Genomic DNA, 57,671 nt, shown 5'->3' on the forward strand with positions numbered 1-57,671 from the left:
TGACCGAGGGTTAGGCATGACGCGGTATGAGTCCCGCGCTGGCTGTGGGGCTGACCACTCGGGTTCTCGTGCTGCTGATGCCTGATAACTGATAACTGTATATAATTGCGATCGCGCTCTAATTTTTTTTCGTAGCCTGCTTGAATATTCTCTTAGTTGATGACGATTACACATTGGCTCGCAGCACTGCCAAGCTCTTGCAACGTCTGGGGGGTCATTACGTTTACATTACGGACGATCCAGCAGAAATCTTTCAGCGCTGTCAGACGCAAGCAGTTGATTTGGTAATTATGGATATTAATTTGCCAGACGCACAGTGGCAAGGTCAAGCTGTTAGTGGTGCTGATATTTCGCGCGTGTTAAAAAATCAAGCGCAAACAGCCCAAATTCCGATTATTCTCGTGACAGCTTACGCTTTGGCAGGCGAACGTCAATTTCTGCTGGCTGCTTCCCAAGCTGACGAGTTCGTGGCTAAGCCGATTACTGACTACAACTCTTTTCTAAACCTCATTCGTTACCTTGCGAGTAGTAAGTAGTTATCAGTTATCAGTTATCAGTTATCAATAGACCTCCTGCGTGAATACTTGAATTGTCATCCACGCGCGAAGCGAAACATCTGGGAGATTCTTCACTACACTGCGTTGCGTACCCTTCGGGAAGGCTTCGCCAACAGAATGACATCCATGATTTTTTGATTCATGCAGGAGGTCTATTGAACAGACTTTACATGTAACGTCTGTACAAAGTTATCAGTTAATTCCGACTTACGAATTACGACTTACGACTTACGACTTTACAGGTGGTAATTCATGCAAAATCGTGAAGCGAATATGATTAATTGCTAAGTCGCCAATTGAGATTTCTTCTTTATTCAGCGGTACGCCATTGCTTTTCACAGTTTCAAAAGAAATACCTTTGCCAATTTCAATGTGATACCAGGCTAAACCCATAAAAAATCTAGCAGGGTAGGGACCTTGTTCTACTACGTCGTCGGGGTTTGATTCCATCGGCAACCACAAGTCTAGTCCTGGTAAGTAAAATTCTACCCAAACGTGGTTAAAATCTGGTTGCAGGGGGACTTGCTGGTGTTCGGCATAGGGAGGACACTTGTAGCGTCCGATTGTACGACAAGCAATTCCATTTAAGCGCATCAAAGCCAGTAAAACACCAACATATTCGCCACAGGAACCAACGCCGCGATCGAGAACAATATCGGGCGTGTCGATGTGTGGTTTAATCCCGTAGGATAATTGGTCGTAGACGTAATTGCGGATACTGTACATCTGGCGCAGAATATTGGTTTCGCTACCGATCGCCTCGCGAGCAGCACGACGGACGATGTATGATTCCATTGCTAATTCATCATCATCTACCAAATAACGCTGGGCAAATTCTGGCGGGAGAGGAGGGATATTTTCTACTTCTCTAGGGGCAATGCGATACTTGATGCTGCGAACTTCAACGATCGCTTTCCAACCGAAAACATGGCGATCGCCTGTTGTTAAATGGTCGAATTTAAATACTGCGACTCGCTGTCCGTCTTGGATTTCTTCTGTAAAAGGCAGACCAATCGGTTCAACGTGAACGACTTTTTGACGGTCGGTGGATGCAGGTAAAGCAATTCGCCACTCTACCTGTTCTAAGTCTACTTCGTCTAGCGGCGATAATTCCTCAGCATAGACCATTTCGATCGCGTAGCCGTTGGAAAGAGCGTAGTGTCCTTGGGAGTTGTAGTGGTATTGCAGCGGATGGATAAAGGTGCGATCGCGATAGGTTAATTCGTGCGATGGATCTAAATTAGGATTATCCCTGATATACGCCTCTTCTGATGCATAAGCGACGTAGAGTAATGTCTCATTAGTTTGTGGCTGGGTATAAAAAGTCAACCCCGTGGGACATTCAAACGGAGTCAGGACGCTAAATTGAATGTCCCCCGTAGCGCGATCGAGACAATACACTGTCTGTTCCGTGCGATCGCATACCCACAAATTCTCTTCCTTAACTGTAATGTTTTCTATCCCTACCCCTGGAGCAAAAAATCTGGTAATTTGTCCCCCTGTATTACTGTCAAAAATTAAGATATAGCCTGCTTTTTGACAAGTGATGTAAATTGTCGATCGCCACACTGCGACCCCATCGGCAGTGTAAGGTAAGGTAACAAAAGGTTTGAGTTTAAATTCTCCCCACTGGCAATAGTAAACCGTATCGTCCCGCGTACACCACAGAGTGTCTTCCCACACCGCGATTCCCGTTATGTCAACAAACTCTTCTGCGGTTTGCCAATTCAAAATTGTGGTGTTGTCACTAACTGGATCGATTTGCAGCAAATACCCTTTGACCCGATCGATGGCTAACAGGCGATCGCCATAACTGGCAATACCATGCAAGGCTGCTGCACCAAAAGGTCTAATTGTCCGTTGCCAAAGGGGTTGACTCATATGCGTGCGTGAGGGACAGGGGGGACAGGGGAGACAAGGGGGACAAGGGGGAACTCGGGGACCCCACGACCGAAGGGAGTGGGGATTAGGGGGCGAAGGGGGACAGGGGAGACAAGGGAGACAGGGGAGACAAGGGAGAAAAAACCTACACCCTACACCCTACATCCCACACTCCACACCCTACACCCTTTCTTCACCCACCACTCAAAAAGGAGACAAGTAAAGTATATGAATTGCAATTTTATACTGTCTGTCGAATACAGGTAAGTACCAAAAGAGACAAGAAGCAAGTATAGAGATGCAGCGATTCAATCGACGCTTAATCGGCAACTGCTCCTATAATTACAATTTAAATACAATCGAGCGGATCGATATTTACTTTTTTCATCTAATTTGATAGGGTGAACTCTGCCCACTTTTTCTGCAAGATTAAGTAGGGTTGGGATTATCCGCCCTACTTTACTGTTCGCTCCTAAGATTGCTCATGTTAAGAATCCAGAAGCTTAATAAATCTTACGGAAAAAGACGAATATTGCAAGACCTAACTTTGCATATCTTACCAGGAGAAATTTACGGTTTATTAGGGGCAAATGGAGCAGGAAAAACAACTGTAATAAATATTATTTGTAATCTTCTACAAGCAGATAGCGGAGAAGTTAAGATCGGCGATCGAGCAGTTTCTGATGCTACCAAGAAAATTATTGGTATTGTCCCCCAAGAAAATTTACTCTACAAAACCTTAACTTGCACGGAAAATCTTAATTTTTTTGCCCAGCTTTACGGTATTTCAGTTAAGCAAAGAAAGCAGCAAATTCAGTCTTGTTTAGCTGCTGTCAACTTATTAGACTGGGCAAAAACTCCTGTAGACAAACTCAGTGGAGGCATGAAACGGCGATTGAATATGGCGATCGCTTTAGTTCATCAACCCAAATTAGTTATTTTAGACGAACCAACCACAGGTTTAGATGTAGAGGCGCGTTATGAGATTTGGGATTTAATTCTACAACTCCAACGTCAAGGGACTACTATTTTACTCACCACTCATTTATTAGAAGAAGCCGAACGTCTTTGTCACAGAATTGGAATTTTGAAAAATGGTCAAATTGTCGCTGAGGGTAGTTTAGCTCAACTACGTCAATACATATCTGCTGAAGAAATTATTATCGTGCAGACAGATGAAGCGGAAAAAGCGATCGCCCGGGCAATAGAATTAGGTTTCAACTATCGTTACTATGGCAGAGATCTTGCTTTTTGGCTCCCAGAATCTTTAGATTTAAAAGAAATTATTTCTCTCTTTGAAGGTATTCCTCTTAATGCTATCTCCCGTCAACCCGTGCGACTAGAATATATTTATTTAGAAGTGACTAAATCAGTGGCTAGTGGTTAGTGAGTAGTGAAAATACAAATGACAAATGACCCATTACCCATTACCCATTACCCATTACCCATTACCCATTACCAATCCTCCCATAATATAAGTAGCATGTATAGCGCGATCGTCTCCCATAATGACTAAGGTAAATATTCTTTCTGCTAATTCTTCTAAAGATGTTGGAGTTGCGTCAGAATTACGAAATGCCATTAATGGTGTAGCACGCGGATCTAAGACAACAAAATCTGCTTCTTTACCAGGATTAAAATTACCAATTTTAGCTTCTAAATTGAGTGCTTTTGCTCCTCCTAAAGTTGCTAAAAATAGTGTTTGAAAGGGTGAGAGCTTTTGTTGCCTTAGTTGAGCGATTTTGTATGCTTCGTTTGCGGTTTGTAGGAGAGATACACTCGTTCCGCCACCTACATCTGTACCCAAACCAACTTTCACAGGATAATCTTTTGATTTAGCTGTTTCAATTCTAAATAGTCCGCTACCTAAGAATAAATTTGATGTCGGACAAAATGCGATCGCAGCATTTGCTTGAGATAATCTATGAAACTCTGCATCAGTTAAGTGGACTCCGTGGGCAAACACAGAGCGATCGCCTACTAATCCAGCGCGATCGTACACGTCTAAATAACCCTGACTTTCTGGAAATAATTGCTTGACAAATGCAACTTCATCTACATTTTCTGATATGTGAGTATGCAAATAAACATCGGGAAATTCTTGTAAAAGTCTTCCAGCAATTTGTAATTGCTCGTTGGTTGAAGTTATGGCAAAGCGGGGAGTTACAGCATAAAGCAAGCGGTCTTTTTTATGCCATTTCTGAATGAGAGCTTTTGTTTCTTGATATGATGTTTCTGCGGTATCGGTGAGAAAATCTGGAGCGTTACGATCCATCATCACTTTACCAGCGATCGTTCGTAGATGGCGGCGGTTAGCTTCCTCAAAAAAAGCATCTACAGATTCAGGATGAACGGTAGCAAATACTAATGCTGTTGTCGTACCATTTTTCAATAATTCATCGAGAAAGATAGCGGCTACTTTTTGAGCATAGGTTTTATCTTTAAATTTCCCTTCTGTAGGAAATGTATATTTGTTCAACCACGTTAGTAATTGTTCCCCATAGGAAGCAATCATTTCTAGTTGGGGAAAGTGAACGTGAGTGTCAATAAATCCTGGCATTATCAGCATCCCAGGATAAGCAGTTATTGAAATTTCTTTGTATTTGTGCTGGAGGCTATCGTAAGTTCCTATTTCTTTAATTTTGCCATCTTCTAAAACTAATAATCCATCAGGAATATAGCGTACGCTTTCTAATTCAGATACGTAGAATGGATCGGCAATAAAATCTAGAAACGAACTACGAAAAGCCTTAAGAGATGACATAAAGAATCTCTGATGAATGTAGTCCGTGTAGAGACGTTACATGTAACGTCTCTACACGGGAAACTGTGCGCCCCTACGATTAACTTCTCAAATTCAAACTAAATTTCTCTACTAGAGATTCTCTGACTTTTTGATGCACGGGTTCTACTTCTGCATCGGTCAAAGTGCGATCGCTTGCCCGATAAACTAATCGAAAAGCCAAACTTCTTTGTCCTGCGGGAACACCTTGACCCCTATACTCATCAAATAATTCTACCGACTCTAGTAGCTGACCACCTGCATGAGCGATCGCCCGTTCTAATTCTGCTACCGAGACATCTACGGGGGCAAAAAAAGCAATATCTCTGTCGGCAGCTGGGTAAGTAGAATAAGGTTTGAAGCGAGGAACGAGCATTTCCTCTACATCCAAAGCATCAAATAGCAAATCTAAATCGAGTTGAAAAACATAAACCTCATCCGGTAAACCTCTTTCTTGCCGTAACTGGGGATGCAACTGTCCGAAGACACCTAAGCGGTTTCCTTGCAACCACAAAGAAGCCGTTCGTCCTGGGTGCAAGCGCGTATCTTGTCGGCTGGGTTGATATTCAATCGACAATCCCAAACGCTGAAATACGCTGTCTAATATACCCTTTGCCTCATACCAACTCATAGGGCGATCGCGTCCGGCGCTGACCCATTTACCTTGCGTTGGATCGCCACCTAAAATCCCTCCAATCGCCTCCATTTCATCGATCCCAGCTTCATCTTGAGTGAAGATTCGCCCAATTTCAAAACCATTGAGCGCCCCATTTCCCTGTTCCAAATTGTATTGGAAGGCATCGACTAAACCAGCAATCAAATCCGTCCGTAGGGCTGCATATTCGGCAAACAAAGGGTTAGCCAGCACCACCTGCCGATCTTCCCCTGGTTTCACTAAAGAATAGTGCATCAACTCTGTTAATCCTGCTGCCCGCATCGCTGCTCGGATTTGCCGCGTTAGCTGTTGTTCGACCGAAAGAAAGCCAAATTCTGTTGCTTCTGGCAGCGTGGTGCAGAATTTATCGTAACCGTAAACGCGGGCAATTTCTTCAATTAAATCGATTTCCCGCTCTAAATCGCGGTAGCGATAAGGTGGTACGGTAACGATCCAGACTCGCTCTTTTTCTGCATCTGGTGTGACTTGACAGCCTAACGCCGTCAAGATTTGTTGCATTTCGTCTGGCTGTAATTCTCCATCCGTATCGCCCAGATCGACTAAGCCTAAAATTTGATTCACGCGATCGAGGCGCAGTTGAATCGATCGCGATAGCGTACCCATATCCGGTCTGCGATCGGCAATTTGCTGACTTACCGCTGTACCCCCAGCTATTTGCTGGATTAAACTAATGGCGCGACGACAGGCTAATTCTAATTCAGCATAATTCACGCCGCGCTCGTACCTTGCCGAAGCTTCTGTACGCAACCCCAAACTGCGCGCTGAACGACGGATCGCCACAGAATCAAATAACGCTGCTTCTAATAATAGATTTTGAGTTGTGTCGCCAACTTCCGTTGCTTCTCCTCCCATCACTCCAGCTAAAGCTACAGGTTTGTCGTTGGCAGTAATCAGCAGAGTTTGGCTTGTCAGGTTGCGGCTTTGTCCGTCTAAAGTTTTTAAACTTTCTCCCGATTCAGCAAAGCGAACGCCAATGGTAATAGGTAGGGGCGCACTGCTGTGCGCCCTTACTGCTAATAAGCGATCGCGATCGAATGCGTGTAGCGGTTGTCCCCACTCCAACATAATGTAGTTGGTTGCATCCACCACATTATTAATCGGTCGCATTCCTGCTGCTTGCAAGCGCTGTTGCAACCATTCGGGAGAAGGTGCAATTTTTATTCCTTCAATAACAGTACCAATATAAGCCGGACAAGCTTGCGGTTGGAGAACGGCGATCTCTAATCCCTCTGTTGTCGGAATCGACAAAGCATCTGGTTGTGGTAATCTCAGCGTTGCTCCAGTTAAAGCTGCCACTTCCCGTGCAATCCCTACCATGCACAACGCATCGGCACGATTTGCCGTTGCTGTCAAGTCTAAAATTGTGTCGTCTAAACCTAGAAGGGGGCGAACGTCATCACCCAACTGTAGGGGCGCACGGCTGTGCGCCCCTACTTCATCAAAAATATGGATACCAGCAGATTCTTTAGATAAGCCTAGTTCTGCTAGGGAACAAATCATGCCTTCGGAACGCACTCCCCGCAGATTGGCAGCACGAATTTTTACGTCAATTTTAGGTAAGTAAGTGCCGATGGTAGCAACTGCTACATAGATATCTGCACGTACATTCGGTGCGCCACACACAATATTTAAAGGTTCACCTTTGCCAATATCGACCTTCGTAACGCTCAATTTATCGGCGTTAGGGTGGCGCTGACACTCCAGCACTTTGCCGATGACGACACCATCAGCCCAAGTACGACGGTCTTCGATCTCTTCCACCTCGAAGCCAGCCATAGTGAGCGTATGAGCCAACTCCTCTGGAGTCATCGTTATATCGACTATTTCCCGCAGCCAGTTCAAAGAGATACGCATGGAGTGTGTTTGCTTGTTTCAATCGCAGCTCATCTATCTTACAAAATTCTCGATCCAAAACCTACGTGCTTTTACCCCCTAGTCCAACAGTTGGCTAATTGATATTTAAACAAAACTCACAATTACCCGATATTGCTGCCAATAACTTTAGCAATTCTTCAACGATTCTCCGCAAGACTAACCTAGTAAAAGTCAATTTTTATTTGAATAATTGATTCAGAGTGTAACAATTCTGTTTGCTTCTATTGTTTGCGTCCATTGTGCAACGTCGAGTCTGTTATGAGCTACTGCTTAAATCCAACTTGCCAGTCTCCAGAAAACCCAAATTCTGTCGCACAGTGTCAGTCTTGTGGGTCGCCCCTGCAAAAACTGCGCGATCGCTACCGCGTGACGCAAGCACTAGCCCAAGGTGGCTTTGGTGCAACCTTCTTAGCTCAAGATGATAGTTTACCCGGACAGCCCTGGTGCGTCATCAAACAACTGCGCCCTTCAATCAATACTCCTGAAGTTTTGACAATGGCGCGGGAATTATTCGCCAGAGAAGCACAAACCCTTGGCAAAATTGGCAATCATCCCCAAGTGCCAAGATTATTAGACTATTTTGAAACCGATCGAGAATTTTATCTAGTTCAAGAATTCGTCAACGGTTTAACCATCCAGCAAGAGATCAAACGTAAAGGTCTAATGAGCGAAGCTGGAGTCAAGCAATTTTTAAGTGAAATTTTAGGAATTTTAAAATACATTCACTCGCAACAAGTTATCCATCGAGACATCAAGCCCAATAACTTGATCCGCCGCAGTGAAGACGGCAGACTTGTCTTAATTGATTTTGGTGCGGTCAAGAATCAAGTTAGCAAAACCTATAGCAGCCAAATCGAAAATACTACCCTGACTGCTTTTTCTGTGGGAACAAATGGCTTTGCACCACCAGAACAAATCGCCATGCGTCCAGTCTACGCCAGCGATATTTATGCTGTGGGCATCACCTGTATTTTCCTTTTAACTGGAAAATCTCCGAAAGATTTTGACTATCATCCTTCTACAGGTGAAATGCTCTGGGAACAAGAAGTCAGAATTAGTCAGCACCTAACTACCGTTCTGCGGAAGATGGTTGAGGCTTCCGTGCGCCACCGCTATCAATCAGCTGATGATGTCCTCAAAGCTTTGGAGATGGAACCATACTTCGACAGCATCTCGTCTGGGATGGCTACACAAATTCGCTCGCGCCCTACGAGTACCCCTGCTTCCCAACCATCTCAACCTTCGCAACCAGTTTATTCTGGCTTGAATTCCCATCAGCAGTACGTAGCAGCATTAGCTCAGAATATTCGGGCGCGGCGCGAGTTGGGTGCTACGACTGGTGTAAATACTCAAATGACTCGCCAACAGCCAGTTGCTGCTAGAGCAAATGCCTTAACAACCGTAAAAACCCCTAGCCCAACCAAATTAAAATCCAAAGAAGCGGAGCGTTTAGACTCTGGTAGTTTACTAAATGCATATATCAATGGCAGAAGAGATTTTACCTCTCAAGACTTGAGCGCGATCGATTTACGGAGAAAAAATCTTGCTGGTATTAAATGTTACGCTTCCAGGCTCGATCGCGCAAACTTGCAAGAAGCAGTTTTGTGTAACGGTGATTTTGGGCAAGCTTGTCTCAGTCAAGCCAATCTGAGAAATGCCGTATTGACCAAAGCATACATGAGTTATACCGATTTGTCGGGAGCCGATTTACGCGGTGCAGATTTAAGCGGTGCTTATTTGAGCAATGCTAACCTCAGAGGCGCAAATTTGTGCGGTGCTAACCTAACTGGTGCGACTCTTTCTGATGACCAGTTGGCACTAGCTAAGACAGATTGGTTTACTAAAAAGCCTAATAGAAGGGGATAGTCTAAATTGCTGCTGAGTAAGCTTCATCCACTTTAAGTGTTGTGCCAGAGACGAATTTGGCATCATCAGAAATTAGTTCCGAATTTTATCTGCTTTGTGCAACCCAAAATCTATCCCAAGAAGAATAGAACCAACTCTTCATCCATCATATGGTGGAAGATAGCAGCTAACTAAGGTATGCAATAGATACCTCTAAGCATTCCATGCCAAAAGTTACCCGCTTCCAGATTGCTTCCTACGGGGTTGCTGTCCTTGCTGTAATGCTAGCTCTGGCGCTCATGTTGGGGCTAGACTCTTGGCTGGGAATGACAAAAACTCCGTTTTTGCTGTTTTATGGGGCAGTAGCGATCGCGGCTTGGTATGGAGGGTTAAAACCTGGAATAGTAGCAACTGTCTTATCGATTCTATTCAGTAATTATTTCTTCCACGAGCCGAATTATGCATTCACAATTAACCTGCCCGACTTGCTGAGGATGGGCTTGTTTGCTTTACAAGGAGTCATGATTAGCTATCTATGCGAGGAGTTACGCATAGCAAAGCACAGAGCAGAGATCGATCGACAGCGCGAACAAAAAGCCAAAGATCGAGCAGAGGCAATGCAACAAAGATTGGCTTTTTTAGATCGTGCCAACACCGTACTCACATCTTCTCTGGACTATGAAACAACATTGCGATCGGTTGTAGAACTGACTATTCCCGAATTTGCCGATCTCTGCACCGTCGATATTCTCCCCGCAGACATGGCGATTAATCCTTTGGCTGCCGTTCAAGCCAAAGACCCCAATCGAGCAGACTTGGTGCGTCAACTTACAGCTACCTATCCCTTAGATTTAAACGACCAAACACACCCAATTACTAGAGTTTTTCACACAGGGCGATCGGAATTAATTCCTGAAGTCACAGATGCCAACTATGTAGCTATGGCGCGAGATGCCGAGCAGTTGAAATTTTTTCGGCAACTAGGGATTAAATCTGCGATTTGCGTACCGTTGATTGCAGGTAGAGAAGTGTTTGGCGTACTGTCGCTGATGCTGACAACTTCTCAGCGTCATTACTGTAATGAAGATTTAACCCTAGCTGAGGAACTGGGACGGCGCGTCGGGTTGGCAATGGAAAACTCTCGCTTGCATCGCCAATTAAAGCAAGCAATGCAGCGACAAGAAGCAACCCTGGCATTGATCGATACTTGGTTAGCTAGTTCTCCTGTCGGTTTAGCTTTTTTAGACACCGATCTCCGCTACGTCCACGTCAACCAAGCTTTGGCAGACATTAATGGCATCCCCCTCAAAGACCACTTCCATCGCAGCGTGCGAGAAGTGCTACCAGCGTGGGGCGATACGCTAGAACCAGTTTTGCGGCAAGTGATGCAAACGGGAGAGCCACTGCTTAATCAAGAACTTAGCGGTGAAACAAATTCCCCAGGAGTTTATCGCCATTCTCTGGTCAATTTTTATCCCGTTTGTCTGGCAAACGGACAGACATTGGGTGTAGGTGCAACTGTAGTCGATATCACTCAACTCAAACAAACTCAAACATCACTGAGTCAACGGGAAGCTGAATTAAGCCTAATTACCAACACCGTACCCGCGCTGATTGCCTATGTCGATCTTAACCAGCGCTATCGCTTTGTGAATCGGACCTACGAACAATGGTTCGGTCATCCCGCTACAGAAATTTGTGGCAGGCATATACGGCAAGTCTTAGGCGAAGCTGCTTACGAGAAGATTCGCCCTTATGTAGAGCAAGCACTAGCAGGACGAGCAGTTAGATACGAAAGTCAAGTTCCCTATCAAGATGGCGGAGTGCGTTACATCGAAGCAGTCTATATTCCTCAGTTCGACAGTCGAGGACAGGTAGAGGGGTTTGTCTCTTTAGTCAGCGATATGACCGATCGCAAACGTGCCGAACTAGAGCGCGATCGCCTGTTGCAGCAAGAGCAAGCAGCACGTCAACTTGCAGAGTTAAATATCCAGCGAGTTTACCAATTACAAAATTTGACTGCGGCTCTAGCTCAAGCATTGACGACAGAGCAAGTCAGAGAAATTTTACTGCATCAAGGACTAGCTGCCTTCAATGCCACAAGAGGCTGGATCGGTTTGCTGCATAAAAATGGTAAAACGGTAGAGATTGTCTGCTCGATTGGCTACCAGGAAGCAGAAATTGCCCCCTATCGGCGCGTTCCGCTAACGACACCACTTCCCCTCACCGATACAATCCGCACCGGGGAAATGGTCATCGCGCGATCGCCTGCTGAATATCAACAGCTTTATCCGAGTCTCGCAGATACATATATTGCTTCTGGTTCTCAAGCAATTGCCAGCTTACCATTGACAATCGAAGGGCGAACAATCGGTTCTTTAGGGCTAAGTTTCAACCAGCCCCGCGATTTCGATGTGGCAGAACGTGCCTTTATGATGACACTTGCACGGCAATGCGCCCAAGCTTTAGAGCGATCGCGATTGTACGCTGCTGAACAAGTGGCAAGAGAGGTAGCAGAATCCGCAAATCGGATTAAAGATGAATTTTTAGCCGTACTATCCCACGAATTGCGATCGCCCCTCAACCCGATCCTCGGTTGGGCAAAACTGTTGCGATCGCGTCAATATAATGAAGCAGCCAGAAACCGCGCCTTAGAAACTATCGAGCGCAATGCTAAACTCCAAGCCCAACTCGTAGACGATCTGCTTGATGTCTCCCGCATTCTCCGAGGCAAACTCGCGTTAAAATTTGCTCCTGTGAATCTAGTCAGCACGATCCTCGCTGCAATGGAAACGGTGCAACTAAGTGCTGAAGCGAAGCAGATTCATTTAGTTTTTGAGGGAGTAGGGACGAGCTGGGAGCAGGGACGCGCTGGGAAAGACCAGGGGGACAAGGGAGACAAGGAAGCAGCAATTACAATCCAAAATCCAAAATCTAAAATCCAAAACTTCCCGACTCCCCTAGTTCTAGGGGACTCAGGACGATTGCAACAGGTGGTATGGAATCTGATATCTAATGCGGTTAAATTTACTCCTGCTGGCGGACGGGTAGAGATTTCACTTCAACTTCCGAATCCCGACTCCCACTCTCCCACTCCCGACTCCCAAAAATCTGTCCAAATCCAAGTTTCCGACACTGGCAAAGGCATTAGTCCTGATTTTCTGCCTTATGTATTCGATTACTTTCGCCAAGCCGATAGCAGTACAACTCGGACTTTTGGCGGATTGGGTTTAGGACTGGCGATTGTACGTCACTTGGTAGAGTTACACGGTGGTACGGTTGGGGTAGATAGTCTGGGGGAAGGACAGGGAGCTACGTTTACTGTGACATTACCTGTGTTGGAAGGGAGTCGGGAGTCAGGAGTCGGGAATCGGGAGATGCATCACTCGCCATCCAATACTCAGCAATTACCGCTGCAAGGCGTGCGCGTACTAGCAGTAGACGACGATCCAGATATGCGAGAGTATGTGACTTGCGTGTTACAACAGCATGGGGCAGAAGCGACGGTCGTGAGTTCTGCAGAAGATGCACTAGTGGCTTTGTCTCAACAAATGCCGGATCTCATTTTGAGCGATATTGGGATGCCGCTGATGGATGGTTATATGTTCCTAGAAAAAGTCAAAAATATAATGCAGTCTCGATCGCTGTCAATTCCTGCAATTGCCCTAACTGCTTATGCTGGAGAATACGATCAACAAAAAGCAATTACCGCAGGATTTCAGTTGCATTTGCCTAAACCTATAGACCCTGATGAATTGGTGAAAGCGATCGCGGAGCTTGTTTCAACAACTCGTTCTTGAGATCGCTCCCAATGTAACAAATAATTCATCTCGATGACGCTATTCAGTTATTATGCGTGTCGTTTTTGATGCCAGTTCCAAGCATGACTGATAATTTTATCTATCTCTGGATATTGGGGATTCCAACCCAGAATTTTTCTGGCTTTTTCACCACTACCGACGAGTGCAGGCGGATCTCCAGCGCGGCGATCGCTTTCTACAACTTTAATTTCTCTTCCCGTAACTTGCTTGGCAGTATCGATGATTTCTCTAACTGAAAAACCATTACCGTTACCTAAATTAAAAATTGTTGAATCTCCACCTTGTAACAGATATTCCACACCCAGAATATGAGCATCGGCTAAATCGCTAACGTGGATGTAATCGCGAATACAAGTTCCATCAGGAGTATCGTAATCAGTCCCAAAAATTGAGACAGACTGGCGTTTACCTAAAGCTGTTTGCAGTACCAAAGGAATTAGATGAGTTTCTGGATCGTGGTCTTCTCCTAACAATCCAGTTGGATCTGCACCAGCAGCATTAAAATAGCGAAAACAGACAGATTTTAAGCCATAGGCAACATCAAAATCCGCCAAAATTCGCTCTACCATCAATTTAGTTGCACCGTAGGGGTTAATTGGGCTTTGGGGATGGTCTTCGGGGATCGGTACTGTTTTGGGTACGCCGTAGGTAGCGCAAGTAGACGAGAAGACGAATTTATCGATCGATGCAGCCTGCATTGCCTCTAGTAAGGTGAGCGTGGCAACGACGTTATTACGATAATATTTATCTGGGGTCGTGACAGATTCGCCCACATATGCATAAGCAGAAAAGTGCATGACAGCGGCGATGTCGTACTTAGCAAATAATTCGTCTAGTAAGGGGCGATCGTTTATATCGCCAACAATCAAATCTACCTGTAAAACCTGCTCTACCAAATCGCGATGTCCGTAGACTAGGTTATCGAGAACGACTACGCCGTATCCAGCCCGTTTGAGTGCTAATACTGCATGGGAACCAATATATCCCGCTCCACCAGTAACTAAGATTGTGGGTTTTACAGACGACATTCTCTTCTCCCCTTTGCTGCAACAATCTTTTAATTTAACTGATTATTCAGTTCTCAGGGAGCAGGAAGCAGGGAAGAGAGAGTCGCCCAGCTGAGGGAGAGAGCTGGGGGAGAAAAACTACTTCTGTCTTCTGTCTTCTGTCTCCTGGCTTAATCATTACCCGTTCCAGCGCTAAGTATCTGTTATGTGAGTTTGCCCAATTTAAACATCTCAAGTTCCATCTTGTAGTATTTATGAGTCCGTCCAATTGGTATCATGTTCAATCTTTGCATCACGCGAATTGAAGTTGTATTTTCGGGTCTAGCAACTGAGTAGATTGTGGGTAATTTTAGAATATTAAATCCATAGTTAAGAATTGCCCTGGCTGCTTCCGTGGCGTATCCATTTCCCCAAGCAGACTTCTTGAGATGCCAACCGATTTCATAATCTTGTGTCCATTGTTCTGCTTCATCTCGCAAGGGAATGAGAATAATCGTACCGAGAATTTCAGGCGTTGCTTTACTTACAACTGCCCAAAAGCCTCCACCATTAAGTTGAGTCGATAATATTACCCAGCGTTGAAGTAGTTTAATTGCGTCTTCAGTACTAGTAGTTTTAGTTTTAATAAATCGCGTCACTTCTGGATCGCTATAAATTTGAAAAGCCGATTCTGCATCCTCTTCAGGAATCCAGCTACGAATCGTGAGGCGATCGGTTTGGGCAATGGTAGTCATAGCCTTTGGTAGCATGAAATACACAATCCGTAGTAGGGGCGCACAGCTGTGCGCCCCTACCAGTATATTGCGATCGAACCAAAATATTTCAGTTATCGCTTTGCATCATGAGGTGACATTAAATCCCTTGTTGCTTAGCAATCACGCGATCGCGCAAACGTAACAGCGGCTTGTCATGAATTCCGACACTATTTAAACCATCTACAGTTTGAAACAAATAATCAGCACTAGAACCGAGTTCACCCTTAGCAGTGGCAAGAGTATCAACAGTAGCGTCAAAAGAAATATTACCCGCGTAGCCCGAACGACGTCGATTCACAACAAAAGCGATCGCCTCTACAACTTGCTTATCGTGATAAAACTTGACCCAAGTAGGAACGTAGGAACCAACAATCATTTCTCGCCGCCAGACGATGGTTAATTCCGACATGACATTAGCCGCAGCGATTCTATAGGCAATGCCGCGACAACTACCACCGCGATCGAGTCCCAAAACCAAACCAGGGTTATCCGGCGTACCGCGACCGAGGGGAGTCCAGAGGCAAAAACGGCGATGCAAACCGTAAATCGTACCAGTGCGATATTCAGCAAAATGAAAAATTGGGTTCCAAATCAGAGAACCGTAAGCAAACAACCAAATATCAGAATTGGGTTTTTGTCGTGCTAAAGTTTGTTGAATAGATGCCTGCAACTCTGCCTCGCTTAGCAGGAGTTTTCCCAATTTAGATTGAGCGATCGCTTTTTGTAGCAGCCCTGATTCGAGATAGGCGCGGGTGAGAATCATAGCAACGGCGAGAAGAACTGCCTCAGACTTCAACCATCCTACAATAGACCTGTTGCAGATAAAACTCAAGAAAGCGCATTTGCAATAAGTCTAAGATGTCTACCAAATCATCTTGCTGCGGTTTTGAAGCGTTTCTACGTAAGTAGCTAGATTCAAGTTAACCAACAGAACCCTACACTATCTAAGTAGTGGAAAGCGGGTGAGGTAGTGAGAATAGGGCGTAACAACTGGCACATTTTCCCAAGACTATTCAGATGGTTGCGACATCTCCCCTCAAGTCTGCGTACTCTACTGCTTGTGGCGGTTTACGTTTTAGCTGGACTAGGTCTAGAAGAATTAGCCTCTGTCTTTGACACGGCGGCGGCGATCAGCCCTTGGGATCCATCAGCCGGACTTCACTTCGTACTTTTGTTGGGGTTTGGTCTGCGCTATACTCCTGAGTTGCTGCTCATTCCGTTACTACATATGTTAGTGGTGAGCCCACTAAACATTGCTCCGTTATACGTGTTGCTCTGTGCTATCTGGATAATGCTAGGCTACAGTCTAGCTAGTGCTTTGTTGTTGCACAAGTTACACATCGATCCATACCTCCGCCGTTTTCGGGACGTTTTTAGATTTACTATTGTCACCTTTATCACATCGCTTGTAGTTTCTGGGCTATATGTAACGACGTTAGCAGCAGCTGGCAGTCTTTCTTGGTCTCAATGGACGGTGCAAGTCATCCGCGAATGGGCTGGAGAGGCTACTGGCATTGCGATGTTAGCGCCACCGCTTTTGCTTTTGTTACGCCTAGCATCTGAGGCTAAGTGGCAGGATACTCAAGAAAGACCGACGCAGCAGATCGGCTCAGGTCGGTTGAGGAGTCAAGCGGTGCTAGATTACAGCATAGATCTGACTGCTTTAATTTTCGCTATCTGGCTCGGTTATGGATTTCCACCAGGATTATCTTTAGAATACAGCTATTTTGTGTTTTTGCCGTTGATTTGGATTGCAGTGCGGCACGGATTCGAGCGAGCAGTGCTGGCAGTTTTAATCATCAATATTGGTGTCACGCTCCTGGTTTACATTCGCTCTGGGAATAATACATTAGCCTTACAGTTTTGCTTGATGACAGTTTCATACACGGGTTTGCTTGTGGGTGCTGCGGTTACAGAACGCCAGCGAGTAGAAGCGTCACTGCGAGAGAGTCAGCAACAATATCAAAATTTGTACGATTCTGCTCCCGATTCCTATGCCTCGATCGCAGTTAATGGAATTATTAGATCGATCAATCAGATTGGTGCTGATTTTCTAGGCTACCGCAAACAAGAATTGATTGGCAGACCGATTTGGCTGACGATTTACCAACCAGATTGGCAGTTGGCTCAACAGTGGTTGGATAGAGTCTTGAGGGAAAGGTTGGTCACTGGTGAAAATGAACTGCGCAAAATTCGTAAAGATGGCTCGGTTGTGTGGGTTCGCGAACGCAGCCAACTACTATTTGACCAAGATGGAACGCCTACGGAGTTGCACGTAATTTGTCGAGATATTACAGAGAGTAAGCACGCAGAGGAGCAACTGCTGCACAATGCGTTTCACGATGCCCTCACTGGTTTACCCAATCGAGCTTTATTCATGAATCGCCTAGAGCGTGCGGTGGAATATAGTAAACGAGATGAAGATTATCTATTTGCTGTCCTCTTCCTTGACTTAGATCGTTTTAAAGTAATCAATGATAGTCTCGGGCATACACTTGGAGATGAATTTCTCATAGCTATTGCTAGAAGACTAGAAGCTTGCATACGCCCTATAGATACGGCGGCGAGACTTGGGGGAGACGAATTCACTATCTTGCTTGAGGGTATTGATGACATCAGCGACACTATCCAAGTCGCAGAACGAATACAAGCCCAACTGACATTGCCCTTCAATCTAGGCGGACAAGAGGTATTTACGACAGCAAGTATTGGCATTGTCCTGAGAACGACAAGTAATAACCATCCAGAAGACCTACTGCGCGACGCTGACATCGCTATGTACCGAGCCAAGAGCTTAGGTAAAGCGCGATACGAGATCTTCAACCCAGAGATGCGCAATCGCGCCATCGCACGCTTGCAGATGGAAACGGAGCTGCGACGAGCGATTGAGCGTCAGGAGTTTCGGATTCACTATCAGCCGATCGTATCGCTGCAAACTGGTAGAATTGTAGGCTTTGAGGCGCTAATCCGCTGGCAGCATCCAAATCGAGGTCTTGTTTACCCAACCGAGTTCATGTCCATTGCAGAAGAAATCGGGCTAGGTCTTGCTCTAGATCGGTGGGTGCTGCGGGAAGCTTGTCACCAACTTCAACAGTGGCAAGAGCAATTCTTATCTAGCCCAGCTGACGAGGAAAGCGCCGCGAGTGATTCCTCAAGAGCAATTCAATCCTTAACCATTAACGTCAATCTTGGTACTCCCCAGTTTGGGCAAGCTGAGCTGCTACAGCACATCGATCGAGTCCTACAGGAGACTCATCTAGATGCTTCTAGTCTACAGCTAGAGATTACAGAAAATGCGATTATGCAGAATGATGAAGCGGCAAGTGTCATGCTCTCGCAACTCGGAGCGATGGGAATTCGGTTGCTCGTTGATGACTTTGGCACTGGCTATTCATCTTTAGGTCGTCTTCACCGCTTTGCGATCGATATGTTGAAAATCGATCGCTCTTTTGTTAGCAATATCGGAACTAGTGCGGTCAGTCTAGAAATCACTGAAACAATCGTGACGCTTGCCCAAAAGCTTGACGTAGACGTGACAGCAGAAGGAGTAGAAACAGCAGAGCAATTAGCCCGGTTGAGAGAGTTGAACTGTGGATACGGACAGGGATATTTCTTCTCTATGCCACTAGAAGCTTCAGCAGCAGAGGCATTGATCGTGACAAATCCACGGTGGTGAATTGAGGCGATCGCACTTTATTCTTTTGTACAAAAACCGTTAGAGCAAGAGCAAGGAAACACAGGCAGATAATTACAAATTATTCTGACTCCTGACTCCTGACTCCTGACTCCTGTTTACTTCACAGCTGCTTCTCGCGCTGCGGCTGCTTGGTCGGGATGAATGCCCAAGCGAGTCAGATTGATCCGACCTTTGCCATCGATTTCTCTGACTTTGACAATCACTTCATCACCAACTGTGACTTCGTCTTCGACTTTCCCTACACGATAGTCAGCCAGTTGAGAAATGTGGATCATGCCTTCTTTTCCAGGCAAAAATTCTACAAACGCGCCAATGGGAATAATTCGAGTCACGCGACCAGCGTAGACTTCTCCTTCTTGTAGCTTGCGGGTCATTCCCTGAATGATGTTACGAGCTTTTTTCGCTTTGCTCTCATCCACTGCAGAGATAGTCACCGTGCCATCGTCTTCAATATCGATTTTGGCTCCAGTTTCTTCGGTGATCCCTTTAATTGTTTTGCCACCAGGTCCGATAATCATGCCGATCAGATCTTGCTCGATCTTAATTGTCAGCAGACGCGGGGCAAAGGCTGACATTTCGCTACGCGGCTGGTCGATCGCCTGAAGCATTTTTTCCAAGATGTGCATCCGTGCGGGACGCGCTTGGTCAATGGCTTGCTTGATCGTTTCCAGAGGCAGCCCAGAAATTTTCATGTCCATTTGCAGGGCTGTAATTCCTGTATCCGTTCCAGCCACTTTAAAGTCCATATCGCCCAAGAAGTCTTCAATCCCCTGAATATCAGTCAGGACGCGGACTTCGGAACCTTCTTTAATTAGTCCCATCGCTGCCCCACTCACGGGTTTGAGAATCGGAACGCCTGCATCCATCAGGGAAAGAGTGGAACCGCAGACCGAACCCATCGACGTAGAACCATTAGAAGAGAGGACTTCCGACACTACGCGAATGACGTAGGGAAAATCAGCTTTGGGTGGTAGAATGGGCAGGATGGCACGTTCTGCTAGGGCTCCGTGACCGATTTCCCGCCGACCTGGGGCGCGCAGAGGTTTTGTTTCCCCAACCGAGAAGGGCGGAAAGTTGTAGTGATGGATATAGCGTTTTTCTAGGTCTTCTTGCAGATCGTCCGACAAGTTTTGAGCATCGCCTGGTGTCCCTAGAGTACAGGCAGACAGAACCTGCGTCAGACCGCGATTGAATAAACCGCTACCGTGAACCCGCTTGGGTAAAACATCAACTCTACAGGAAACAGGGCGTACTTCGTCTAGTTTGCGTCCGTCAACCCGCACGCCATCTTCAACAATTTGCCGTCGCATCAATTGCTTGGTCAAATCTTTGAAAGTGTTACCCAGTGCTTTGCTTTCGGTAGTCGTAATCACCTTTACCGGATCTTCTTCTGGCAGTTCCGCGATCGCTTCGGCAACAGCTGCTTTCACTTCATCAAGGGCAGCATCGCGGCTATTTTTGTCAAGGTCAAACTGCGAGAGAATTTGTTTGATTTGAGTTTGGGCGCGATCGCGAATGAAGTCTGTTAAAGTAGAATCCACTTCTGGCGGTGTGACTTGTGGCGGTTCGACCCCTAACTCTTTGAGAAAGTCTTGTTGAGCAGCGATCAAATCTCGCACGGCTTCGTAGCCGAAATCGATCGCCTCAACCATATCCTGTTCTGATAGCTGGTTAGCTCCAGCCTCTACCATAATCACGCCGTCTGGAGTGCCTGCTACCACCAGATCCAAATCTCCAGCTTTAATTTCAGCATAGGTAGGATTAATAATAAAATCATCTCCTACCAAGCCGACGCGCACGGCTGCCATTGGTCCATTAAAAGGAATTTGCGCCAGCATCACCGCCATTGATGCACCCGTTACCGCTAGCACGTCCGGCGGAACTAACTCATCCATTGCCAGAGTCGTCGCCACGACTTGCAGATCGTCCCGCAGCCAACCAGGAAACAGCGGACGCAAGGGGCGATCGATCAAGCGGCTCGTCAGAATCGCCTTTTCTGGCGGGCGACCTTCACGCCGCAAGAAACCACCTGGAATTCGACCGACAGCGTAGAGTCTTTCTTCATAATCTACCGTCAGGGGAAGAAAATCAATGCCTTCTCTGGCTGTACTTCGGGTTGCAGTAACTAAAACTGCCGTATCGCCTGATTGAATTAACACTGCTCCCCCAGCTTGAGGGGCTAACATACCTACTCTAAGTCGAATATCCCTTCCATCGAAGGATATTGACCTATCCATCTCTACCATTTAGTTTTTTGTCCTTCTTAATCGCTATTCTGATTCTGTCGCAATCCTAGCACCGATATACCTCTAGTGGGTTGTCACGGAAGAAGGGGAGTCGTAGGGGCGGGTTTTGGCAGGACACCTGTATTAGAAATATCCCTCGACAGAAAAGAAACTCAAATTAGCTGGTGCGGATCGCGTGATTATGCCTGCTTCCATTGGTGCAGAACGAATGGCACAGATGATTGTGCAAAAGCGCGATCGAATCGGTAGTGATGGTCGTTAGATAACTGGTAACTGGTAGTTGGTAGTTGGTAACTGGTCACTAGCCACTAGCCACCAGTCACTAGTCACTATTAAATCCGATCGCTTGCTCTTTTCATTGCTTTAGCAAAAATACATTTTTCATTTAGTTCTACTTAATTAAAATAGTATAAAAGTTGATTTGTTTCCCTGACTGGGGTTAGGAGTGGGTGGGTGTCGAAGGCTGCTAAGTTTTTGCTAATTGGTTCAACTGAGACTTACAGTGGTAAGTCTGCCACTGTATTAGGTCTATCTCATCGATTGCAACAAATGGGGCTGGATCTTGCCTACGGCAAACCTTTGGGTAGCTGTTTTAGTGAAGATACCACAGCCGCGATCGCTGATGCTGATGTTGAGTTTGTGACTAAACTACTGAAACTCCCACCACAGCGGGTATTTCCCACAATCTTATCCTTGGACGAAAATGCCATTGGCAAACGCTTGCGAGGAGAAGACAACATCGACTACCGCGAACGCCTGAAGCAATATCTGCAACTTCCAGCAGGCGATCTGACAGTCTTGGAAGGACCGGGAACTCTGGAAGAGGGCAGTTTGTTCGATCTGCGAATGCTGCAAGTATCTGAAATTATTAATGCTTCAATTCTACTAGTGTCTCGCTACAAATCGGCGTTTTCTGTGGAACCATTGATTTCGGCACGACGGCGCTTGGGCGATCGCTTAATTGGCGTGCTACTGAATGATATTCCTCTCGAACAGATGGAAACTGTAGCAGCAGAAGTCAGTCCTTATCTGGAAAAACGCAGTATTCCAGTTTTAGGAATGCTGCCTAGCAATCGCTTACTCAGAAGTGTCAGCGTTAGAGAATTAGTCAATCAGTTAAAAGCAGATGTCCTCTGTCGTGCCGATCGCCTCGATCTGATGGTGGAAAGTTTGGCAATTGGAGCTATGAATGTCAACTCAGCGTTGAGATATTTCGGACAGCGGCGAAATATGGCTGTCGTCACGGGAGGCGATCGCGTTGAAATTCAATTAGCAGCTTTGGAAAGTTCTACTCAATGCCTCATTCTAACGGGCAAGCTTCCCGCACCAACTTTTATCCTTAGTAAAGCAGAAGAACTCGAAATTCCCATCCTCTCGGTCGATCTCGATACGTTAACTACAGTAGGGATCGTCGATCGCACGTTCGGACAAGTGCGCCTGCACGAACCCTTCAAAGTTGAATGCATCCGTCAGTTAATGACAGAACATTTTGACTTTAATCGCTTATTATCTCAACTCGACCTCAGCCCTGCTGTTGCTTTGCCTTAGATCTAAATTATCCATAAATAGTTGCCATTCCCTGCGGTTCGTGCGAGTATTTACCACTTGCTGTAGGTTGATATGTCTCGTTATATAAACACAAACTCTCGGGATGCTTGGCAACAAATTGCATCATCTGGCGATGAAATTTCCCTTTGAAAAATGCTTGCAAGCTTTGCGGCGATCGCCAATAACTTACCATCACAACTTCATTAGCAGCGCAAATCCCTGCTTTAACTTGCACGCAGCCATCAGCCGTTGCTGTGGTGTTCTTAATCCACAAGAGATTTTTCCACATCCAAATCAAGCCTGCGCGATCGCGTGCCAAGAAACCGTTCACAAAGGCGATCGCTTCGGGGTTTTCTGGTAACTCAACTTGATATATTGAATAACTCATACGAGAATCTCCTCATTAATTGGTGGTCGATCGACTAATTTTGACCAGTAGAGACGTTACATGTAACGTCTTTACAGCCATTGCAGAGCGGTTAATATGCAATTAGTTGAATATACTACTATCATATGCACTTTTTTGCATAAGTAAAGTAAAGAAATATTATGGCTTTAACGCACGCGATCCTTGCCAGATTAATTGATACTCCCTTAAGCGGATACGATATAGCCCAACAATTTGATGGCTCAGTTGGCTACTTCTGGGCAGCAAGTCACCAGCAGATTTATCGAGAATTATCCAAATTAGAACAACAAGGCTGGATTGCAGGCGAAACTGTGCTTCAATCAGGAAAACCAGATAAAAAGCTTTACTATGTGACAGAAATAGGCAAACAACAGCTAAAGTCTTGGATAGCTTCCCCCTCAGAGGCTTCACCAATCAAGGACGATTTATTAGTCAAAATTTTTGCTGGTTATGTTGCTCCTCAAGCGATCGCGATCGAGTTGAAGCGTCATCAAAAAGCACATCAGGAAAAGCTGGCAGTATACAAAGCTATAGAGCAAAAGTACTTTAGCAATCCGCAAATACTATCCGAAATCGAAAAGTTTCAATACCTCACTCTCCTGAATGGTATTAGTTACGAAACCCACTGGTTGTCTTGGATCGATCGAGCAATACAGCTACTTAAATAGCAGGGGACAATTCGCCATTCGCACTTTTACGCTGCGCTACACTAGCCCTAGTCTTCGACAAAGCGTTTCCCCCTACGGGAAAACAAGCTACATGTTAGCCAAAGGCGCAGCGCTCACGCAGTATAGCGCAGCGTTTAGCGTCACGCAATTTGCAATTCACAATTAACTAACCTCCTGCTACTCGCCACTGATAACTCCCAATTACCAATTACCAATTACCATTCTTCCCTGATAACTAATAACTGTTCTCTGCTAGAATAACTAGGTTGTGTATCCGAACCTACGTCCTTGATCGAGCAGAGCCAGTCTATCAATGTATCCGATGTCGATACCCTTGCCCAAGAGTTAGCAACGATTCAGCAAACGGGCGCAAAACGAATTGCTTTACTGGGATCGCGTCACGTCCCCCTGACTCATCAGCACTTAATCGAAATGATGAGCTACGCTCTGGTTCTGTCGGGTAATCGGATTATAACTTCCGGTGCGACGGGGACAAATTCAGCTGCTATTCGCGGTGCGATGCGTGCCGATGCGAATATGTTGACTGTAATTCTGCCACAAAGTTTAGAGCGTCAACCCCTGGAATCGCGCCAGCAGTTAGAAAAGGTGATGCATTTAGTAGAAAACGCCAAAAACGACCAAATGTCATTGGCAGAAGCTAGTGCTGTATGCAACCAAGAGATCGTTTCTCGTTGCCAACAGCTAATCTGCTTTGCTTTCCACGATAGCCGCACGCTTTTGCAAACTTGCCAAGAGGCAGAAGATCAAAGGAAGATCGTGACGCTGTTCTACCTTGACTGATCGAGATGAACTCACACCTCCCTACTTCAGCAATTTTTCTCTTTTGTATTGCAGTAGCAGCAGTACTGGTTTATGTACCGTTTCTCCTTGTCGGTTACGGACGAGTGCAAGCTGGCTACGATATGGCAGCTCCTCGTGCTATGTTTGACAAGCTACCACCCTACGCGCAACGAGCAGCTTGGGCGCACCAAAATTCATTTGAGAATTTCACCATTTTTGCGCCAGCCGCGTTGATGGCATATGTTACGGGAGTTGATTCTACCTTGGCTGTGGGAGCGGCGATCGCCTTTGTGGTAGTGCGATTGTTTTACTCGATATTCTACATAGCTAACATCCCCTTAGCGCGATCGCTGATGTTTGCGATCGGCAGTCTTTGCTCTGGTATCTTGTTTATTACTAGCATCCTACAAGCAACTAGTTATCAGTGACCAGTTATTAGTGGCTAGTAGCTGGTGACTAGTGGTAAGTGGGGTGTAGGGTGTAGGGTGTGAAGATTTTAAATTTCTTTCTCCCTTGTCTCCCTTGTCTCCCCCCTCTCCCTTGTCTCCCTTGTCTCCCTTGTCTCCCTTGTCTCCCCCCTCTCCCTTGTCTCCCCCTCTCCCTTGTCTTTCTATAGCCTCTAGCCCCTCATTCTTATGGCTTCTACTTTTTCCTTCGATATTGTCAGCGACTTCGATCGCCAAGAACTAGTTAATGCTGTCGATCAGACTAGCCGCGATATTAAAAGCCGTTACGATCTCAAAGATACTCAAACGACAGTAGAGTTAGGTGAAGAGACGATTACTGTCAACACCGATAGCGAATTTACGCTCGAATCCGTTCATACTATACTGCGCGAAAAAGCTGCAAAGCGTCAACTATCTCAGAAAATTTTTGATTTCGGCAAAGTGGAATCTGCTAGTGGTAACCGCGTCCGGCAAGAAATTAAGCTCAAGAAGGGCATCAGTCAAGAAATTAGCAAACAAATCTCTAAATTGATCCGCGATGAGTTTAAAAAAGTGCAAGCTTCAATTCAAGGTGATGCTGTACGGGTGTCGGCGAAATCTAAAGATGACTTGCAAGCTGTAATGGGACGCTTGAAGCAAGAAGATTATCCTGTAGCTCTACAATTCACCAATTATCGATGAAAATCAAAAGTCAAAAGTCAAACTTGGTTTGTGTTGGTTCGATTTCAAGGAAACAGTTCCTTCCCTGGACAACAGCTTAGGTGAACTTTAGCTTAGGTGAACTTTTCTTAAAAAACATCTGAATATATGTTCATATGTTATCCTGATGGGAGAGGTGAATAGGATTAAAACTATGACGACAGTAACTTCAATGAAATGTGCTTGTGACAATTGCTTGTGCGTTGTTTCCTTAGAGGACGCGATTCAAAAAGATGGCAAGGCTTACTGTAGTGAAGCCTGTGCTAGCGGTCATCCCGATGGTAGTAGTGGCTGCGGTCACACTGGTTGCGGTTGCGGCTGATCTGATTTTGAATTTCGGGTTGTATAAACATTACATATCTAGTAGCTTCCATTACTGTGTTAAAAGAGAGTAGGAAATGAAAGTTTTCTACTCTTAATTAAAGTAAGGGTAGAATCACCTGAAAACAACTACCAACGTTAACTTGGCTCTTAACAGCTATTTCGCCTCCGTGCTGCTTCACAATTGCTTGAGCAATTGCCAAACCTAATCCCAAACCCTTTTGCTGTTGTTGCGCTTGTTCGGAGCGCCAAAACCACTGAAATATTGAAGCATGATGCTCTAGTGGAATACCAATGCCTGTATCTTCAACTGAAACGATCGCTTTACGTTTAGACTTGCGTACTGCGAGAGAAATACTACCTCCTTTTTCCGTATAAGCGATCGCGTTCTCCAGTAAATTTGAGAATAAACGACCCAAATGAATTGGATCTCCCCGCACAGATAAACCAGGTAGCAATTGAGCTTGAAAAGCAATACCTTGTGACGTAGCACGGGCATCGAACTGTTCTAATATAGGTAAAAGCAATTCTTCTAAGCGAATATTTACTGTCTCTAACTCAGTTGGTAAAAGTGCTACCTCGCTGCGAGTCAAAATCAGTAAATCTTCTACCAGATGCTCTAGTTCGTCAGTAGCGTTAGCAACGATCGTTAATTTTTGCCGATCGAGTGGTATTGCTGATTCTGCTTCTCCTGCTAGCAGTGCGATCGCTAGGGTAATTCGCGTCAACGGGTGGCGGAGATAATGAGATATATTCGTAACAGTCTGTTTGAGCTGTCGAAAGCTTTGTTGTAGCGGCTGGGAGTTCCACTGACTGAGGTGAACGCCACTGATACCAAAGATAAATAAAATCGTAATTCCCTGACAGCCAAGCCATAGCCGTAGCCGAGCCAAAATCAATTCTAATGGCTGTGTGGATTCGCTTACCCGAATATATCCTTCTAGATGTAGCGTTTTTAGCTTCGGATCGCTGACATAGACAGCAATGGTGGCAATCCGTAATTCTCTCTGCTGTTGGAAAATAGGCGCGATTGGTTGCCAGCGAGAATGGAAGACATTTCGGGAGATGGGAAGAGAAGGAAAGCGATTTCCTTGACTCAAAAGTAATTTACCATCAGCGTCGAACCATTCCCAACTTTGAGTTTTAGCAGCAAAAAGTTTGCGCCAAGGAAGCTCATGTAGGTTTTGCCGATTTTGAGATTTCACGATCTCAAAACTCGGAATTGCAGCTTGTGCCAAAGTTAAGAGGCGATCGTCCGATTGTTTCTTTAGAGCATTACCAATTGAGTTGTACGTCGTCAGGGAAAACCCTCCTAAAAGAGCTGCCGTTGCTGCTAGATAAGCAAATAATATGCGTCTATAGGAATACTTGAATTTTGTTTGAGGAACCATACCTAAAGATAGAAGCCATAAGCTTCAAGAAAGGATGCGGCAGAATAATCAACATTGCAACTTTGACAAAGCCAGTATTTTTTATGATGAAAATTTATTATCAACGAATACTAAATTGCTTAGTAATTCAAATAAAACAGAAAAAAGTAACAAACTTAGGACAAAATCAGTTAGTAGTAGTAGTGACTAGTGACTAGTGGCTGGTGACTAGAAACGACTCTAGAGACTAATCACCGGTTCCACCAGCACTCCAACCGTCTTCACGGAGTCTATCGCAGCGTCTACTGTCAACCGTCAACCGTCAACCGTCAACCAGTTGTTAGTTATCAGTGAATAGGCACAGAGAACAGCCTACAAATGAGCAATGACCAACAAACCAACAACCAATGACCAATTAAGCTGTTTCTGGCTGAAAGAAGGCTGTAGGATGAATGAGAAGATCGGCAGAAGAGTGTTTTTCTACCATTGCTTTACAGATAGTGCAGCGATCTAAGTCTGGGCGAGAGGGAAGTTCGTACATGATATCTAACATTAGCTCTTCTACAATTCCCCTCAAGGCTCTTGCACCAGTTTTACGCCGATATGCTTCTTGGGCGATCGCGCGGACAGCATCTAATTCAAACTCAAGTTGAACGTTATCCATTTGTAATAGCTTTTGATACTGTTTCAAAAGCGCATTTTGTGGCTCGGTTAAAATCGCTATCAGTCCTTCTTCGTCTAAAGGTTCCAGCACTGTAACAACTGGCAATCGTCCGATTAGTTCTGGAATTAGACCGAATTTCACTAAATCTTCCGCTCCCAGATGATTTAATAAATAATCTGTTTGCCTTGTTGTAGATCTTTCTGGCGATCGCCCGAAGCCCATAGATTTTTTTCCCATCCGTTGTTCGACTAGTTTTTCCACTCCGACAAAAGCGCCGCCGCAGATAAATAGGATATTTTTGGTATCAATTTGGATGCTCTCTTGATAAGGGTGTTTGCGTCCTCCTTGTGGTGGTACGTTAGCGATCGTTCCTTCTAATATTTTTAACAGTGCTTGCTGCACTCCTTCGCCCGATACATCACGAGTAATAGAGGGATTTTCACTTTTGCGGGCAATTTTATCAATTTCATCAATATAAATAATTCCTTGTTGTGCTGTTTCTGCATCCATGTCTGCCACTTGCAACAATCGCAGGAGGATATTTTCTACATCATCTCCGACGTAACCTGCTTCTGTGAAAGTTGTTGCATCCACAACAGCAAAAGGTACGTCTATGACTTGTGCTAGAGTTTGAGCTAGGAGTGTTTTACCGCTCCCCGTTGGTCCAACCAAAAGAATATTTGACTTTTGCAATGCCACATCATTGCGATCGCTGGACAAACGCTTATAGTGATTGTAGACTGCTACTGAAAGAACTTTCTTCGCTTGTTCCTGACCGATAACATGGTTGTCCAAATACTGTTTTATTTCCCTTGGTTTGGGGATGGGGTAGTTGTTAGAATTAGTCGTAGTTTTTGGGGTACTAGGTTGAGGTGGAGAAGTGTCCAAGACTTCTTGACACTGTTCGATGCATTCACTACAAATGTTAACGCCCGTACCAGAAATTAGCTTATCCACTTGAGTATGGGGTTTGCCGCAAAACGAGCATCTTAATAATGAAGTGTAGTCAGGCATATTTACTTTTTCCTTGGGGTTAAAATGTATTAACTGAAATGTTTTAACTAGGAATTTGTTTTTCCATTATCGATAAAAATCCGCACAGACTTATCGAAAGGATTTCAACTAACCAATGCATTGATTCAGGGGCGATCGCAAATCCCCAAATTAGTAAAATTGAACCAGCTAAGCAGATAGCAAGTCGATGAATTTCTTCGGTCATTTTGCAACCAATCCAAGTAAAGCCGAAGCTCATAGTCCAAAAAATTAGATATGTGATATGCATAATTTTGAGGAGGGGGATAAGGAAGAAGTCAAAAGTCAAAAGTCAAAAGTCAAAAGTCAAAAGACTAGTCACCGATCACTGATAACTGATAACTGATAACTGACTAGGCGATATGCTGCAAAGCCGTTTGTTCTTCTATGGTTTGCTCGAAAATATTCTTGAGTGCTTGCAAAAACTCAAGTTCTATATACGGCTTGGTGAAATAGGCGCTAGCACCTAATTGAGTTGCTAAACGGCGATGTTTGTCGTTACTGCGTGATGTCAACATAGCCACGGGAATTTTGGCAAATTGCGGCTCTTGTCGCCACTGACAGAGAAATTCAAAGCCGTTCATATTCGGCATTTCAATATCGCAAAGTACTAGTTGTACCGTGGGAGATTGCTGTAATTTTTCTAGTGCTTCTAATCCATCCCGCGCTGATAAAACTCGATAGCCAGCCTTTTGCAACGAAAGTGTTAGCGTTTGGCGCATCGTAGTTGAGTCATCTACAACTAAAATTGTAGGACGTTCGGTTTTATGAACAATTGCTGTTCGATCGCGCCACAAATTATTGATGTTTTGTTCTCTGTCTTGTGATTGACTTTCAGTTGTCTGAATTGTATTTTGTTGCCGTTCTAGGACATATTCTAAAAGGCTGATTCCATTAATCACGGGAACTAAACTACCGTTTCCTAGTAGAGTGCAGCCATAGGTATATTTGGGAGGCGAAACGAGCGATCCAAAAGGTTTAATTGCTAGTTCTTGTTCTGCCAACAAGCAATCGACTTCTAACGCCAATAATTCGCCCTCCCAACGTAGTAGAAGCATTGGCAACTCCCGTTCTTCTACTGTGGTTGTAATTGGAGATTGGCTGTTAGCAACTTCTAACATTGGACGATTGTATTCTAAAAGATCCGCCAACCGATGGATTGGTATGATGTGTTCTCGCCAGCGCAACAGCTGCTGAGTCCCCGTACGATTGATGCGATCGCTTGGCGTAGTGACAATATTTTCAATGCTGTCAGATGGCAACGCTATGGTAGTTTTCCCCGTAGAGCAAACAACCAAATTCGCGATCGTCAACGTGAGAGGCAAGCGTAAAATAAAGGTCGTACCCTCACCAGGGAAGGAACTGACGCTTACAGAACCGCGCAGCGATCGCAGTTGAGAACGGACAACATCCAAACCCATGCCACGACCGGAAAGTTCGCTAACGTGGTGAGTGGTAGAAAATCCTGGCTCGAAGATAAATTCTAGCAACTGCTCTTTCGAGGCGCTGGCTGCTTCTATTGGCGACAACCAACCCAACTCTACGACCCGGCTGCGAATTTGTCCCAAATTTAGACCCCGACCGTCATCTCTAACTTCAATAATTGTTTGATTGCCTTTGTAATAAGCACAAATCAGAATTTCTCCGTTTTCCGGCTTACCTTGCTGTTGGCGGATTTCAGGTGACTCGATGCCATGAGCAAAGGCATTGCGGAGTAAATGCAACAGCGGGTCGTAGAGTTTTTCCAAAATCGCCTTTTCTACCTGTACCTCTGTCCCTCTCAGCTTCAAATTGACAGGCTTGGAGTAAGTATGAGACATATCCCGCAGCATCCGAGAGAACCGCTTGAGAACTTCACCCAAAGGAAGCATTCGCGCTCGCATTAATTCATCTTGGAGTTGGGAAAAAACTTGTTGTTTCCGCTCTAATATTTGACTCGATTGCTCGGCAAATAAAGCAATATCCTCTACAGCCTCTTCCAATTGGACAATTTCTTCTAGAATTCTTTGTAATAGAGGGTGAACCGCTCCATAACGATCCATTTCTAGAGGATCGAAGTCAGTTGTAATTGGTAGTTGGTAATTGGTAGTTGGTAATTGGTAATTGGTAGTTGGTAGTTGGTAGTTAGCAATTATTCTCCCTTGTCCCCCTTGTCCCCCTTGTCCCCCTTCGCCCCCTAATCCCCACTCCCTTCGGTCGTGGGATCCCCGAGTTCCCCCTTGTCCCCCTTGTCCCCCTTGTCCCACAACTTCCTGCTCCCTGTTCCCTGCTCCCTTGTCTCCCTCAGCTCTCCTCTCTAGCTGACCGATCAGTTCTTGAAAGTGAGCAAAACGGCGGAGTAACTCTTGGGCTGAGTTTTGGGTTTGCTCGGTTTGCAGGGCAATGGAGTTACGATTGACGACTAATTCACCCAATAACTTATGCATCCGCTCTAATCGGCTTAATTCTACTCGCGTAGAAACAGCAGTCGCTATCTGTGATTCATCTGTGTAGGAATTGGTAGTTCCTACTTTAGGGCGATCGCCCTCTATTTTGCTTTGAGAAATTTCAGTCGAGTGGGATAAGGACTGAATCGGCGATAAATTTGCCGCAGGGGAAATAGTTAGGGAATGAGCATCTGATTCGATCGCGCCATTGGAATCATCTTCAGTTTCAGTGACGAAAATAATTCCAGGGTCGATCGCCACTGCTTCTATTGGTGCTGTCTCGTCGCCAAATAACAGCTCGTCTAATAAAGGCGAGAATTCTGACTCTGGGTTAGGAACCAAATCGACGCTCTTTTCTGTTAACGCACAAAGGGCAGCAGACGGACTCCCTCCACTAGTGCGATCGCCTGCTAGTACGGCAGCTCTGCTATTGTGAAAATCAGCTAGGGCAACTTGAATAATTTCTCTAGCGCGATCGGGATAGGTGTCTAGTGCAGTTAAGGCTGTTTGGGCGATCGCCCCAAATCCTGGTAAATTCAGCAGCTCCGCAAATCCAGCAAAGACTTCTGCCTGCGCCCGTAATTCTCCAACCACCTCGAAATCTTGGGGGTTGGCAACCACAGCCGCCAATCGTTCCAGTCCTTGTACGACATCAGTTTCAAAGATTGAAGCTACCAAATCGACCCCAAGTTCTGAGGACATGGGCATATAGCGATCGATCTGAGCTAAAGCATCTCCTAAACGTTCTTCTATTTGATTAAATACGGGTTCGGCTACTGCTAATGTTGCCGCACAGTCAATGCTGCCGATGGTAATTTGTTGCAGTAGGGGGACGCGCAGACAATCGTAAGCTTGCAGTAATAAACCTTCTAACTCTGAATCTATTGCTACAGATCGGTTGTACAAAGCCCGAAAAACATCTTCTAAACGGTGGGCAATAATTTTAATTGGCTCTAAATCCAAGCAAGCTGCACCACCTTTAAGAGAGTGAGCTGCACGCATCAAATCGTGAATGCGTTCGTGCGTGCGCTCTTGCTTCAGACTAAGCAAGCCTGCCTCGATCTCTTGTAGCAGCTCTGGCACTTCTTCAATAAACAGACGGTAAGCTTGGTCGCGAATGTCGGGAGTAATTAGCATGACTGGGAACCAGAGGGGGACAAGTCAAAAGTCAAAAGTTAGAAGTCAAAACTAAGGAGATAGGAGATAAGGGAGCAGGGAGCAGGGGGATACAATCAAGTCACAAATCACAAGTCACAAGTCACAATTAGATTGCGCACCACGCACCACTCTCTTACCGTCAACTACCAATTACCAACTACCAATTACCAATTACCACTAACTAACTTTGAATTGACCGACGCTGGCTTGGAGCGATCGCGCGACGGTTGATAATTGTTGGAAGGAAGCGGAGACTTCGGTTGCAGTTAGGGACGTAGTTTCGGCGATCGCGGCGACTGTGGCGATGGTTGTCGTGGCTGCTTCTGAGTCTTGAGATTGCTCGATCGCAGCTTGGGCAATTGCTCCTACGAGTTGATGAATGCGATCGCTGGCGGTGGTAATGTGGTTTAAACTCTGACGGGTATCGTTGACGAGTTGAGTCCCGATCGCTACCTGTTCTGTGCCGATTGCCATTGCTGTAGCAACTTCATTGGTTTCCCGTTGAATCCCCGAGACGAGCTTTTCAATTTCTGCTGTTGCTTTGGCTGATTGTCGGGCTAGCGATCGCACTTCATCGGCAACAGCCGCAAAACCGCGTCCTTCTTCCCCTGCTCGCGCTGCTTCAATGGAAGCATTCATGGCGAGCAAGCTAGTCCGCTCGGCAAAGTGAGCAATTAAATTTACCACTTTGTAAATCTTTTGCGATGACTCTCCCAAACATTTGATCTTCTTGACGGTTTCGGCAACAGTCCCCCGAATTGTCAGCATTCCATCTACGGCACGATCCATTGCTATATCCCCAGATGCGACTGTCTCCATCGCTTGGCGCACGTCTATTTCTGCGCGTTTGGCGTTATCCGCAACAGTATGGGCAGAATCAGCCATCGCTTGAATGCGTTCCAAAGCAGTGACAATCTCTGTCGATTGCTGCCAAGCTCCTTGCGAGAGGGCTTGGATTAACGGCTCGTTACTGCTAATTGCTGCATCGACTTGTTTGGCGGCTGTTTGTGCCTGTACCGCAATTTCTTGCAAGCTTTCGACTGTAGAGTTATAGGAGTCAGCGATCGTGCCGATTTCATCTTCTGTGACTCTGGTGCGGATTGTCAGGTCGCCTTGACTAATTGGATCGACTTCAATTAGCAAATCCAACGCTCGTCTTTGCAACTGTTCTTTGGCATTTTTCTGTTGTTCCAAAAGATCGGCACGCTCTAACGCCAATCCTATTTGAGTGGCAATCTGGGCAAAGAAATCAACCTCTACTTTCTGCCAGTGACGCGGAACGTTACACTGATGCACGACAAGTAAACCCACACAGCGATCGCCGAGTAAAATTGGTGCAGCTAGACTGGATTTGACGGCAAGTGCTGTTAGCTGTTGCCAGTACTCATCGCCCGTATCTGCCGGTCGGATCTGAGAAATGACTTCGACTTGACCTTTTTGATATTGGGTGTATTGCTCTAGGGCATAGTTTTCGATGTTTTTACCCAGTATGCGAGTTATACCTGCGCTTGCGGCTTCGACAACGACGCTACCATTGCGATCGCCATCAAACCAATAGACAATTGCGCGGTCGGTTAGCAAAGCGCTGCGGGTCTCGGCTACAGCGGTGTTGAGAATAGCTGGGCAGTCGATCGCGCTACCAATCTTCACGGTAACATCTTTGAGTAATTGCGATCGCCGAGCTTCTGCTGCTTTGAGCTGCACGAGTTCTTCTAGCTGCTTCGCCATGCTGTTGATGCTAGTCTCTAAAACAGCCATTTCAGCCGTGCCACGGACTGCCACGCGAGTATCTAACTTACCTAAACCAATTTGAGCCACAGCCCTAGCAGCATTCAGAATTGGATAAGTCGCCCGCTTAGCCAAAACTGCGGCGATCGCGGCGATCGATACGGCGGCTACTCCAGTTCCCAACCAGAGAACTCGGCGCAGTTCTAGTAAAGGTGCAAAGGCGCGATCGACGGGACGAGAAACCACCAATCCCCAACCTGGTTCTGGTAGTCCATCCAATTGACCGATCGGCGTGAAGCTCATCAGTGCATTCTCACCATCGTTTTTGTCCCACGCGACTTGAGTTGAAATTAGCTTGTCTTCATGCCTGGGTCGATCTGTAGAGGCAAGCGCTAAAACCTTGGCACGCAAATGCGGCAGTTCGCGAAAATCTTCTCCCAAGTAATGCCCCACTAGCCCAATTTCATCAGCCGCAAACACATTCCCGTCAGCACCGATCAGTTTGTATTCCCATCCTTGCGCTTCAATATACTCAAAGGTTTCGTTTAGATGAGTCAACGGCATCCGCAAGCGAACAACTCCTACGAGCTTATTTGTTTCTATATCTTTAATTGGAGCTACAACTTCTAAACTAATTTTGCCGGAGGTAGGCGCAATTTTAGGATTGTTAACTGCGGGAGTTCCAGTCGCGATCGCCCGCCGAAAATATTCGCGATCGCTATAGTTTTCCGTGCGCTTAAACGGCTGCGTTGACTTGGATTGAAAGATTAAATTTCCTTTGAGGTCGAACACGACGATACTGTCATATCTACCATTACGTGCCTCGACAAAGCTATCTAACAGCGCAATTTTCTGTCCTTCAGTCGCCGCTGCCCTCAGCTTAGAATTTGCCAACATGGGAGAATTACCAATTGTCTCGGCATCATCGATTATTTGCTGCGTCGCCATGCCAATGCCGCGCCGAACATCAAGCGTGCGGTTTTCTTGCTCGGCAATAATTTGCTGCTCTAGGGAACTATTGGCTACGGTGTAGGCAACGCCGCCAACAGTTGCGACTGGAATAGCACCAATTGCGATCGCCAAAATTGTTGCTTTATGTTGCAAACTCAAACCTTTCCAGAACCGCAAACCCCTAGATAGTGAAAACTGCCAAGGCGAGTTTGGCTTTGTTGATGGCGATTGGCTCGCTTTTTCAGGTGAATCTGGCGCTACTGCCGAAACTCGCTCCCATTGAGGCGAGATGCGATCGCGATCGGAGTTTGGCGGATCGAGTTTGAGAGTTGACTGCGACATGAAATTTACCTCATGGCTGTAGAGAAGAGAGCTGGGAGCTGGGGGAGCTGAGGAAGCTGAGGAAGAAAGAAATTTAAAATCTTTACACCCCACGCACCACGCACTGATAACTTTGTACAGACGTTACATGTAACGTCTCTACACTGATAACTGACAACTGACAGCAGCAACGATCGCTTTGACCGATAAAATTGCTGTCATTTCGCTATCGCCGTTTAACTGATATCCGCGCACGAAGGGAGCGAAGGGAGTGGAAACGGCAGTAAATGGCGGCGGTTGGATTGTATCTGGATTGCACCATTCGATATCGTCAATTCGCTCGATAACTAAACCGATGGTTTGGGTTTCTGCTGTCGGTGCGGGTAGGCGATCGCAAAGGTTAGCTTGCAAGGCAACTGCTGTATAAGTTGGAACATTGCTGGTTTGGTAGCGATCGCCAGCAGTTAGCCCGACTAATTCAGCTAAATCGACCATCCAGAGAATTTCACCCCGCCAGTTGTAAACTCCCATGACCCAACTTGGCATGTGCGGGATCGGGACGATCTGTTCCGCAGACAGCTTCAAGATTTCTAGCAATTGAGTCACGGGAAGCAAGGCTGCTGTGTCTGGTTCGAGGTAAAAGCGCAGAAATTGCTCGTCAGCATCGGTGAAAGTTACTCTTTCTGGTGATGCCTCCTGGGAGTCTAACTTTGGTGACTTGGATACCATAATTGTCTCGCCTCACACGTTAGGTTCAAACCATGAGAGTTGTTTCACCGTGTGAAACCAATAGCAGTTGCTTCACAGTGCGAATAAATTCCTCTGGCGCTACAGGCTTCGGTAAGTAAGCGTCTGCTCCTTGCTTTAAACCCCAGAATTTATCCATGTCAGTCCCTTTTCTCGAACAGAGGATAACGGGGGTGTTTTTGGTGGATGGGTTAGCTTTTAAAGCACGACAGAGTTCAAATCCACTCCGACCTGGCAAGACAACATCTAAAATAATGATGTCAGGCTTGCAGTCACTCATTTTTTCCAGGGCTTCTTCTCCGCTCTTAGCAGCCAAGACGCTGATCCCGCCTTGTTGCAAATAGCTGGCGATCGCTTCCCGCTCGGTCAAACAATCTTCTACAACGAGGGCAATATCCATAGAATTCACCAAAGATTGGCAATTAGCGAGCTTGCGGTTGGCGATTCGCAACGAGCGACTAGCGATTAGTAACTGCTCTGTGCTTCCTGCTCCCTGCTCCCTGTCCCTAAACTCAGCAACAGTTTTTCATTCCCTGGCTACATGCTTGCGCCAGATAAGTTAAACTCTTCATCCGCAACAATACCAACTGCTCGTAGAAAGGATTGAGCTTACATAAGGGTGGAACGTGCAGCAGACTGCGATCGAAAAATCGAATGTCTCGCTCGAAGGGACAACTTGCTGGAATCACGCGACAGACAAATCGAGCTGTTTTCGGGCGATGAATCTCGATAGATTCCAGTTTTTGTTGAGTTGGCTGTATTAAACTTTGCCAAAGTTTGTTGGTGTTTGCTGTGGGATTCATGGTTGTTGGTAATTGGTAATTGGTAATTGGTAATTACTTCGTTGTCCCCCTTGTCCCCTTGTCCTCTCTTACCCCTGCTCGTACGCTCCCTATACACTGTGTTTGAGATGTTTGTGAATTGCGCCTATAACTCGATCGGGATCGATGGGCTTGCCCAGAAAATCTGAGGAACCGACAATTTTAGCTCTGACGCGATCGATAATGCCATCGTTTCCAGTGAGGATGACAATTGGCGTGTGCTGGAAGCAAGAAAGCTGACGCAGACGGCTGCAAAGTTCGTATCCGTTAATATTTGGCATCATCAAATCAAGAAAGATGAGATCTGGTTTGATGGCTAGCAAAACTCCGATCGCCCGCAGTGCATCATTTACGCCAACAAATCGATAGTTAGCTGTTGTCATCACTTTTTCCATGATGTGACATACCCAAGGACTGTCATCTACACAAGCGATCGATGGTGCTTGAGTATCATGAGGTGTAGGTGATGAGAGAACCGGAGCGGTAAGATCGGGAATATTAATCAACTCCACAAACCCTGACTGAATATATGGCAGGAGAGAACGCAGTGCCGAGTTGACATCTCGCTGCATCTGAGCGGCAATATCCCGTAGCGTATGTTGTCCGTCTAGTAGTTGACTCAAGGCTTGATAAGCTGGAGCAGAGATGCTGTGTTGCAATTCTGCCGATTGTTTAATAACTGGGGCGCTGTTAGGAGAATAATTGAGTCTGTTTGCTTGCCAAGCTTGCCACAATCGTTCGACTTCGGCGATCGCTTGAGCGGCATCGATCGCAACTACAGGATTCAACTTGCTGCTACTGGGTTTGAGTTCGTAAGCAACCTGTACTGCTTGAGTCACATCAAACAAAACTTCGATAATGACCGACCATGCAAATCTTGCCATTTGTTCTGGAGTTATCTGCTGCCGTTCGAGCCATGAAGTCAATAACTGATACTGCCAGCAGACGCTAGAACCTTCAATCGAAGTTGCGGCTAATTGATTCTCCCACGATTCGTTTGATAGCGAGCGATCGCTAGATATTTGCGGTAAGTATGTCGCGAGATGCCGTCTCCATCGCCTGACTGGATGTTCTCCACCAGTAGCGTAGATAATCAAACCTCGGTGAACGTGCAGAATCCATTTTCTACCGCAGGAGTTTGTCAGAATCAGTTGACCGTTAAACCGCAACTGCTTCAAGGTTTCAAACAATTCAACCTGCTTTGAGGGCGTAAAATCCCGAATTAATGGAGCATCATTTCTCCTAGTTAGCAGGGCATCAACTGATTTTTCAAGAATGCTGTTATTCATTGCCTGTTCCTGCAATCTGTTTTTTTCTTACTCTTGGGATTTGTTGACTACCCTGCGTTGAGGATACATTTAAGACATGAAATCTCTGCCATTTGCACCTCAGTGTATAAAATAAACCTAAACCACAAAAGGTGACAAAATCGGAACAAGAAAGAGACAAAACTGGGACAAAATTTAATCGGTAATCGGTAATCGGTAATCGGTAACCGGTTGTTGGTTGTTGTGTGGTGAGGCAGTAGACAACAAGTCAGTTTTAACTTCTGACTTTTAACTTCTGACTTTTAACTTCTGACTTTTAACTTTTGACTTTTAACTTTTGACTTTCTACGGGTCTTGCTTGAGACGATAACCTACACCGTAAGCGGTTTCAATGGGATCTCCAGGCGAACCTGCTAATTTGAGCTTCTGACGCAAACGTTTGACCAAAGCTTTAACTGCATCTTCATCCGGCGGTTCGTCGAAAGACCAAAGATTTTCTAAAATTGCACTACGACTGAGAACCTTAGAGCCGCTTCGCATGAAGAGTTCTAATAAGCGATACTCTTTTGGAGTCAGTCTGAGGGGACAGCCTTTATAAGTCACTTCCCGCGTGTTTACATCCAAAGATAAATTGCCACTTTTCATTGCTGGAGGTAGGGACGAACCACCTCGGCGTAATAAAGCGCGGATACGTGCCGATAATTCTTGCAGTTTGTATGGTTTGATCACGTAGTCATCTGCACCCGCATCGAGTCCATTGACGCGATCTTCGGTTGCATCTCTGGCTGTTAACATCAAGACTGGCATTTGGTAGCCTTGAGTCCGCAACTGGCGACAAAGGCTAATGCCATCCATTTTAGGCAGCATGACATCAATCAGAACTAAGTCGTAATCAAAAGACTTGACAAAATCCCAACCAGCGTGACCATCTGCGGCAACATCAACGACGTAATGTTGGTTGCTGAGTGCTTCTGCAAGTAACTGATTGATGAGTTTATCGTCTTCGACTAATAACAATCTCATGATGGTATGTCATTCCAAAAACAGGTTAGCAAGGGTGAACCTACTTCTCAGAAGGTTGTCAGGTGGCGATCGCTTAAACTAATTCTTTGCTCAAATTAATTCTCGGACTAGTTCATGTTACAGGTAATTGCTGCGACGAGAGGTAAAGAAAACTGAATTTCCTTGGCAAAAACTATACACTGAAGGACAGAATGTAAGGTATCGGCACGATTTAAGCGGTTTTTCGCGGTAAATCGAGAACGTTACCGCTAGCAGGGCGCAGCACGCGGGCGCAGGGGGCAAATTGGATGATATGTTCGAGGTTACGAACAATTGTGACGCAGATAGCATCTAAGGGCAAGTCATTGGCATCGCGACCGAAAGGTTCTTCAATTTCTGCCCCTACTTCATTGATACCTAAGTAGAGAAAACTCATAAAGGCAAGGATCGGTGCTGTCCACCACTTGATACCACCAACTAGCTGAAAAGGTAAAAGCAGGAAATAAATCCACAGCAAAGCATTGAGAGTAACGGTATATACCAAGGGAACGGGGGTTTTCAAGATGCGTTCGCAGCCACCTAAAATGTCTACCATATCATCTAATAGTTCGTGCAAGGATGTCAGCTGAAAAATGTTTAGGCGTTGGCGCTCGAATTGATGTTGCAAATAATCCCCAATCCAATAAGCAATTTCTAAGGGAGCGTGATTGACACTTTGCAGTTGATGATATTGTAATGGTGGCATCATCGGCTCCAATTCTGAATTCATTGGTTCTCGCCGTAGATGAATTTTCATCGCCACAGCAAAGGCAGCAACTAGATAGACAGCAGCACTTTTTTCGTCTCGCTCTTGCGGTTCTCGTTGTTCGATGGTAATTGAGATTCCCCGTGCTAAATTGCGCGTAGTATTTACCATTGAACCCCAAAGTTTGCGCCCTTCCCAAAATCGATCGTGAGCTGTATTGGTGCGGAACACTAGCAGTAGGCTGAGAATGACGTTAAAACTAATAACGACATTTTGAATGATTTTACTATCACCAAAGAAAGCAGGCAACTTTCCATAATGATCGAGTAAAGAAATTAGTAAGCCGTAGCTCCCACACATGATTACCCAAGGCAGAATTCCGTGAATGACAGAAATTAAAAGTCTCTGAGTAACTTGCAGCCAGTGTAATTGCTCTCCGGTGTAGATTTGGAACTTTTCGCGAAACGATCGCAAGGCTACTGATTTACGGTGATGTGACTGCGATCGCTTACCGGAAGCAGAAACTTTTGGCGATCGCTGTTGGCGACTGCGAGCCTTTTTACTGATGGAAAAAATCATCAACTCAACCTCATTCTACGAGCATTTTCTAGCACCAATGACACAAATTTAATCGTTCATCTCTTTCAAAGTTGCTACCGTTGATGGTGACATCCGGCTGAGGGAACGGAAAACCCAATACTTAAAAATTGTGGCGAGAATGACCGGAACTGTGGCGATAAATAGGAAGATTAAACCGCGATTTGCTGCAATTCCTAAATGACTAGATAGTCCTTCTAACAAAACTTCCCAACCATGAGGAGAGTGAAATCCGACAAAGATATCGGTAATCAGAATAATTGAGAAAGCCTTAGCACTATCACTCAAGCCAGTCACAATATTATCCATAAATGACTTGAGCATCATAATATCTTTACGTCGCCATACTAACACTAAAGCAAAAGATAAAACAGCGATGATATCAGCAAAAACATTACTAACAGCGTTATTGCTACGATGACGAAATTCCTGAGAAATTTCAGTTGCTTTATCTTTGACCTTTTCTTCAATTGCTTCTGAAGTTAGTGCAGGTGCTGCACCCATCAAACGTTCTAGCTTCAGTTCTTCTTCAAAGGTTTGTAGTTCTTTGAGTGCCTCTTCTTTCATTTCAGAGTTTAAGAAGACTGGCGTAACTGCTTCGTTTCTCACGCGATCGACAATTGGTTGCACCAAATAAAGTTTGGACACTTGCTGAGTTATTAAAGGAATCAAAATCAACAATGCCAGCAACCTAATGGCAACGACAGTCTTTTTTTGCGATCGCCGAAACGATTTGACAACTTCTGCTTCTGCATTGGGGTCAAGCTCGTTCTTGATTTTATTAATTGTGCGCTCAAGAGAACGCGGTAGAACTCCAGCTTTGACTTGCGGTTCGGCATTTTCTGGAGCTGAATTTCTAGAATTCTTGCGGTGGAGTTGCCTCGATCTAGTTTTTTCTGGGGCGATCGCTTGTTTCACCTCAATGACTTGAATTGGTGGAGTGGGTAGCTGGAATGAAGTATTGGCTGGTAGATTATTTGAAAAGGGAACTAACGCTGATGCTTGCGGTTCGAGAGTGTATTTTGTCAGAGTTCCTTCAGTAAAAAAGAGCCGCATCAGGTGGTCTTGTCCCAAATTTCCTTGCGTAGAACTGCTCGTATTAAATTCCTTCATTTGCTGTTTGAGTATACTTAAATGCTTCTCAAAATCAGCTTGCACGCTAGTAGGAATTTGAGCATCGTTAGCGGTTGATACAGTTACTTTACCACCATGAAAATATCGGTCTTCAATCGATTTTATGCTCAGCGCGGCTTGATACGCTTGTTCTAGCGATCGCTCTGGCGTACCAAAGATTTTTCCTTTGAGTTGAGAAAGGGAGTCTGTGGATTTGTTGAAGAAGGTAGAAGTCATGCTGCAACTGGGGTGTTTGGAGTGCATTTTGGACTAAATTCTGCGTGAGGCGATCGCTGTTACCTGAAACTCTTTTATAGGCGATCGACCACTGCTTTTGGATGCCAATGAGTACTGCTGGGATGGGAACTCGTGTAATAAATGTGACTGTGGGGCAAACGATGTCTTGGTTGCGTAGTAATGTCATCAGTATGCTACTCGTCAAGGATCGTAACTGTTCGGGACAGTGCATACTCATCCCTCAGTCCTCCTCTCCATACTTGCAGGGTGAGTGTTTAGGCAACAAGTTTTAGCAGAGGGTGTTTGCCTTTTTGACAGGAGTTAATTTGACGGTAGCTATTTTGAGAGCGGTGACTCTGAGCAACAATGGGTAAACTTTCTACATCTGACTGGCTAGTAATTATTGCTCCAGCAGGGATATGTTTTTGATTGGGAATGCCAACAGCCATAGACAGTGGTTGACGCGATGCTGCTTGACCGTTGGTGGTAACTAATTTCAGTTTGGGTGTCATGGTGAATTTCTCTGAGTGGTAATGGGTAATGGGTAGTTGGTAGTTGGTAGTTGCGTGGTGAGTGGTGAGGCAATAGACAAGAAGTAAGGTTTGACTTTTGACTTTTGACTTTTGACTTTTGACTTTTGACTATGCTGCTTTCAATTGCTCGGCATTACCAATGCCTTGATAGCCAGTGGCTAGCTGCGTGTTGACGTGAACCACGGCTTGATTGAGGAATCTGAGGGGATATTCGTTAGTAATTAAGGGTAAGTTGTCAGCAGCTTCTTGTGTAGTAATCAGAGAACCTGCGGGGACGTATCTGCCATCGGCGATATTAACTCCCATGACTAAAGCTTTGGGTTCGATAACGCAGTTATTGCCGACTGTGGCTCGAAATACTAAAGATTGCATTCCGACAAAAGTATCAGTACCAATGCTGGCTGGACCGTGGACTTGACATTGATGCGCCAGTGAAACGCGATCGCTGATGTATACTCCATAGAAGTTACCTTCAACTTCTACGACAGCCTCATGCACCATTTCACCATTGACGTGAGTTTCTAAAGCATGAAGCACTACGCAATCTTGTACGTTGACATCATCTCCTACCCAAATCGGTTGTCCTTCATCACCTCGTACTGATGCTGCGGGAGCTACCATGACTCGCTTACCAAGATAAACGTTACCAATTACGGCAGCTAGAGGGTGAATATAAGCGGTAAAGTCGATTTTTGGTGAATTTTGTTCTTGATTGAAGGATGCCAGCACATTAGCGTGAACGTTAGCAGACTGCTGGGTGCGATCGCTTTTGATAGAGAAGATGTTGCTCATGGGATTACCTCTTTCGTGGTTTGACTTGGGAATTTCCTTATGCATGTCATAAGTTAAACCAATAAATGTAATAAACCTGGAATAAAAAAGTGACAAAGTTGAGACAAAGTTGAGAATAGGTGAAAAAGCGCTTTATCTCGCCAAGCGGAGAATCTCGCTAGTTGAGTTTTTCTCGTCTCATGTACTTTACAGACACGGCATTTGAATCAAGGCAAGTATCTCAGCGTTTTGACATCTCACTTTCTCATCTACGCCGTAGTTCATTTGAAGAACTATCAATGACTTTATAACCAATAACTCATGACAGACTTATACTAATTCTGTTTATCTCTGTACTAAATGAGATCCCCCCAACCCCCCTTAATAAGGGGGGTTGGGGGGATCTCTTGTTGCGTAGTTTTGAAAAAATTTGTCTCCCGTGGCTCAACGGAAGCAGTAGATAACTGAAGCCTTGTTATGAAAAAATGAGAGCTTTCTCATAAAGTCTTCATGTTAAGTTCACGATCGTAATGTAATATTGAAGTCGCTGTTTTATTACCTTTTTTACACTATTCTCATGTACGATTCAAGTTGAAATAAAACACATCGCATCTCACTTTCTCTAAAAATTGAGAGCGATATCTAATTGAGTTGAGGTAAGCATAATTATTCAATGTTTCAATCATTACGCTGGCTATTTTTACTAACTTATTTATTAGTAATGTCCGCTATATTTGGCGCTTCTAGTACAGCTATTTATATCTTTTTTAGCCGTAGTCTAGAGCAACAGTTAAACGATCGCTTACAGATTTTGGCTGAAGCTGCTATTCCTAGTTTGCGAATCATCAAAAGCCGAGGAATTCAAAGATTAGATGATGAACTTCCTTGGCAAGAGTTATTTCGCCACAATCAAAGCCTCGAATGGTTTAATCCTAAAGGTAAGCTCTTAGCGAAAGAGGGAAAATTTTTTGCTAATTCGTCATTGTCACAAGCCTTAGTTGATGGTTTACAAGAGGGCTTTCCAATCCTACAGCAACAAGGACAAGTTCGGACTTTTTCTATTGCCGTTTATACCGAAGATCGAGATAAAACCACCTTACGCTTAGAAGGATATATTCGCGCTAGCGAGTCTACTCAAGATTTGATCTGGAAGTTAGATCAACTGCGATCGGGTCTGATTGTGGGAGGAGTTACAGTATTACTATTAAGTAGCATTAGCGGTATTGGTTTAACTTGGCTCACCCTCCAACCAATGCAACGTAACTTAAGGCGATTAAAACACTTTACCGGAGATGTAGCGCACGAACTACGCAATCCCCTAACGGCGATTAGTACTACAGTAGATTTGTTACGTAATAGTCCAGAAGAGTTAAGTTTAACTCAGGTGAGAAAGTTAGCAATTATCGATCGCGCCAACGAGCAAATCATTCATTTAGTAGAAGATTTACTATTTTTATCTAGGGCAAATATCGCAAGCGATCGCCTCGATCGCGATTTTAACTTTGCACCGATTCGCTTAGAAGAGTTACTGCAAGATTTAGTCGAACGCTTTGAACCACAAGCTCAAAGTAAGCAAATTCAGTTCACCCCGCATTTACGTACTGGTATAGTCGTGAAAGGCGACAGCCATAAACTCAGCCGCTTATTTTCTAATCTTTTAGATAACGCACTCAAGTACACAACCGACGGGGGAAGGGTGGCGTTATTTTTAGAACAAGAGCAACGATTTGCCGTGATTCGGATCGAAGATACGGGAATTGGTATTCCACCAGATTCGTTACCACTGATTTTTCAGCGCTTTTGGCGAGCCGATGCAGCTAAATCTGAAAAAGACGGTTTAGGCTTAGGGCTAGCGATCGCACAAGCGATCGTCCAACAGCACAAAGGTGAAATAAAAGTCAGCAGTAGATTAGGTGCTGGTAGCAGCTTTCGCGTGTTGCTACCACTAGATGCTCAGGCGTAAATCGCATAAAAAACGAAGAGACGTTACATGTAACGCCTCTACATTTAGATAATGAATTACATTTTGACTTTTAACTTTTGACTTTTGACTTTCCTAATAGCCGCCTTCTTCTTCGTATTCTGGTTGCTTGATTTTCTTGGGAATATTCAAAGGCTGCGGTTCCTCATCTTCTCCCCAAGCGTCACCGTCGAGATCGTCATCCAAATCTTTCGGTGCTGTGTATGGCTTTGGTTCAAACGGCTGGGGTTCGGGGTAGCGGGGTGGAGGTGCAGGCGTATAGCGATCGCTTCCCGACGCTTCACTCCAGTTTTCTTCTTCCTCTAAATCGCGATCGTATCTGTTGGGTTCGTACTGCTGGCGGCGTAATGGCTGCTGTTCGATCCGAGGTTGGACTGTTTCATACTCATATTCATCCTCGTCCCAAGCTTCCTGTACCGCAGGTTGAGTTGTCTTTAACGGTTGGGCTTTTGGTGCTTGCAACGGTACGCCACTTCCTAGCTGGTTTTCCGGTCGCACTGCTGTGGGAGTATAGTACTCGTCTTCTTCTTTCTCCCAAGGTGCTTTACCAATACCAAGCCGTTCTAGCACTCCAACACTCAAACGATTAATTCTTTCTTCAGCGCCTTCAAATACAATTAGCCGATTGGGTCCACTGCTGACAACTTCTTCGATTGGTAATTCATAAGTACTAATTACCTGGTCGGGGATCTGGGGTAAACCCAGCGAAGCGATAATTAAAGAATGGATTTTGCCTGTTTGAGCGTTAAATGTAAAGCCACGCACTCGCCCCAAGGGTTGACCTGTTTCTGTAATGACTTCACAATTAACTAAGTTGCTGTAAATCTCTACATCAATATCTTCGATCGCGTCTTCGTTCTCCACCAAAATCACATCGCCGATTTTGCTGATGCTGCTCAGGTACATGTAACGCGGTACGCTAGCAAAGGCGATCAGGTTGTCTCGCAAACCAAGAGCTACAACCTCCCTGCGATCGATATCTACCCATAGTTGGCTGACAACTCCTAATACTTTGGCGTTGTCATCCGCGATCACCTTTGTATTTAAGATGTCGGAGCGTTTAATAGTGTTTTCAGAGGTCATTGCTTTGCGGAGTCCCGATCTCGAATCAGGGTTAACGGTTAATACTTTCTAACGATCGATACTATTATGATGGAATCCTCAACCAAAGTTGTCTTAGGGTTACAATTTTATGCCTAAAACTTGCGTATAAGCTCCTCGCGCTTGGGTCACTCCTATTGTACGTTCGGCTGATTCTATCATGGGTCGGCGCAGACTCACGACAATAAACTGTGCTTGTTTAGCCTGTTGTTCGATCATTCTAGCTAATCGTTCCACATTTGCCCCGTCTAGGAACATATCTACCTCATCAAAGGCGTAAAAAGGTGATGGGCGATACCGTTGTAGGGCAAAGATAAAACTCAGCGCCGTGAGTGATTTTTCTCCCCCCGACATAGAAGCGAGACGCTGTACGGGTTTACCTTTGGGATGTGCAACTAAATTAAGTCCACTGGTGAATGGATCTTCTGGATTATCGAGTTGCAAAAATCCATCCCCATCCGATAAAGTAGCGAAAATAGATTGAAAGTTTTCATTCACCGCATCAAAGGCTTCTTGAAACGCTCGTTGACGCAGGGTGGTAAAGTTTTCAATCCGCAATAACAATTCAGTCCGTTCGGCTTCCAGTGTCAATAATTTTTGACTCAATTCTTCTAATCGTGCGTTGGTGCGTTCGTATTCTTCTAACGCCAACATATTGACAGGTTCCATCGCTTCCATCCGCTTCACAAGCGATCGCAATTCTTTCTGCAATTGTTCCAAATCTACCTTATCTGGTACTTCTGGTAGGGGATCGGGCATTTCTGCGGCTTGGATTTGAATCTGTGCTTGTAAGTTAACTAAATCTTCTCGCCGCGATGTTTGCGTTTCTTGCAACTTTTGCTGTTGCCATTCTACCTGTTGTCGATCTAAATGCAATTCTCGCAGCTGTTGTTCGGCGCGATCGCGTGCTTGTCTTTCCGCCGTCATCCGCTGTTCGATTTCTTTCAAGGATGTATGGATCTGCTTTAAATGTTCGCCAATTTCCTGCAATTGAGCATTGACAGCCGCTTGCTGCGACTGATTTTCTTGTTGCTGTTGTTGGTAATCTCGCGATCGCACTTCGCATTCTTGAATTTTCTCGTGCAATCTTTGAGTTTGATTTTCTATGTCTTTCAATTGCTGTTCGGCGTTACGAACTATCTCGATTCTAGTTTGTAATTCCTGTTCTTGCTGTCTAATTGCGGCTTGAATTTGCTGCCATTGACTGTTAGTTTGAGATTGTTCTAACTCCACTAAAGCTTGACGCAATTGTTGTAATTGTTCTTCTTGTGCGGGTAAATCTCGTTCTAAAGTCTCTAATCTAGCTTGTACCGTAGATAGTTGTTTTGTGTTCTGAGCCAGTTGCGATTGCCCAGTTTCCACTTGTTGAATTAGCTTGCGAATTTCTTTTTGTAATTGATCCTTCAGGAGATTATTTTCTCTTTGTTTGGTCTTCGCTTCGGTTAATTCTTGAGATAGATTTTTAGTTTTAGCTGCCAAATTACCAATCGATTCACCACACCGAGCTAAAATGCGATCGATTTCTTGCAAGCGATTTCTTAACTCTATAACTTCCTGAGATTCAGTAGCATCGCTTGTACCGAAATGCAAACTGGAATTTTGCTGGCTGATACTACCCCCAGTCATCGCCCCACTAGTTTCTAACAATTCTCCTGCTAAGGTGACGATCCGATATTGTCCTAAATGAGAACGCGCTGATTGCAAATCGGCAAAAACAACCGTACTACCGAAAACATAACCAAAAATATCTTGATAGCGGCGATCGCATTCGATTAAATTAATTGCATAGTCGATATAACCATTGGCATAACGCAACCCCGAAGCAGGCGAAAATCGCGGGGCTTGAATTTTATTTAGGGGTAAAAACGTCACCCTCCCCCCTCGTTTTTGCTTCAGGATCTCAATCCCCGAAGCCGCCACGCCATCATCCTCTACCACCAATTGTCCCAACCGCGCCCCCGCTGCAATTTCTAAAGCTAGTTGATACCGAGGTTCGACTTTCCCGAGTTGGGCTACCAAACCACAAATCCCGCTTAAACCTGATTGCAGCAAAATTTTTGTGGCAAAAGTGCCTTGAGTTTCCTGCAAGGCTTGAGACTGCGCCTCCAACTTATCCAATTGGCGCTGTTTATCTCTTTGTTCTTGGAGTAAGCGATTTTGAGTTTGCTGTTGAATTTGTAACTCAACTTCAGCCGCAGCTAAAGATTGGGCTAAAGATTGAATTTGCTCAATTTGACTCGATAATTGAGTTTCTATTTCGGTTAATTGTGTTTGCTTTGTCGCCAGTTCTGGCTCTAAAGTTTGAATTAACCCAGTCTGCTCTTGAATTTGCTTTTCTAATTGATGCGATCGCTCTTTTAATTGCGCTTGTTCGGTGCGCTGGGGTTCTACAGTTTGCAGCAGAGATTCAACTTGGCGGCTAAGCGCGGCTTGTTGTTGTACCCAAGCATCAGAAGCATCGGCGACTGCACTAGCTTCGGTACGACTTTGTTCTAAGGTTTGTTGCGCCTCATCCCGTTGTTGACGCAGGCTAGAAAGTTGAGCAACGATTTCTTGCTGCTGTTGTTGCAACCGCACCAGAGAATTTTGGTGTTGTTGAATTTCTAACTGTTGTTGCGTGTAAGCATTTCCGGCATTTTCATAAGCATTTGTCAAGTCTCTTTGGCGATTTTGTAACTGTCGCCGTTCGGCTTCCTGGGTGGCTAGAGTTGATTGCAGAGATAAGAGTTCTTCTTCCCCCAAAGTCTTCACTCGTGCGTTGAGTGCGTCTAATTCTGCCGTTACCTGCTGAATTTGGGTGTTGAGGGTAGTAAGTTGAGTCGTTAATTCAGCCAGCGTTCGATCGCCCGTTTGAATTTCCGCCACCAACTTTTCTTGTTGCTGTTGCAGCGATCGCCAAACTAAAACAATTTCCCACTGCTGCTTTTGCTGATATTCTATTCTCAGCTTTTGATATTTCTCAGCTTGGATGCGATCGTGAGACAGGCGATCGCGCTGGGTAATTAATTCAGTTTCAACGATGCGGTAGCGGTCTTCCCTGTCTTTAACTTCATTTAAGGTTTCTTTTGCTTGGATAATCTTGCGATCGTAGTTTGCTACCCCTGCTAGTTCGTCAATAATCTCCCGCCGTTCTCGCGAGTGCATGGAAATAATACTCGTCACGTCCCCTTGCAGCACGACGTTGTAGCCTTCAGGATAAATGCGGATCTGACTTAGTTGTTCGTGCAACTCAGTTTGAGTACAGGTAGAACCATTAATGTAATAAGTTGACGTATACGAACCCTGTTGAGTGACTCGTAAGCGGCGCGTAATTGTTAATTCATTAGAGGTGAGGAGTGAGGAGTGAGGAGTGAGGGGTTCTTCTTCCCCCGTGTCTACCGTGTCTTCCTTGTCTCCCTTGTCCTCTAACTCTTCAACATAATACCCATTCCCATTCCCATTTCCATTAACCTTTGTCCCCTCTGCTTCCTGCTCCCTGCTAAGCGCTCCCTCTAAATCGAAAGTCACCGTCACTAGCGTTTCTACTGCCGATTTTCCGCGTGTGGCTTTGTCGTGGTTGACAAGATCGGGTAGGCGTTCCGCCCGCATTCCCCGAGAACTTGCTAGACCGAGGCAAAACAGGAGAGCATCGAGAATATTAGATTTACCGGAACCGTTGGGACCTGAAACGACTGTAAATCCTGGTAGCAAAGGAATTTTCGTCGTGCCACCAAAGGACTTGAAGTTGGTGAGTTCTACGCGCTTGACATGAACCATGTAGGCTGGTCAGTAGAGGAGTGTGAGGAACAAGTGTATCAAAGTCAGGATGCCCAACAGGTTAGCATAGATTATTCAATTGGCTACAGTTTCTAATGGGAGTCGGGAGTCGGGAGTCGGTTCGTAGTGTAGAGACGTTACATGTAACGTCTCTACAAAGTGCGTGGTAAGAGGTTACTATTCCCTGTTCCCTGTTCCCTGTTCCCTGTTCCCTGTCAACTGATAACTGATAACTGTTCAAAGTAAACCCACACTACGCAGGATATTTTTAGTAATTGCAATCCTTGCTTTGGCATCCTCTGGTTTATTAATGTCCATACTGAGGGCGAAAAAGTAAACGCGATCGCCTCGTTCTAAATAGCCTACATACCAACCTACTTGGGGTGTAAAGTCCCATCCCCAACCCGTTTTTCCTCTCAATTAATGTCTCGATTACCGTGTCAACGGCAACAAGGCGATCGCTAACATCAAGAATGTGAGGTATTTGTAGCACCAAGACATACAATCTTTGGATGAAACATTCAGCCGGAAATATTAACACATTTAACCAATGATAGTTTTCATTGAGATGCAATACGCGATCGGTAGGGGCGCACATCTGTGCGCCCCTACTAATGTATTGTTCTTCATAAATCCGTCTAAATATATTCCGTACAGATAATGAAAAATTGCATGATTTGCTCATAAATTCATCTCTCACTCAACTATCGATATTGTTGAATTTAACGATGAAATGATATTTGACTATCTGCAAAATCCACAAATACCCACACACCCCGTTATTCTGACTTCTGGCTTAATTGGTCATGAGTGAGTAGCGATTTGGTGTTTGGTGCGTGGAATACTTCTGACTCTTGTACGGGCGGATTTTGACTGAGATTTCTAGCCCCATTTGCCAGCTTATTTGCTAAGGATCGCCCCTATGACTTCTGACTCCTCAATTTTGACTTTTGACTTTTGACTTTTGACTTTTGCTTCGCTTGTCAATAAGCTCTTGGCAAGTGAGAATAGAAAAGTAGTCGAAGTTACAAAAAAAATTGTAACAAAGATGAATTTAGATAATTTCAAGGGTTGTAGTTTCTGTAACAATATTGGAGAGGGCGATCGCAGGGAGTCAATCCAAATTAAGTAACATAGCGATACTTTTTATCCGCCATCACTGAAGTTTCAATCTTTAAGTTGCAGTATCCAGCAGTTTTAAAAATAAATTTAATTTGCGAGAATTCCCTATGCTAATCCAAGACAAGCAGCAGCGTGACTGGAAGACAATTATTAAAAAATTTGAAGCAGTCTTAGGCAAAAATGGCGTGGTACAGCGTCGGGAGGAATTAATTACTTATGAGTGCGACGGACTAACCAGTTATCGCCAGCGCCCCGCAGTTGTCGTGTTGCCAAGAACGACAGAACAAGTAGCAGAAGTTGTAAAGATTTGCGATCGCCACAATATTCCTTTCATTGCCCGTGGTTCTGGTACTGGCTTATCTGGTGGGGCATTACCAATAGAAGACTGCGTGTTAATCGTCACCTCGATGATGCGGCAAGTCCTCAGCGTAGATTTGGAAAATCAGCAAGTTGTGGTACAGCCAGGGGTGATTAACAACTGGGTGACGCAAGCAGTCAGTGGTGATGGATTTTACTACGCCCCCGATCCTTCCAGTCAAATTATCTGTTCGGTGGGCGGGAATGTTGCTGAGAATTCCGGTGGGGTACATTGTCTTAAATATGGTGTCACTACCAACCACGTATTAGGCTTAAAAGTCGTTACCCCCGATGGTTCGATCGTCGATTTGGGCGGACAAGTACCAGAAATGCCGGGTTACGATCTTACAGGCGTATTTGTCGGTTCTGAAGGTACGTTGGGAATTGCTACCGAAATTACGCTACGGATTCTCAAATCAGCCGAATCAATTTGCGTCTTGCTTGCCGACTTTACCAGCGTAGAAGCAGCAGGGGCAGCGGTTTCAGACATCATCAGTGCGGGAATTATTCCGGCTGGGATGGAAATGATGGATAACCTCAGCATCAATGCTGTAGAAGATGTTGTTGCCACGGGTTGTTATCCCAGAGATGCTACGGCAATCTTGTTAGTAGAAATTGACGGCATAGCTGTAGAAGTCGCAGAAACTAAACAGCTGATTAGCGATATTTGTTTGAAAAATGGTGCAAGGGGAATTACTACGGCTAGCGATCCTGAAACGCGCCTCAAATTGTGGAAAGGACGCAAAGCAGCATTTGCCGCTGCCGGACATCTCAGCCCCGATTACTACGTTCAAGATGGGGTGATTCCGCGTACTCAATTGCCCTACGTTTTACAAGAAATTGAAAATTTGAGTCAGCAATATGGCTATCAAATTGCGAACGTATTTCATGCGGGTGATGGGAATCTTCACCCATTAATTTTGTACGATAATTCCGTACCAGGGGCATTGCATCAGGTAGAAGAATTAGGGGGAGAAATTCTGAAACTCTGCGTTAAAGTGGGTGGTAGTATTTCCGGCGAACACGGCATCGGTGCAGATAAGAAATGTTTTATGCCCGAGATGTTTTCTGAAGCAGATTTGGAGACGATGCAATATGTCAGGGAGGCGATTAACCCCAAAGGTTTAGCTAATCCCGGCAAGATCTTTCCGACTCCTCGTACTTGTGGGGAAGCAGCTAAGATGACTGATATTAAAGAGTTTGCCTCAGTTGAGAGATTTTAGATCCGCGAGATCCCCCCAACCCCCCTTAAAAAGGGGGGCTATGAGTAGGTGGATTAAAGTGGAGCAGATGGAATAATATACATTAATTCTGCTTTTTCTGGTTTAGCCTCAGCAGGTGCTAATTTCAGCCAATCTTGAAAGCTAATTCCAAGTTGCGCGATCGCTTTTACTTCTGACTGGTATGATTCAAGTCGGTTGTATGTTTCAATCATAGATTCTATGACTTCCATCGTTTGAGGTAGGCGTTTAGTAGCTTCTTTTTTTAAATCTTCAGGATTTGGACCAAATATACCCCAAGGAACCTCAACCCGATCTAAAATTGCTGATGGTAGTGAATCTATCCATTTATTAGGTTCTTGTGCCAGTTTAATTAAATTTTCACGCTGCATTTCAAATACAGCATTTTCATTTAAAACTGGATCTATCCATTGGTAAATTTTAGTTAATCTTTGTAAATCAATTTTACCTCTAAATTCTGGCTGTAAATATGCTGCTGGATTAGATGTCAGTAGCAGTTCAACATATTTTTGAATGAGAGAACGAAGAACCAATGAGCCTTCTTGGAAGCGTCTAAGTGCTGTATCGTGTTCTTCTAATTCCAGATAGCAGCGTATTTCAGCTATATAAGCCAACGATAAAGTCATTATATATTCATCTACAATTTGGCTTTTTTGCTCAAGCTCTAAATCGATATATTTAGTGTAAATATGCTGCGCTTCTAAAAACCGATTGATAGCTTGTAAAGCACTATTCCTTCTATTTTCAGGTTTATTCATTGTAAAGGCATTAATTGCTAAATCGAGTGCTGCACGAAAGTTGGCATAGTATCCTAAGTCTATTTTGCGATTGACTTTGTTTAAAACTTCTTGTGCTTTTTGTAGGCGTTGCTCCAGTTCTTGAAGACGTTGCATCACTAGAGCAAATCCCATTACTGAAACACCCAAGTTAAGGACGCTAGCAGTTGAACCAATGTTTAATAGAGCAGGTACTTGAGAAACGTGAGATGACGATTCGCGTAGCCAAGCAACAACTTGCTTAGTTTGAGTATCACGAATAATACCTCCAACCCGCTCTAAAGTTCCATCATTTACCCCAAAAGCAATTTCTTCAGGAATTACAAATGTTGCATTTACTGTATTCATAGTCTGATTATTCATAAATGAAGCTCCAAATTTCAGAATGTCAACTGCAATAGCTACAGCGCTATTTACCTGTTCGCTTTCATGTTTGCCAGTTTTACACCAACTAGAAAAGTGTTCGCAGTTGTTAAAGAGAAGATTGTATCTATCTTCACCTAATCGGCTTTCAGCTCGTTGAATTATAATTTCTGGCAAATCGCAAATCTCGTATTGCCTAGTAAATAATTGCTTTCCAGAAGTAAAAGCATCCATAGAAGTACGAGAAATGACACCTTGCATAGATTCACCTATGTAGTGAATAGCTGTGCCATCACCGCAATCAATTCCATGATGAGTATAATTACCACAATTAATGTAGATATGATCCCCTTTTGCCATAACTCACACTAAAATAAAATATTGAAGATGCGATCGCACCTCTATCCAGTATTCCCACAAAATAAATAGCCACTAACAATTAACATGCAAAAACGCAAAGACACCAAGATTTCTCTTAGCGCCTTTGCGTCTTTGCGTGACAATTTTAATCTATCAAAAATTCTTTATCACCATATCATATTCAAAGGACGGGTTCATATAGCCCCCCTTTTTAAGGGGGGTTGGGGGGATCTTCTGCGGCGTAGTCAAACAGCAAATTGGGATTAAAAATTAAAACTCGTCCGAATTACCCCAACATATTGATTGCTATTATCGCTGTTATTTTCAGGATTAAATACTACCCAAAAACCCGGAGTCACAGAAATATAATCGTTAACTTGAAAACGGTAAAAAGCCTCAACATGATATGAAGTGTCATCTTCATCGCGCACGTCGCTATCTGTCACTCTAGGAGGTAAACCAACCAAAATCCCCGGTAAATTACCTTCACCCCCCACATCTGGGAAAGTTAAACCCACAGCACCATACCAAAGATCTGCACTATCCCCATCTTCAACAGTACTAGCAATAGTTCCTCCACTACCATCGGCGATCGCACTCAAACCCGAACCATTAGCACTCGCACTGATGTAACCTACCCAACCATGTAATTGAAACTTGGGTGAAAAGCGATAAAACCCTTGAAAAGCAAAGATGTCTGCGGATGTCGCAATATCGTCTCCAAATGGTTCGCTAGCCAGCAAACTACCCGTACTACCAGTGAGATCCACGACTCCCGCAGGATTATAACTGCGCGAGTAAGCAATTCCAGCCGCACCCCAATCACCATCTACAGCGAGTTGCGCTAAGGCGTGATACGTACCGTTAAATAAACCAGCACCATCACCAGGATCGCTGGGACTACCAGCTAAATATCCTAGAGTCAAAGTTAAACTCTCGGCAATCTGCCAATTCACCGCCGCACCACCACCACCGCGACGATACAGGGGACTGTATTCGCCAAACAGAGAGGGAATACCTCGGCTATCATCGGCAATGCTGGGAGGAGTCAGAGTATCTGTAATATCGGTGTAACCGACTCCGGCGGGACCTACAGTAAAGGTGAGGTTGGAACCCACGGGGAAACGATATAACAAGTGCGGTACAGTTACATCGTTCTCAGTATTTGTATCAAAGTTAAGCCGTGTCATGTTCGTACCCGACACGTCTTCCAGATCGCCAAAGTTACCAAATTCCAAACGAGTCCGTAGTAAATCTCGTCCGGTAAAACTCGTTTCAAAATTCATCCGCGAACGATAGCCGAATATCGTATTAGAATCGTCCTCATCTCCAGCTATGCGATCGCCAAATGTATCTGTAATTGCTGTAATTAAACTGACATTAAGTTTTGTCGTTGTCGAAAACTGATTTGCTTCTAATTCTGCTGTTTGTGCTTCCAAACTATCAACTCGACCGCGCAGAGTTGCCAATTCTGTACTAAATTTTGTTTGCAAACGTTGTAATGTTGCTAAGTCTTCTTTCGTCACTACATCTGCACTAGCTGTAGCAATTAGTTCGTTGACTCGATCTAAACAAGCATTCAATCCTGCTGCAAACTCATATCTCGTTAAAGCACGATTTCCTCGATAAGTTCCATCGGGATATCCCGCAATACAACCATATCTTTCTACCAAAGATTGCAATGCTTGAAATGCCCAATCTGTCGGTTGCACGTCTGATAGTTGAGAGACTGACGTAACTTGAGCCATACTATTTTCTAGCGGCAATGCTAAGGTAGTTTCCGCATTCATTCCTACTAAAGCCGCTACTAAATTCGCAGCCAGAAACAATCTAGCGTGCGGCAATTTTTTGTTCATCCGTTCGCCACTCACTTTATTTTTTACAAAAAATTTTACCCTGCTTTTATTTAGTCTAAAGAGAAAACCTTTAGGCTCAACAATAGCTGTTTTTTAGCAGCATTACATCTTAATAAATTAAGAATATCATCGAGCATCTAGCTACAGTCATATATCTTACGGATGAGTTTGGATTGACTTAAGAAAAATTCAAGAAATTGGTTACAAATTCTAAATTAATTTGCTAGAAAGCACAAATTATTTCTACGATTAATTATTAGGAGTTTTTGGGTATTAAGAAAATATCTAACCCACGACTGATAACAATTAAACAAAATTTAGTTTTCACTGAAAATTACAGCTTTTTGCGGCTAGGGATCGACAAACTACGAGAAAACCAGGAAGTAGGCGCTCGGAGCATTCCCGCACCTACTTCTTAATTTTTCTTCACAAAACTTTTCGTTCAACGTTTAGTTAAGAAATTTAAAAATTGTAGGAGAAGACGGTGGCTGCTATAGATATCGTGTTTCTCGTTGCTTACTTTGTAGGTGTAGCGGCGATTGGTTATTGGTCGAGTCAGAAAAGTTTAGCGACTAGCAAATCATATTTTTTGGGCGGTGGAAGTATTGGCTGGGCAGCAATTGGTGCGAGTCTATTTGCTAGCAATATTTCTGCCGAACACTTCATTGGATTAGCAGGTAGCGGCGCTAGTTCTGGTCTAGCAGTAGGGCAGTTTGAATGGATTGCCTGTTTTATGCTGTTGCTATTAGGCTGGCTGTTCGTGCCGTTCTATCTCCGCACTGGTGTATTTACAATGCCGGAGTTTTTAGAAAGGCGGTTTAATCGTCAGTGCCGTACCTATCTATCCGCAATTTCATTAATTGCTTATGTCTTTACAAAAATTAGCGTCGCGGTTTATGCAGGGGCGATCGTTCTGCAAACAATTTTAGGCTGGAATATTTGGCTAGGTGCGATCGCCTTGATTGTGGCTACGGGTGCGTATACAATTTTTGGCGGTTTGAGAGCAGTAATTTATACTGATTTCTTCCAAGCATTTATTCTGATTGGCGGCGGAATTTTCTTAACTGCAACAGCAATTATTGATGTGGGTGGTTTCGGTGCTTTGTATCAAAAAGTCGATCCCAACTTCTTTAGTTTGTGGAAAGACATCAATCATCCCGATTTTCCTTGGACGGGAATTTTATTCGGCGCACCCATCTTAGGTTTGTGGTATTGGTGTACAGACCAAATGATCGTCCAA

The 57,671-nt window shown here is 44.8% G+C and carries 45 protein-coding genes and 2 pseudogenes (1 of these 47 running past the window's edge); 16 read left to right on the forward strand and 31 right to left on the reverse strand.

Features of this window, described 5'->3' with window-relative positions:
- The first annotated feature begins 140 nt into the window (after positions 1–140).
- Complete coding sequence (locus DSM107010_RS10800) at positions 141–536, forward strand: response regulator (RefSeq protein WP_015156172.1); 396 nt, start codon at positions 141–143, stop codon at positions 534–536.
- Between the two features lie 249 nt (positions 537–785).
- Here the strand turns inward: DSM107010_RS10800 and DSM107010_RS10805 are convergent, their stop codons facing one another.
- A complete protein-coding gene (locus DSM107010_RS10805) occupies positions 786–2,438 on the reverse strand; it encodes a transglutaminase-like domain-containing protein (protein ID WP_015156171.1) in 1,653 nt (550 codons plus the stop codon).
- A 4-nt stretch (positions 2,439–2,442) separates the two neighbouring features.
- Between DSM107010_RS10805 and DSM107010_RS41180 the strand changes: the two genes are divergently transcribed.
- Both DSM107010_RS41180 and DSM107010_RS10820 read left to right on the forward strand, forming a co-directional pair.
- Entirely contained in the window at positions 2,443–2,661 is a 219-nt protein-coding gene (locus DSM107010_RS41180; RefSeq protein ID WP_241994184.1) for a hypothetical protein, read from the forward strand.
- Between the two features lie 261 nt (positions 2,662–2,922).
- Positions 2,923–3,825, forward strand: coding sequence for an ABC transporter ATP-binding protein (locus DSM107010_RS10820; protein WP_106166486.1), 903 nt, complete (start codon positions 2,923–2,925; stop codon positions 3,823–3,825).
- 54 nt (positions 3,826–3,879) lie between these two features.
- Here the strand turns inward: DSM107010_RS10820 and guaD are convergent, their stop codons facing one another.
- Both guaD and pheT read right to left on the reverse strand, forming a co-directional pair.
- Positions 3,880–5,202 (reverse strand): guanine deaminase, encoded by a 1,323-nt coding sequence (gene guaD, locus DSM107010_RS10825; RefSeq protein ID WP_041462563.1) that lies wholly within the window; start codon positions 5,200–5,202, stop codon positions 3,880–3,882.
- Between the two features lie 79 nt (positions 5,203–5,281).
- Positions 5,282–7,750 carry a phenylalanine--tRNA ligase subunit beta gene (pheT, locus tag DSM107010_RS10830; protein WP_106166487.1) on the reverse strand — a complete coding sequence of 823 codons (2,469 nt, stop codon included), beginning with the start codon at positions 7,748–7,750 and terminating at the stop codon, positions 5,282–5,284.
- 279 nt (positions 7,751–8,029) lie between these two features.
- Here pheT and DSM107010_RS10835 point away from each other — a divergent pair, with 279 nt between their 5' ends.
- Positions 8,030–9,637: a serine/threonine-protein kinase gene (locus DSM107010_RS10835; RefSeq protein WP_106166488.1), complete on the forward strand. Its 1,608-nt coding sequence runs from the start codon at positions 8,030–8,032 to the stop codon at positions 9,635–9,637.
- 1 nt (position 9,638) lies between these two features.
- Here DSM107010_RS10835 and DSM107010_RS42895 read toward each other — a convergent pair.
- Positions 9,639–9,713: pseudogene (locus DSM107010_RS42895) on the reverse strand (oxidoreductase); the annotation flags it as partial.
- Between the two features lie 127 nt (positions 9,714–9,840).
- On the opposite strand from DSM107010_RS42895, the gene DSM107010_RS39555 reads away from it, so the two are divergent.
- Complete coding sequence (locus tag DSM107010_RS39555) at positions 9,841–13,416, forward strand: PAS domain-containing protein (RefSeq protein ID WP_199755483.1); 3,576 nt, start codon at positions 9,841–9,843, stop codon at positions 13,414–13,416.
- 50 nt (positions 13,417–13,466) lie between these two features.
- Here the strand turns inward: DSM107010_RS39555 and galE are convergent, their stop codons facing one another.
- The 3 genes from galE to DSM107010_RS10865 all read right to left on the reverse strand — a co-directional run bounded on the left by galE (position 13,467) and on the right by DSM107010_RS10865 (position 15,962).
- On the reverse strand, positions 13,467–14,465 hold the full coding sequence (galE, locus tag DSM107010_RS10855; protein ID WP_106166489.1) for a UDP-glucose 4-epimerase GalE: 999 nt from the start codon (positions 14,463–14,465) through the stop codon (positions 13,467–13,469).
- Positions 14,466–14,647: 182 nt separating this feature from the next.
- Complete coding sequence (locus tag DSM107010_RS10860) at positions 14,648–15,178, reverse strand: GNAT family N-acetyltransferase (protein WP_015156163.1); 531 nt, start codon at positions 15,176–15,178, stop codon at positions 14,648–14,650.
- 118 nt (positions 15,179–15,296) lie between these two features.
- Entirely contained in the window at positions 15,297–15,962 is a 666-nt protein-coding gene (locus DSM107010_RS10865) for a gamma-glutamylcyclotransferase (RefSeq protein ID WP_015156162.1), read from the reverse strand.
- 297 nt (positions 15,963–16,259) lie between these two features.
- Between DSM107010_RS10865 and DSM107010_RS10870 the strand changes: the two genes are divergently transcribed.
- The gene (locus tag DSM107010_RS10870) at positions 16,260–18,875 is read left to right on the forward strand and encodes an EAL domain-containing protein (protein ID WP_199755485.1); all 2,616 of its coding nucleotides are present in this window, start codon (positions 16,260–16,262) and stop codon (positions 18,873–18,875) included.
- 116 nt (positions 18,876–18,991) lie between these two features.
- Here DSM107010_RS10870 and DSM107010_RS10875 read toward each other — a convergent pair whose 3' ends face one another.
- Positions 18,992–21,142: a polyribonucleotide nucleotidyltransferase gene (locus tag DSM107010_RS10875; protein WP_106166491.1), complete on the reverse strand. Its 2,151-nt coding sequence runs from the start codon at positions 21,140–21,142 to the stop codon at positions 18,992–18,994.
- 127 nt (positions 21,143–21,269) lie between these two features.
- Here DSM107010_RS10875 and DSM107010_RS42900 point away from each other — a divergent pair.
- Positions 21,270–21,365, forward strand: a pseudogene (locus DSM107010_RS42900) (hypothetical protein); the annotation flags it as partial.
- Here the strand turns inward: DSM107010_RS42900 and DSM107010_RS42175 are convergent.
- A complete protein-coding gene (locus tag DSM107010_RS42175) occupies positions 21,322–21,444 on the reverse strand; it encodes a hypothetical protein (RefSeq protein ID WP_258183832.1) in 123 nt (40 codons plus the stop codon). The pseudogene DSM107010_RS42900 and the gene DSM107010_RS42175 sit on opposite strands and share 44 nt — an antisense overlap.
- 151 nt (positions 21,445–21,595) lie before the next feature.
- On the opposite strand from DSM107010_RS42175, the gene DSM107010_RS10880 reads away from it, so the two are divergent.
- Positions 21,596–22,690 (forward strand): phosphotransacetylase family protein, encoded by a 1,095-nt coding sequence (locus tag DSM107010_RS10880; protein WP_106166492.1) that lies wholly within the window; start codon positions 21,596–21,598, stop codon positions 22,688–22,690.
- Positions 22,691–22,697: 7 nt separating this feature from the next.
- On the opposite strand, the gene DSM107010_RS10885 is transcribed toward DSM107010_RS10880, so the two are convergent.
- On the reverse strand, positions 22,698–23,078 hold the full coding sequence (locus DSM107010_RS10885) for a monooxygenase family protein (protein WP_106166493.1): 381 nt from the start codon (positions 23,076–23,078) through the stop codon (positions 22,698–22,700).
- Between the two features lie 161 nt (positions 23,079–23,239).
- Here DSM107010_RS10885 and DSM107010_RS10890 point away from each other — a divergent pair, with 161 nt between their 5' ends.
- The 3 genes from DSM107010_RS10890 (at position 23,240) to DSM107010_RS10900 (ending at position 24,996) form a co-directional block, all read left to right on the forward strand.
- Complete coding sequence (locus DSM107010_RS10890; protein WP_106166494.1) at positions 23,240–23,767, forward strand: PadR family transcriptional regulator; 528 nt, start codon at positions 23,240–23,242, stop codon at positions 23,765–23,767.
- Positions 23,768–24,055: 288 nt separating this feature from the next.
- Positions 24,056–24,568: a DNA-processing protein DprA gene (locus DSM107010_RS10895; RefSeq protein WP_015156156.1), complete on the forward strand. Its 513-nt coding sequence runs from the start codon at positions 24,056–24,058 to the stop codon at positions 24,566–24,568.
- Positions 24,569–24,573: 5 nt separating this feature from the next.
- On the forward strand, positions 24,574–24,996 hold the full coding sequence (locus DSM107010_RS10900) for an MAPEG family protein (protein ID WP_106166495.1): 423 nt from the start codon (positions 24,574–24,576) through the stop codon (positions 24,994–24,996).
- Here the strand turns inward: DSM107010_RS10900 and DSM107010_RS10905 are convergent.
- A complete protein-coding gene (locus tag DSM107010_RS10905; RefSeq protein WP_127022938.1) occupies positions 24,973–25,251 on the reverse strand; it encodes a hypothetical protein in 279 nt (92 codons plus the stop codon). The genes DSM107010_RS10900 and DSM107010_RS10905 overlap by 24 nt on opposite strands.
- Between DSM107010_RS10905 and DSM107010_RS10910 the strand changes: the two genes are divergently transcribed.
- A complete protein-coding gene (locus DSM107010_RS10910; RefSeq protein ID WP_015156154.1) occupies positions 25,204–25,695 on the forward strand; it encodes a YajQ family cyclic di-GMP-binding protein in 492 nt (163 codons plus the stop codon). The two genes, DSM107010_RS10905 and DSM107010_RS10910, sit on opposite strands and share 48 nt — an antisense overlap.
- Positions 25,696–25,867: 172 nt before the next feature.
- Positions 25,868–26,035 (forward strand): metallothionein, encoded by a 168-nt coding sequence (locus tag DSM107010_RS10915; protein WP_071925448.1) that lies wholly within the window; start codon positions 25,868–25,870, stop codon positions 26,033–26,035.
- A 97-nt stretch (positions 26,036–26,132) separates the two neighbouring features.
- Here the strand turns inward: DSM107010_RS10915 and DSM107010_RS10920 are convergent, their stop codons facing one another.
- From DSM107010_RS10920 to DSM107010_RS10985, 15 genes are all read right to left on the reverse strand, one after another.
- Positions 26,133–27,425, reverse strand: coding sequence for a sensor histidine kinase (locus DSM107010_RS10920; RefSeq protein WP_106169336.1), 1,293 nt, complete (start codon positions 27,423–27,425; stop codon positions 26,133–26,135).
- 394 nt (positions 27,426–27,819) lie between these two features.
- The gene (clpX, locus tag DSM107010_RS10925) at positions 27,820–29,082 is read right to left on the reverse strand and encodes an ATP-dependent protease ATP-binding subunit ClpX (RefSeq protein WP_015156151.1); all 1,263 of its coding nucleotides are present in this window, start codon (positions 29,080–29,082) and stop codon (positions 27,820–27,822) included.
- A 43-nt stretch (positions 29,083–29,125) separates the two neighbouring features.
- Entirely contained in the window at positions 29,126–29,350 is a 225-nt protein-coding gene (locus tag DSM107010_RS38325; protein ID WP_127022941.1) for a hypothetical protein, read from the reverse strand.
- 103 nt (positions 29,351–29,453) lie between these two features.
- Positions 29,454–32,663 carry a hybrid sensor histidine kinase/response regulator gene (locus DSM107010_RS10935; RefSeq protein WP_127022944.1) on the reverse strand — a complete coding sequence of 1,070 codons (3,210 nt, stop codon included), beginning with the start codon at positions 32,661–32,663 and terminating at the stop codon, positions 29,454–29,456.
- Positions 32,664–32,861: 198 nt separating this feature from the next.
- Positions 32,862–35,705 (reverse strand): methyl-accepting chemotaxis protein, encoded by a 2,844-nt coding sequence (locus DSM107010_RS10940; RefSeq protein ID WP_127022947.1) that lies wholly within the window; start codon positions 35,703–35,705, stop codon positions 32,862–32,864.
- Between the two features lie 138 nt (positions 35,706–35,843).
- The gene (locus DSM107010_RS10945; RefSeq protein ID WP_106168698.1) at positions 35,844–36,413 is read right to left on the reverse strand and encodes a chemotaxis protein CheW; all 570 of its coding nucleotides are present in this window, start codon (positions 36,411–36,413) and stop codon (positions 35,844–35,846) included.
- 25 nt (positions 36,414–36,438) lie between these two features.
- Complete coding sequence (locus DSM107010_RS10950) at positions 36,439–36,831, reverse strand: response regulator transcription factor (RefSeq protein ID WP_015156147.1); 393 nt, start codon at positions 36,829–36,831, stop codon at positions 36,439–36,441.
- A gap of 112 nt (positions 36,832–36,943) precedes the next feature.
- Complete coding sequence (locus DSM107010_RS10955; protein WP_106168699.1) at positions 36,944–37,234, reverse strand: Mo-dependent nitrogenase C-terminal domain-containing protein; 291 nt, start codon at positions 37,232–37,234, stop codon at positions 36,944–36,946.
- An 89-nt stretch (positions 37,235–37,323) separates the two neighbouring features.
- Complete coding sequence (locus DSM107010_RS10960; RefSeq protein WP_106168700.1) at positions 37,324–38,541, reverse strand: response regulator; 1,218 nt, start codon at positions 38,539–38,541, stop codon at positions 37,324–37,326.
- A gap of 324 nt (positions 38,542–38,865) precedes the next feature.
- Positions 38,866–39,543, reverse strand: coding sequence for a response regulator transcription factor (locus DSM107010_RS10965; protein ID WP_015156144.1), 678 nt, complete (start codon positions 39,541–39,543; stop codon positions 38,866–38,868).
- Positions 39,544–39,754: 211 nt separating this feature from the next.
- Positions 39,755–40,846 (reverse strand): bestrophin family protein, encoded by a 1,092-nt coding sequence (locus DSM107010_RS10970; protein ID WP_106168701.1) that lies wholly within the window; start codon positions 40,844–40,846, stop codon positions 39,755–39,757.
- Positions 40,847–40,894: 48 nt separating this feature from the next.
- Positions 40,895–42,157: a proton extrusion protein PcxA gene (locus DSM107010_RS10975; protein WP_241994191.1), complete on the reverse strand. Its 1,263-nt coding sequence runs from the start codon at positions 42,155–42,157 to the stop codon at positions 40,895–40,897.
- Positions 42,090–42,452 carry a hypothetical protein gene (locus tag DSM107010_RS41185; RefSeq protein WP_241994187.1) on the reverse strand — a complete coding sequence of 121 codons (363 nt, stop codon included), beginning with the start codon at positions 42,450–42,452 and terminating at the stop codon, positions 42,090–42,092. The genes DSM107010_RS10975 and DSM107010_RS41185 overlap by 68 nt, the downstream gene beginning before the upstream one ends.
- Before the next feature lie 37 nt (positions 42,453–42,489).
- Complete coding sequence (locus tag DSM107010_RS10980) at positions 42,490–42,726, reverse strand: LbetaH domain-containing protein (protein ID WP_015156141.1); 237 nt, start codon at positions 42,724–42,726, stop codon at positions 42,490–42,492.
- Between the two features lie 129 nt (positions 42,727–42,855).
- A complete protein-coding gene (locus tag DSM107010_RS10985; protein ID WP_106168703.1) occupies positions 42,856–43,539 on the reverse strand; it encodes an LbetaH domain-containing protein in 684 nt (227 codons plus the stop codon).
- A gap of 652 nt (positions 43,540–44,191) precedes the next feature.
- On the opposite strand from DSM107010_RS10985, the gene DSM107010_RS10990 reads away from it, so the two are divergent.
- Positions 44,192–45,481, forward strand: a complete 1,290-nt coding sequence (locus DSM107010_RS10990; RefSeq protein WP_015156139.1) for a sensor histidine kinase — start codon at positions 44,192–44,194, stop codon at positions 45,479–45,481.
- 93 nt (positions 45,482–45,574) lie between these two features.
- On the opposite strand, the gene DSM107010_RS10995 is transcribed toward DSM107010_RS10990, so the two are convergent.
- The 3 genes from DSM107010_RS10995 to DSM107010_RS42905 all read right to left on the reverse strand — a co-directional run bounded on the left by DSM107010_RS10995 (position 45,575) and on the right by DSM107010_RS42905 (position 50,776).
- Complete coding sequence (locus DSM107010_RS10995; RefSeq protein WP_106170808.1) at positions 45,575–46,582, reverse strand: PRC-barrel domain-containing protein; 1,008 nt, start codon at positions 46,580–46,582, stop codon at positions 45,575–45,577.
- Between the two features lie 99 nt (positions 46,583–46,681).
- The gene (gene smc / locus DSM107010_RS11000; RefSeq protein WP_127022950.1) at positions 46,682–50,356 is read right to left on the reverse strand and encodes a chromosome segregation protein SMC; all 3,675 of its coding nucleotides are present in this window, start codon (positions 50,354–50,356) and stop codon (positions 46,682–46,684) included.
- A 237-nt stretch (positions 50,357–50,593) separates the two neighbouring features.
- Positions 50,594–50,776 carry a penicillin-binding transpeptidase domain-containing protein gene (locus tag DSM107010_RS42905; protein ID WP_106170329.1) on the reverse strand — a complete coding sequence of 61 codons (183 nt, stop codon included), beginning with the start codon at positions 50,774–50,776 and terminating at the stop codon, positions 50,594–50,596.
- A gap of 809 nt (positions 50,777–51,585) precedes the next feature.
- Here DSM107010_RS42905 and glcD point away from each other — a divergent pair.
- Complete coding sequence (gene glcD, locus DSM107010_RS11010) at positions 51,586–53,058, forward strand: glycolate oxidase subunit GlcD (RefSeq protein WP_015156136.1); 1,473 nt, start codon at positions 51,586–51,588, stop codon at positions 53,056–53,058.
- Between the two features lie 53 nt (positions 53,059–53,111).
- On the opposite strand, the gene DSM107010_RS11015 is transcribed toward glcD, so the two are convergent.
- Together DSM107010_RS11015 and DSM107010_RS11020 are read right to left on the reverse strand one after the other, a co-directional pair.
- Positions 53,112–54,575, reverse strand: coding sequence for a lecithin retinol acyltransferase family protein (locus DSM107010_RS11015; protein ID WP_106170827.1), 1,464 nt, complete (start codon positions 54,573–54,575; stop codon positions 53,112–53,114).
- A gap of 263 nt (positions 54,576–54,838) precedes the next feature.
- Positions 54,839–56,431, reverse strand: a complete 1,593-nt coding sequence (locus DSM107010_RS11020) for an iron uptake porin (RefSeq protein ID WP_199755486.1) — start codon at positions 56,429–56,431, stop codon at positions 54,839–54,841.
- A 484-nt stretch (positions 56,432–56,915) separates the two neighbouring features.
- Between DSM107010_RS11020 and DSM107010_RS11025 the strand changes: the two genes are divergently transcribed.
- On the forward strand, positions 56,916–57,671 hold the 5' portion of the coding sequence (locus DSM107010_RS11025; RefSeq protein WP_015156133.1) for a sodium:solute symporter. Its footprint extends 852 nt past the window's final position; the window shows 756 of its 1,608 coding nt (coding positions 1–756); it begins with the start codon at positions 56,916–56,918; the stop codon falls past the right edge of the window.

This window comes from Chroococcidiopsis cubana SAG 39.79 (genome assembly GCF_003991895.1).
Lineage (GTDB): Bacteria > Cyanobacteriota > Cyanobacteriia > Cyanobacteriales > Chroococcidiopsidaceae > Chroococcidiopsis > Chroococcidiopsis thermalis.

What these genes read in the sequence shown, in the direction of transcription:
- DSM107010_RS10835 (WP_106166488.1), top strand. Translation starts at nt 8,030, where the DNA reads ATGAGCTACTGCTTAAATCCAACTTGCCAGTCTCCAGAAAACCCAAAT.
- DSM107010_RS38325 (WP_127022941.1), bottom strand. Translation starts at nt 29,350, where the DNA reads ATGCATATCACATATCTAATTTTTTGGACTATGAGCTTCGGCTTTACT.
- smc (WP_127022950.1), bottom strand. Translation starts at nt 50,356, where the DNA reads ATGGTTCATGTCAAGCGCGTAGAACTCACCAACTTCAAGTCCTTTGGT.
- DSM107010_RS10885 (WP_106166493.1), bottom strand. Translation starts at nt 23,078, where the DNA reads ATGAGTTATTCAATATATCAAGTTGAGTTACCAGAAAACCCCGAAGCG.
- DSM107010_RS10860 (WP_015156163.1), bottom strand. Translation starts at nt 15,178, where the DNA reads ATGACTACCATTGCCCAAACCGATCGCCTCACGATTCGTAGCTGGATT.
- DSM107010_RS10935 (WP_127022944.1), bottom strand. Translation starts at nt 32,663, where the DNA reads ATGCTAATTACTCCCGACATTCGCGACCAAGCTTACCGTCTGTTTATT.
- DSM107010_RS10990 (WP_015156139.1), top strand. Translation starts at nt 44,192, where the DNA reads ATGTTTCAATCATTACGCTGGCTATTTTTACTAACTTATTTATTAGTA.
- DSM107010_RS10920 (WP_106169336.1), bottom strand. Translation starts at nt 27,425, where the DNA reads ATGGTTCCTCAAACAAAATTCAAGTATTCCTATAGACGCATATTATTT.
- DSM107010_RS11020 (WP_199755486.1), bottom strand. Translation starts at nt 56,431, where the DNA reads ATGAACAAAAAATTGCCGCACGCTAGATTGTTTCTGGCTGCGAATTTA.
- pheT (WP_106166487.1), bottom strand. Translation starts at nt 7,750, where the DNA reads ATGCGTATCTCTTTGAACTGGCTGCGGGAAATAGTCGATATAACGATG.
- DSM107010_RS41185 (WP_241994187.1), bottom strand. Translation starts at nt 42,452, where the DNA reads ATGAGTATGCACTGTCCCGAACAGTTACGATCCTTGACGAGTAGCATA.
- DSM107010_RS10865 (WP_015156162.1), bottom strand. Translation starts at nt 15,962, where the DNA reads ATGATTCTCACCCGCGCCTATCTCGAATCAGGGCTGCTACAAAAAGCG.
- DSM107010_RS10960 (WP_106168700.1), bottom strand. Translation starts at nt 38,541, where the DNA reads ATGAATAACAGCATTCTTGAAAAATCAGTTGATGCCCTGCTAACTAGG.
- DSM107010_RS10890 (WP_106166494.1), top strand. Translation starts at nt 23,240, where the DNA reads ATGGCTTTAACGCACGCGATCCTTGCCAGATTAATTGATACTCCCTTA.
- clpX (WP_015156151.1), bottom strand. Translation starts at nt 29,082, where the DNA reads ATGCCTGACTACACTTCATTATTAAGATGCTCGTTTTGCGGCAAACCC.
- DSM107010_RS10950 (WP_015156147.1), bottom strand. Translation starts at nt 36,831, where the DNA reads ATGGATATTGCCCTCGTTGTAGAAGATTGTTTGACCGAGCGGGAAGCG.
- DSM107010_RS10820 (WP_106166486.1), top strand. Translation starts at nt 2,923, where the DNA reads ATGTTAAGAATCCAGAAGCTTAATAAATCTTACGGAAAAAGACGAATA.
- DSM107010_RS10980 (WP_015156141.1), bottom strand. Translation starts at nt 42,726, where the DNA reads ATGACACCCAAACTGAAATTAGTTACCACCAACGGTCAAGCAGCATCG.
- DSM107010_RS10985 (WP_106168703.1), bottom strand. Translation starts at nt 43,539, where the DNA reads ATGAGCAACATCTTCTCTATCAAAAGCGATCGCACCCAGCAGTCTGCT.
- DSM107010_RS10875 (WP_106166491.1), bottom strand. Translation starts at nt 21,142, where the DNA reads ATGGTAGAGATGGATAGGTCAATATCCTTCGATGGAAGGGATATTCGA.
- galE (WP_106166489.1), bottom strand. Translation starts at nt 14,465, where the DNA reads ATGTCGTCTGTAAAACCCACAATCTTAGTTACTGGTGGAGCGGGATAT.
- DSM107010_RS10915 (WP_071925448.1), top strand. Translation starts at nt 25,868, where the DNA reads ATGACGACAGTAACTTCAATGAAATGTGCTTGTGACAATTGCTTGTGC.
- DSM107010_RS10995 (WP_106170808.1), bottom strand. Translation starts at nt 46,582, where the DNA reads ATGACCTCTGAAAACACTATTAAACGCTCCGACATCTTAAATACAAAG.
- DSM107010_RS10900 (WP_106166495.1), top strand. Translation starts at nt 24,574, where the DNA reads ATGAACTCACACCTCCCTACTTCAGCAATTTTTCTCTTTTGTATTGCA.
- glcD (WP_015156136.1), top strand. Translation starts at nt 51,586, where the DNA reads ATGCTAATCCAAGACAAGCAGCAGCGTGACTGGAAGACAATTATTAAA.
- DSM107010_RS11015 (WP_106170827.1), bottom strand. Translation starts at nt 54,575, where the DNA reads ATGGCAAAAGGGGATCATATCTACATTAATTGTGGTAATTATACTCAT.
- DSM107010_RS10940 (WP_127022947.1), bottom strand. Translation starts at nt 35,705, where the DNA reads ATGTCGCAGTCAACTCTCAAACTCGATCCGCCAAACTCCGATCGCGAT.
- DSM107010_RS10910 (WP_015156154.1), top strand. Translation starts at nt 25,204, where the DNA reads ATGGCTTCTACTTTTTCCTTCGATATTGTCAGCGACTTCGATCGCCAA.
- guaD (WP_041462563.1), bottom strand. Translation starts at nt 5,202, where the DNA reads ATGTCATCTCTTAAGGCTTTTCGTAGTTCGTTTCTAGATTTTATTGCC.
- DSM107010_RS10970 (WP_106168701.1), bottom strand. Translation starts at nt 40,846, where the DNA reads ATGATTTTTTCCATCAGTAAAAAGGCTCGCAGTCGCCAACAGCGATCG.
- DSM107010_RS10955 (WP_106168699.1), bottom strand. Translation starts at nt 37,234, where the DNA reads ATGAATCCCACAGCAAACACCAACAAACTTTGGCAAAGTTTAATACAG.
- DSM107010_RS10965 (WP_015156144.1), bottom strand. Translation starts at nt 39,543, where the DNA reads ATGAGATTGTTATTAGTCGAAGACGATAAACTCATCAATCAGTTACTT.
- DSM107010_RS10805 (WP_015156171.1), bottom strand. Translation starts at nt 2,438, where the DNA reads ATGAGTCAACCCCTTTGGCAACGGACAATTAGACCTTTTGGTGCAGCA.
- DSM107010_RS10945 (WP_106168698.1), bottom strand. Translation starts at nt 36,413, where the DNA reads ATGGTATCCAAGTCACCAAAGTTAGACTCCCAGGAGGCATCACCAGAA.
- DSM107010_RS39555 (WP_199755483.1), top strand. Translation starts at nt 9,841, where the DNA reads ATGCCAAAAGTTACCCGCTTCCAGATTGCTTCCTACGGGGTTGCTGTC.